52 protein-coding genes (1 of these 52 cut by a window edge) are annotated in these 57671 nt (G+C 38.9%); 39 read left to right on the top strand and 13 right to left on the bottom strand.

Annotated features, from left to right (window positions below; translation table 11 throughout):
- Positions 1-695: the 5' portion of a peptide chain release factor 1 gene (gene prfA, locus MS2017_RS03120; RefSeq protein WP_071564767.1), read on the bottom strand. It extends 394 nt beyond the left edge of the window; the window shows 695 of its 1089 coding nt (coding positions 1-695); it begins with the start codon at positions 693-695; its stop codon lies off the left edge, out of view.
- Complete coding sequence (gene hemA / locus MS2017_RS03125) at positions 692-1945, bottom strand: glutamyl-tRNA reductase (RefSeq protein WP_122951229.1); 1254 nt, start codon at positions 1943-1945, stop codon at positions 692-694. The genes prfA and hemA overlap by 4 nt, the downstream gene beginning before the upstream one ends.
- A gap of 71 nt (positions 1946-2016) precedes the next feature.
- Between hemA and MS2017_RS03130 the strand changes: the two genes are divergently transcribed.
- Genes MS2017_RS03130 through MS2017_RS03180 form a run of 11 tightly spaced genes read left to right on the top strand, consistent with a single transcriptional unit; the run spans position 2017 to position 9927 of the window.
- Complete coding sequence (locus MS2017_RS03130) at positions 2017-2529, top strand: lipoprotein insertase outer membrane protein LolB (RefSeq protein ID WP_122951230.1); 513 nt, start codon at positions 2017-2019, stop codon at positions 2527-2529.
- 7 nt (positions 2530-2536) lie between these two features.
- Positions 2537-3568 carry a Holliday junction branch migration DNA helicase RuvB gene (ruvB, locus tag MS2017_RS03135; protein ID WP_122951231.1) on the top strand — a complete coding sequence of 344 codons (1032 nt, stop codon included), beginning with the start codon at positions 2537-2539 and terminating at the stop codon, positions 3566-3568.
- A gap of 37 nt (positions 3569-3605) precedes the next feature.
- Positions 3606-4253, top strand: coding sequence for a protein TolQ (gene tolQ, locus MS2017_RS03140; RefSeq protein WP_071564771.1), 648 nt, complete (start codon positions 3606-3608; stop codon positions 4251-4253).
- Positions 4250-4672 carry a biopolymer transporter ExbD gene (locus MS2017_RS03145; RefSeq protein ID WP_122951232.1) on the top strand — a complete coding sequence of 141 codons (423 nt, stop codon included), beginning with the start codon at positions 4250-4252 and terminating at the stop codon, positions 4670-4672. The genes tolQ and MS2017_RS03145 overlap by 4 nt, the downstream gene beginning before the upstream one ends.
- Positions 4669-5631 carry a cell envelope integrity protein TolA gene (tolA, locus tag MS2017_RS03150; RefSeq protein ID WP_071564773.1) on the top strand — a complete coding sequence of 321 codons (963 nt, stop codon included), beginning with the start codon at positions 4669-4671 and terminating at the stop codon, positions 5629-5631. The genes MS2017_RS03145 and tolA overlap by 4 nt, the downstream gene beginning before the upstream one ends.
- Positions 5631-6002: an antitoxin Xre/MbcA/ParS toxin-binding domain-containing protein gene (locus MS2017_RS03155; protein ID WP_071564774.1), complete on the top strand. Its 372-nt coding sequence runs from the start codon at positions 5631-5633 to the stop codon at positions 6000-6002. The genes tolA and MS2017_RS03155 overlap by 1 nt, the downstream gene beginning before the upstream one ends.
- Entirely contained in the window at positions 6002-6709 is a 708-nt protein-coding gene (minC, locus tag MS2017_RS03160) for a septum site-determining protein MinC (RefSeq protein WP_122951233.1), read from the top strand. The genes MS2017_RS03155 and minC overlap by 1 nt, the downstream gene beginning before the upstream one ends.
- 1 nt (position 6710) lies before the next feature.
- On the top strand, positions 6711-8747 hold the full coding sequence (gene glyS, locus MS2017_RS03165) for a glycine--tRNA ligase subunit beta (RefSeq protein ID WP_122951234.1): 2037 nt from the start codon (positions 6711-6713) through the stop codon (positions 8745-8747).
- Positions 8747-9184 (top strand): D-aminoacyl-tRNA deacylase, encoded by a 438-nt coding sequence (gene dtd, locus MS2017_RS03170; protein ID WP_122951235.1) that lies wholly within the window; start codon positions 8747-8749, stop codon positions 9182-9184. Before glyS ends, dtd begins: the two co-directional genes overlap by 1 nt.
- Positions 9178-9588 carry a PGPGW domain-containing protein gene (locus MS2017_RS03175; protein ID WP_122951236.1) on the top strand — a complete coding sequence of 137 codons (411 nt, stop codon included), beginning with the start codon at positions 9178-9180 and terminating at the stop codon, positions 9586-9588. Before dtd ends, MS2017_RS03175 begins: the two co-directional genes overlap by 7 nt.
- Positions 9589-9597: 9 nt before the next feature.
- Entirely contained in the window at positions 9598-9927 is a 330-nt protein-coding gene (locus tag MS2017_RS03180; protein ID WP_122951237.1) for an arsenate reductase, read from the top strand.
- Here the strand turns inward: MS2017_RS03180 and trxA are convergent.
- On the bottom strand, positions 9924-10292 hold the full coding sequence (gene trxA / locus MS2017_RS03185; protein ID WP_122952212.1) for a thioredoxin: 369 nt from the start codon (positions 10290-10292) through the stop codon (positions 9924-9926). The genes MS2017_RS03180 and trxA overlap by 4 nt on opposite strands.
- A gap of 69 nt (positions 10293-10361) precedes the next feature.
- On the opposite strand from trxA, the gene ruvC reads away from it, so the two are divergent.
- The 5 genes from ruvC (at position 10362) to MS2017_RS03210 (ending at position 16919) form a co-directional block, all read left to right on the top strand.
- The gene (gene ruvC / locus MS2017_RS03190; protein ID WP_122951238.1) at positions 10362-10832 is read left to right on the top strand and encodes a crossover junction endodeoxyribonuclease RuvC; all 471 of its coding nucleotides are present in this window, start codon (positions 10362-10364) and stop codon (positions 10830-10832) included.
- Positions 10833-11003: 171 nt separating this feature from the next.
- Complete coding sequence (locus MS2017_RS03195; RefSeq protein ID WP_164707590.1) at positions 11004-11315, top strand: hypothetical protein; 312 nt, start codon at positions 11004-11006, stop codon at positions 11313-11315.
- Positions 11316-11398: 83 nt separating this feature from the next.
- Complete coding sequence (locus MS2017_RS03200; RefSeq protein WP_122951240.1) at positions 11399-12616, top strand: TolC family protein; 1218 nt, start codon at positions 11399-11401, stop codon at positions 12614-12616.
- Between the two features lie 2 nt (positions 12617-12618).
- A complete protein-coding gene (locus MS2017_RS03205) occupies positions 12619-13764 on the top strand; it encodes an efflux RND transporter periplasmic adaptor subunit (protein WP_241156952.1) in 1146 nt (381 codons plus the stop codon).
- An 11-nt stretch (positions 13765-13775) separates the two neighbouring features.
- Positions 13776-16919, top strand: a complete 3144-nt coding sequence (locus MS2017_RS03210; RefSeq protein ID WP_122951241.1) for an efflux RND transporter permease subunit — start codon at positions 13776-13778, stop codon at positions 16917-16919.
- Positions 16920-16924: 5 nt separating this feature from the next.
- On the opposite strand, the gene MS2017_RS03215 is transcribed toward MS2017_RS03210, so the two are convergent.
- Positions 16925-18064 (bottom strand): cation diffusion facilitator family transporter, encoded by a 1140-nt coding sequence (locus MS2017_RS03215; protein WP_122951242.1) that lies wholly within the window; start codon positions 18062-18064, stop codon positions 16925-16927.
- Positions 18065-18411: 347 nt separating this feature from the next.
- Here MS2017_RS03215 and MS2017_RS03220 point away from each other — a divergent pair, with 347 nt between their 5' ends.
- The 5 genes from MS2017_RS03220 (at position 18412) to MS2017_RS03240 (ending at position 23967) form a co-directional block, all read left to right on the top strand.
- Positions 18412-18633: a FeoA family protein gene (locus MS2017_RS03220; RefSeq protein ID WP_071564782.1), complete on the top strand. Its 222-nt coding sequence runs from the start codon at positions 18412-18414 to the stop codon at positions 18631-18633.
- A complete protein-coding gene (gene feoB / locus MS2017_RS03225) occupies positions 18630-20819 on the top strand; it encodes a ferrous iron transport protein B (protein WP_071564783.1) in 2190 nt (729 codons plus the stop codon). Before MS2017_RS03220 ends, feoB begins: the two co-directional genes overlap by 4 nt.
- A 235-nt stretch (positions 20820-21054) precedes the next feature.
- Entirely contained in the window at positions 21055-22287 is a 1233-nt protein-coding gene (argJ, locus tag MS2017_RS03230) for a bifunctional glutamate N-acetyltransferase/amino-acid acetyltransferase ArgJ (protein WP_122951243.1), read from the top strand.
- Positions 22284-23132, top strand: coding sequence for a formyltetrahydrofolate deformylase (gene purU / locus MS2017_RS03235; RefSeq protein ID WP_122951244.1), 849 nt, complete (start codon positions 22284-22286; stop codon positions 23130-23132). Before argJ ends, purU begins: the two co-directional genes overlap by 4 nt.
- A 322-nt stretch (positions 23133-23454) precedes the next feature.
- Positions 23455-23967, top strand: coding sequence for a hypothetical protein (locus tag MS2017_RS03240; RefSeq protein ID WP_122951245.1), 513 nt, complete (start codon positions 23455-23457; stop codon positions 23965-23967).
- A gap of 952 nt (positions 23968-24919) precedes the next feature.
- Here MS2017_RS03240 and MS2017_RS03255 read toward each other — a convergent pair.
- The 4 genes from MS2017_RS03255 to MS2017_RS11125 form a co-directional block, all read right to left on the bottom strand.
- Positions 24920-25621 (bottom strand): hypothetical protein, encoded by a 702-nt coding sequence (locus MS2017_RS03255; protein ID WP_122951248.1) that lies wholly within the window; start codon positions 25619-25621, stop codon positions 24920-24922.
- Positions 25622-25750: 129 nt separating this feature from the next.
- The gene (locus MS2017_RS03260; protein ID WP_122951249.1) at positions 25751-26590 is read right to left on the bottom strand and encodes a DUF6615 family protein; all 840 of its coding nucleotides are present in this window, start codon (positions 26588-26590) and stop codon (positions 25751-25753) included.
- A 239-nt stretch (positions 26591-26829) separates the two neighbouring features.
- Positions 26830-27336, bottom strand: a complete 507-nt coding sequence (locus tag MS2017_RS03265) for a hypothetical protein (RefSeq protein WP_122951250.1) — start codon at positions 27334-27336, stop codon at positions 26830-26832.
- 239 nt (positions 27337-27575) lie between these two features.
- Complete coding sequence (locus tag MS2017_RS11125; RefSeq protein ID WP_164707591.1) at positions 27576-27743, bottom strand: hypothetical protein; 168 nt, start codon at positions 27741-27743, stop codon at positions 27576-27578.
- A gap of 326 nt (positions 27744-28069) precedes the next feature.
- On the opposite strand from MS2017_RS11125, the gene MS2017_RS03270 reads away from it, so the two are divergent.
- The 7 genes from MS2017_RS03270 to MS2017_RS03300 all read left to right on the top strand — a co-directional run bounded on the left by MS2017_RS03270 (position 28070) and on the right by MS2017_RS03300 (position 41090).
- Complete coding sequence (locus MS2017_RS03270) at positions 28070-29512, top strand: RHS repeat domain-containing protein (RefSeq protein WP_122951251.1); 1443 nt, start codon at positions 28070-28072, stop codon at positions 29510-29512.
- Between the two features lie 217 nt (positions 29513-29729).
- Positions 29730-31319, top strand: coding sequence for an RHS repeat domain-containing protein (locus tag MS2017_RS03275; protein WP_122951252.1), 1590 nt, complete (start codon positions 29730-29732; stop codon positions 31317-31319).
- A gap of 453 nt (positions 31320-31772) precedes the next feature.
- Positions 31773-33338, top strand: a complete 1566-nt coding sequence (locus MS2017_RS03280) for an RHS repeat domain-containing protein (RefSeq protein ID WP_122951253.1) — start codon at positions 31773-31775, stop codon at positions 33336-33338.
- A gap of 320 nt (positions 33339-33658) precedes the next feature.
- The gene (locus tag MS2017_RS03285) at positions 33659-35224 is read left to right on the top strand and encodes an RHS repeat-associated core domain-containing protein (RefSeq protein WP_122952214.1); all 1566 of its coding nucleotides are present in this window, start codon (positions 33659-33661) and stop codon (positions 35222-35224) included.
- A 243-nt stretch (positions 35225-35467) separates the two neighbouring features.
- Complete coding sequence (locus tag MS2017_RS03290) at positions 35468-37063, top strand: RHS repeat-associated core domain-containing protein (RefSeq protein ID WP_241156953.1); 1596 nt, start codon at positions 35468-35470, stop codon at positions 37061-37063.
- Between the two features lie 395 nt (positions 37064-37458).
- Complete coding sequence (locus MS2017_RS03295) at positions 37459-38979, top strand: RHS repeat-associated core domain-containing protein (RefSeq protein ID WP_241156954.1); 1521 nt, start codon at positions 37459-37461, stop codon at positions 38977-38979.
- Between the two features lie 587 nt (positions 38980-39566).
- Positions 39567-41090, top strand: coding sequence for an RHS repeat domain-containing protein (locus tag MS2017_RS03300; protein ID WP_241156955.1), 1524 nt, complete (start codon positions 39567-39569; stop codon positions 41088-41090).
- Between the two features lie 272 nt (positions 41091-41362).
- Here the strand turns inward: MS2017_RS03300 and MS2017_RS03305 are convergent, their stop codons facing one another.
- Positions 41363-41854 (bottom strand): hypothetical protein, encoded by a 492-nt coding sequence (locus MS2017_RS03305; protein WP_122951254.1) that lies wholly within the window; start codon positions 41852-41854, stop codon positions 41363-41365.
- 244 nt (positions 41855-42098) lie between these two features.
- Positions 42099-43016, bottom strand: coding sequence for a LysR family transcriptional regulator (locus MS2017_RS03310; protein ID WP_122951255.1), 918 nt, complete (start codon positions 43014-43016; stop codon positions 42099-42101).
- A 94-nt stretch (positions 43017-43110) separates the two neighbouring features.
- Between MS2017_RS03310 and MS2017_RS03315 the strand changes: the two genes are divergently transcribed.
- The 11 genes from MS2017_RS03315 (at position 43111) to MS2017_RS03365 (ending at position 53921) form a co-directional block, all read left to right on the top strand.
- Entirely contained in the window at positions 43111-44529 is a 1419-nt protein-coding gene (locus MS2017_RS03315; protein WP_071563353.1) for a form I ribulose bisphosphate carboxylase large subunit, read from the top strand.
- A 23-nt stretch (positions 44530-44552) separates the two neighbouring features.
- Positions 44553-44900, top strand: a complete 348-nt coding sequence (locus tag MS2017_RS03320; protein ID WP_122951256.1) for a ribulose bisphosphate carboxylase small subunit — start codon at positions 44553-44555, stop codon at positions 44898-44900.
- Positions 44901-45012: 112 nt separating this feature from the next.
- A complete protein-coding gene (locus tag MS2017_RS03325) occupies positions 45013-45327 on the top strand; it encodes a hypothetical protein (protein ID WP_071563351.1) in 315 nt (104 codons plus the stop codon).
- Between the two features lie 17 nt (positions 45328-45344).
- Positions 45345-46160: a CbbQ/NirQ/NorQ/GpvN family protein gene (locus tag MS2017_RS03330; RefSeq protein ID WP_071563350.1), complete on the top strand. Its 816-nt coding sequence runs from the start codon at positions 45345-45347 to the stop codon at positions 46158-46160.
- Positions 46161-46197: 37 nt separating this feature from the next.
- Complete coding sequence (locus tag MS2017_RS03335; RefSeq protein ID WP_122951257.1) at positions 46198-48555, top strand: nitric oxide reductase activation protein NorD; 2358 nt, start codon at positions 46198-46200, stop codon at positions 48553-48555.
- 3 nt (positions 48556-48558) lie between these two features.
- Positions 48559-50148: an RNA-directed DNA polymerase gene (locus tag MS2017_RS03340; RefSeq protein WP_122951258.1), complete on the top strand. Its 1590-nt coding sequence runs from the start codon at positions 48559-48561 to the stop codon at positions 50146-50148.
- 434 nt (positions 50149-50582) lie between these two features.
- Positions 50583-50813 (top strand): antitoxin, encoded by a 231-nt coding sequence (locus MS2017_RS03345; RefSeq protein WP_122951259.1) that lies wholly within the window; start codon positions 50583-50585, stop codon positions 50811-50813.
- Positions 50814-50818: 5 nt separating this feature from the next.
- Positions 50819-51211 (top strand): type II toxin-antitoxin system tRNA(fMet)-specific endonuclease VapC, encoded by a 393-nt coding sequence (gene vapC / locus MS2017_RS03350; RefSeq protein WP_338134307.1) that lies wholly within the window; start codon positions 50819-50821, stop codon positions 51209-51211.
- Positions 51208-51465, top strand: a complete 258-nt coding sequence (locus MS2017_RS03355) for a hypothetical protein (RefSeq protein ID WP_237731907.1) — start codon at positions 51208-51210, stop codon at positions 51463-51465. Before vapC ends, MS2017_RS03355 begins: the two co-directional genes overlap by 4 nt.
- Before the next feature lie 3 nt (positions 51466-51468).
- Complete coding sequence (locus tag MS2017_RS03360) at positions 51469-52347, top strand: tetratricopeptide repeat protein (RefSeq protein WP_122951261.1); 879 nt, start codon at positions 51469-51471, stop codon at positions 52345-52347.
- A 347-nt stretch (positions 52348-52694) separates the two neighbouring features.
- Entirely contained in the window at positions 52695-53921 is a 1227-nt protein-coding gene (locus MS2017_RS03365) for an IS5 family transposase (protein ID WP_420886046.1), read from the top strand.
- Positions 53922-54169: 248 nt separating this feature from the next.
- On the opposite strand, the gene MS2017_RS03370 is transcribed toward MS2017_RS03365, so the two are convergent.
- From MS2017_RS03370 to MS2017_RS03380, 3 genes are all read right to left on the bottom strand, one after another.
- The gene (locus tag MS2017_RS03370) at positions 54170-55252 is read right to left on the bottom strand and encodes a trypsin-like serine protease (RefSeq protein WP_122951262.1); all 1083 of its coding nucleotides are present in this window, start codon (positions 55250-55252) and stop codon (positions 54170-54172) included.
- 241 nt (positions 55253-55493) lie between these two features.
- A complete protein-coding gene (gene mog / locus MS2017_RS03375; RefSeq protein ID WP_122951263.1) occupies positions 55494-56042 on the bottom strand; it encodes a molybdopterin adenylyltransferase in 549 nt (182 codons plus the stop codon).
- 35 nt (positions 56043-56077) lie between these two features.
- The gene (locus MS2017_RS03380) at positions 56078-57331 is read right to left on the bottom strand and encodes a molybdopterin molybdotransferase MoeA (protein ID WP_122951264.1); all 1254 of its coding nucleotides are present in this window, start codon (positions 57329-57331) and stop codon (positions 56078-56080) included.
- Positions 57332-57671 lie beyond the last annotated feature (340 nt).

Here is a 57671-nt window from a genome sequence, read left to right on the forward strand (position 1 = left end):
CTGGCACGAAAAGTGTCAACACGCACATCGCTCATATTAATGTCAACTTCTTCGATATTTTTAACTTCTGGCATAATGGCTACAGTGCAAGCGGAAGTGTGGACACGGCCTTGTGATTCGGTTTCTGGTACACGCTGGACACGGTGTGCGCCTGATTCAAATTTGAGTTTTGAATAAACATCTGTGCCACTAATGCGTGCGATGATTTCTTTAAAGCCACCGTGTTCGCCAGCGTTGGAACTCATGATTTCTATTTGCCATTTTTGTTTTTCAACATAACGAGTATACATTTTAAACAAATCACCTGAGAAGATAGATGCCTCATCGCCACCTGTACCAGCACGGACTTCAATAATAATGTTGCGTGCGTCATTTGGGTCTTTTGGCAGTAGTGATTTTTTTAGTTCTAAATCAAGTTGTTCCAAAGTTTCCTTGCCTTCGGCAATTTCTTCTTTTGCCATGGCGCGTATGTCGTCGTCATCTTCAAGTAGCATTGCTTTGGCGGCTTCAATATCTGCTTGTGTGCTTAAATATTGTTCAAATTGTTCGTTAATGGGGGTTAGTTGTGCGTGCTCAATGGACAATTCACGAAATTTGTTTTGATTGGCGCAGACTTCGGGGTCACTCAGCATTACCCCTATTTCTTCAAGGCGCATAGAAAGTTGTTCAAGTTTGGCATTAATAGAAGCATTCATAATTTTTTATTTTTAGGTATACAGCCTTGGCATTGGCTCAGTTGCTGTGCATCTGTTTGTTTGATGTTATTAAATGGCGCGTGTAGTAACTTATTGGTGAGTTGGTCAGCCAATTGTTGAATAACGGTTGCCGCATCGTTACCTTTTTTAAGCTGTTTGAGTGCCGACTCAACAGCCACGCCTTTCATTTTATAGGCATTTTCACGATAAGTTTGAATCACTTGCTCATTGGGCAGTTTTTTCAACCAATCTTTAAATTTTTTGTTTTGAATGACGACAATTTCTTCAGCCAATGCTTTTTCCTTTTGCCTGTTGTTAAGGTTGTTGTCTATCACTTGTTGCAAGTCGTCAATGGTGTATAAAAATACATCGTCAAGTTGTGCAACTTCTGGCTCAATGTCTCTGGGAATAGCAATATCGAGCATAAATATTGGCTTGTGTTTGCGCAGTTTGAGTGCGCTTTCAATCAATCCTTTGCCGATGATTGGCACACTTGCAGCGGTGGAGGAGATAATAATATCAGCCTCGTGTATAACGGATGAAAACTGCTTTAGGCTGATGGATTTTGCTTGATATAAATTGGCAATTTTTTTGGCATTCTCAATGGTGCGATTAGCGACAATCATTTTTTTAACGCTTTTTTGATTCAAATGCTGGGCGCATAACTCAATCATCTCGCCTGCACCAATGAGCATTACCGTTTGTTCGGACAAATCGGCAAAAATTTTCTCACTGAGTTTGACCGCACAATAAGCCACCGATACGGCTGATGAGCCTATTTCTGTATCGGTTCTTACTTTTTTGGCCGTTGAAAAAGCATGTTGAAAAAGTTTTTCTAATAATTTATTCAGCGTACCCACCTCTTTAGCAGCGTGATAAGCATCTTTAAGTTGCCCTAGAATTTGCGGCTCACCTAATACCAAAGAGTCCAATCCTGTTGCCACATAACAAATATGTTGTAGCGCATCATCTTCTTCAAAATAAACCAAATAAGGGTTGATTTCTACTCTATCGATATTATGGACATTGGCAAGATAATTACTCAATGTTTTTTTGCCATTGTCACTGTCAATAATGGCATAAATTTCAGAACGATTACAGGTAGAGAGGATGGCACATGCTTCAATGCCTTTCACCTTGTTAAGTTGTGTTAATGCAGCGGGCAATCCATTGGGCGCAAATGCAACTTTTTCACGCACAGAAACGGGCGCAAGTTGATGATTAACACTTAAAATTGCAATGCACGACATTTGAAATGAGTAAAAAAATTAAACACCTGATTATACCCTAAGGGACTTGTTTGCCATTACAATACACCGCTATGAAAATATCCGCATTATTATTGCTCGTCTCGTTTTTATCAGGGTGTTTGCTGACGCCAACACAACCCGAGCAAGTTGTTTATTCAAGCAGTATACCAAATGCATGGACAATAATAGGGCGTATTAGTGTTACCAATAAGAGGGGAAGCGAAGCAGCAAATTTTAAACTTAATCACCAAAATGGCTACAACCAACTAACTTTAACAGGTGCGTTTGGATTTGGGCAAACAACAGTAAAACAAACTGCACAAGGCTTGTTGGTTGATGGTGAGCCTACTTATCAAACTTTGGAAGAGTGGATGGTGCTTGAATTGGGCTGGTATTTTCCAATAAGTGCCTTGGCAAATATCGTTTTTAAGTATGACGATAACACAATAGAAGGCTGGCACATTAGCACAAAAAAACATCGGATATTGAATGGCATTGGCTATCCAAAAATTATTCGTTTAAGCCATTCAAATAAACACCTGAAAATCAAACTTCTGCTACAAGAAGTTAATCGGTTAAAATGAGACCATTATGATAGAAGAAGATTCCTTAGTCAGCGGACAAATCCAAGAAAACGAAGAAGTTGTCATGACTTCAGTGCGCCCTGAGTTATTGTCTGAATATATTGGGCAACGCGATGTCAAATCTCAAATGGCGTTATTTATTGAAGCGGCTAAGAAGCGGGGCGATGCATTGGATCATTGTTTGATTTATGGGCCACCCGGTTTGGGGAAAACGACATTGGCGAATGTGATTTCTAATCAAATGGGCGCAGGGTTGAAACAGAGTTCTGGCCCTGTATTAGAGCGCTCAGGGGATTTAGCGGCGATGTTGACCAAACTTGAGCCTTACGATGTGTTGTTTATTGATGAGATTCATCGTTTAAACCCTGTGGTGGAAGAGATTTTGTATCCTGCTTTGGAAGATTTTAAGTTGGATATTATGGTGGGAGAAGGTGTGGCAGCACATTCAGTGCAATTAGATTTGCCTCCATTTACTATGATTGGTGCGACTACGAGAGCGGGTATGCTGACTTCGCCACTGCGGGATAGATTCGGCATTGTGCAACGATTGCAGTTTTATGAAGTGCGGGATTTGCAGACGATTGTTAAGCGTTCTGCTGGTATTTTGGGTATTGAAATAGAAGATAAGGGTGCGTTGGAAATTGCCAAACGCTCTCGTGGCACGCCTAGAATTGCCAATCGCTTGTTGCGTCGAGTGCGTGATTTTGCAGATGTTAAGACCGATGGGTTTGTCCATCAACAGATTGCACGACAAGCATTGAGTGAGTTAAAAGTAGATGAATTAGGTTTGGAGCAATTAGACCGAGAATATTTGTCAATGATTACACAGAAATTTGGTGGTGGACCAGTAGGATTGGACACATTGTCAACGGCAATTGGAGAGGAACGAGGCACTTTAGAGGATATGGTGGAGCCGTATTTGATTCAGCAGGGTTTTATTATGCGTACGCCACGGGGGCGAAGTGCAACCCATTTAGCGTATGCACATTTGGGTTTGAAGAGTCCTGATTCAGTGGTAGATTTGTTTAATGGACAGTGAGTAGAAGGTAAAATAATCATTTTTTGGAGAAAGATAAATGGACGATAGTATTAGTATTTTGAGTTTAATCATTGAGGCTGACTTAGTGGTGCAGTCGGTAATGGGAGTTTTGGCAGTCATGAGTATTTATTCTTGGACGATTATTTTGTCGAAAAAGAAAATTTTAATAGACACTAAGGACGATATTAAAAAATTTCTTAAGCATTTTTCAACCAACAAAACCCCAGATGAATTAAAGTCTCAATTGCCATATTCAGGTGCAATGGTAGGTATTTTTACCGCAGGCTATGGCGAATTTACCCGTTCAACCACAAGCAAAAATCAAGCAAATTCCGAGCGTGCTTATCGTCTAATGAACACCACAGCAAATGATGAAATTGATCGTCTGGATAGCGGATTAAGCGTGTTAGCAATGATTGCTTCTTCTAGTCCTTATATTGGTTTATTCGGTACCGTGTGGGGCATTATGCATTCTTTTATTGGTTTGGCATCGGTTAAGCAGGCGAGTATTGCCGTGGTTGCACCGGGTATTGCCGAAGCGTTAATTGCTACTGCTTTTGGCTTATTTGCTGCTATTCCAGCGACTATTGCTTACAATCGTCTTATTTCTCAAGTCGGGGAAATTGACAATCAATACAGTGCTTTTATTGAAAAAATGTTTGTTGTATTCCAAAGACAAAAATGATTACTTTGCCTAAACGCAGCCGTGCCAATGTTGATGCCAATATCAATATCGTGCCGTATATTGATGTGATGTTGGTGCTGTTGGTGATTTTTATGATGACCACGCCAATTATTGAGCAGGGGATTGAGGTTGATTTGGCTTTGATGGACGATGTTGATGTGTTGGAGTTAACCCATATTGCACCAGTGATTATTTCCATGGATAAACATGGGGTATTGTATATTGGGGCATCAAAAATTCCTGCCACTCCAGAGCAGGTTGTTGCAGAAATTAAGGTGGAGATGGAATTAAATTCGAACTTAAAATTAAAGGTTTTAATTAGACCCGATAAGGGTGTTAAACTTGAGAAGTATGTTGAGTTGTTGAAATTTATTCAAAAAAATACGGATATTGAAAGCGTGGGAATGATTGGCAGATGAATTTATATTGGTTAAAAAACAAGGCACCCAAAATAGCCAAAGCACATCCTGTTGCTTTTGGCTTTTCAGTGGCTATTCATTTATTATTGTTGATTGCTTTATTTTGGGAGCAGGCATCGCCAGAAAAAAAGCCAATAAAAAAAATCAATACCGTTACAATACCCGTTCAGATTAAAAAACAGCAGGCACCAGCGCAAGCACCACAAGAACAAGAGCAAGAACGAAGTGCAGTACCGAGTGTCAGCAACAAAAAGAAAAAAATAGAACTTAAACAATATATTATCTCTCAATCTGCTTTGGACAAAGCAAGAAGAATAAAAACCAAAAAAGTTAAACAAGAAAAAGCACGCATTAAGCGATTAAAAACAGCGGAAAAGCGCATTGAAAAAGAACGCTACAAAGAACAACAACGCTTAAAGAAACTCAAGGCTAAAGTTAAACAAGAGAGAAAAGCCAAAGCCATTGCAGAAGCAAAACGAAAAAAAGCCCAAAAGAAGGCAAAATTAGCCACAAAAAAAGCCAAACTAGAAGAAAAGAGAAGGCAAAAAATTATCAAAAAACGCCTAGCCGAAATCAAAAAGTTTGAATTAGAAAAAAGAAATCGTAACTTGGCTAAAAAAGCACAATTAGCAGAAGACCAAAGAAGACAAAAAGCACGGAGAAGCATCCTAGAAGAACTGAAGGCACAATACATTACTCAAATTGCCGCCAGAGTGAAGGAAAATTGGCGCTATACAGGCGCACAGGACGATTGGGGCTGTTTGGTTTTTCTTTTGCAAGATAAAAACGGCTATGTGAAAAATGTTACTTTGAAATCTTGTAGCGTCAGTAACAAGGGAAGGGAAAAATCTTTTAAGAATGCTATTATACGAGCCGTTGAAAAAGCCTCTCCCTTGCCAGAAGCGCCTGATAAACTGGTATTTGACCGAGAAATAATATTTCACTTTAAGGTAAATTAATGACAGAAGAGCAACAAAACCAACTTACTTTTCGCTTGACCCAAGTGATGGAAGGTTGGAAATTAACAGACCAAGAGCAAATTACTTTATTGGGTTTGTCATTAAAGCCTAGACATTTGTATTTATATCGCAGAGGCGACAAGTCGTTTGATTTTGATGAAGTTTTAATTGAACGAGCCAAGATGGTTTTAGGTATCCACGAAGCTTTGGGTACAACTTATCCGACCAATCGTGAATATGCAGCAATTTGGTTAAAACGAGCAGTGAAGAAATTTAAACACAAAGCACCGCTAGAGTTAATGCTCAGTGGTGACACAGGAATGAAACGAGTGTGGCACTTTTTAGATTGTACACAAGGCTGGAGAGACTAATGGAAAAGACCGATTTAATTGAAGTAAAAATTCAAAACGAAGCGCTTTATACACTTAAAGTATTGGGCAAAGATACCGATGGGTTGTTTGAGGAAATTGCCAATTTAACAGAAAGTGGCAAAGGTAAATTTCAACAAGCGCCCGTTGTTTTAGAGATTGAAAACAAGTATTTTCAAGTCAATGAATTGGCGGTATTGATAGAGATATTGACACAAAATAATATGGTGGCAATCGGCATTCGCTCACCAGTACAAGAATTGATTGATTTTGCTAAGTTTGCAGGTTTGGCGGTGTTTGATAAAGCAGTTATACCATCGAAAGAACCAGAGGAAGCCAAACCCAGCGAGCAGGAAAAACCCACACCCCATAGAGAATATCGTTTACCTAAAATTACGGAAGATGAAGTTGCATCAGCACAACAAGTATTCGCCAAAAACAGTGATTTGGTGTTATTGAGTGCAGTTAAAGCCGATGGAGAAGTTATAGCACACGGCTCTATTTCTGCCTACAAAGTTGTACAAGGTAAGGTATTTGCGGGTATTGATGGTGATGAAAAAGCCACGATTTTTATCAATGAATTTGAAGCGCAGTTGATTTCTATTGCAGGCATTTATAAGCGGTTTGATGTTGTGCCAGCCAAATTACAGTCGCATTCGGTAATGATTGATTTAAAAGATGGAAAATTGAGATTTCAAATAATTAGATAATATGAGCACACAAGATTTTTTATTAGAACTTGGCACCGAAGAATTGCCACCTAAGTTATTAAAACAATTGTCAAACGCACTAAGCGACAATCTAACCAAACAATTGACTGAATTAAATTTGTCTTTTGACAAGGCAGAAACTTTTGCCACCCCAAGGCGTTTAGCAGTTTTGGTGCATAACTTGCAACTTCAACAACATAATCAAACCATTGAGCGCAAGGGTCCAGCAGTAAATGCACCTGAGCAGGCAGTAGCAGGATTTGCAAAATCTTGTGGCGTGAGCAAAGAAGATTTAACGCAAAAAGACCTTAATGGCACGGATTATTATTATTTCACCCAAGAGAAAAAAGGCCTGAAAACACAAGATTTATTAGCAAAAGTGGTAGATACTGCGATTAAAAAAATACCAATTACCCGGGCAATGCGCTGGGGAGATTCAGATTTTACCTTTGTACGCCCTGTGCATTGGCTGCTTATGTTGTTAGAAGGAACGGTAGTAAAGGCAAATATTATGGGGCTTGAAAGTGGTAACAGCACTCGAGGATTACGCTGGACAGGTGAGCAAGAATTTACGATTGACAGCGCCAAAGATTACCAAAAAACTTTAATGGACAAAGCACAAATTGAAGTAGATTTTGATTTGCGCAAGGAAACCATTCGCCAACAAGTCAACCAAGAAGCCAGCAAAAAAGGCGCAACTGCCGTGATTGACGAAGCTTTGTTGGAGGAAGTCTGTGCTTTGGTAGAATACCCTTGTGCATTCTCTGGCGTGTTTGATGAGCGGTTTTTACAAGTGCCAGAAGAGGCGTTAATTTCAGCAATGAAAGCACACCAAAAATATTTTCACATGGTGGATGACAGCGGCAAATTGTTGCCCGCTTTCATCTCGGTAGCCAACATTGAATCGAGTGATTTATCAGTGATTATTGATGGCAATGAGCGTGTTATTCGACCACGATTAACCGATTCAGAATTTTTTTGGGAACAAGACAAATCCATTTCTCTAGCCGCCAGACTTACAAAATTAGACAGTGTTTTGTTCATGAAATCACTCGGCTCAATGGGCGACAAAGCCAAACGCATTGAATCACTTGCCACTTATATTGCCAGCGTCATTGGTGCCAATGAAAAACACAGCGCCCGTGCAGGATTGTTGGCAAAAACTGATTTGGTCACAGAAATGGTGGGCGAATTTGCAGATTTACAAGGCGTGATGGGCGGTTATTATGCTAAAAATGATGGCGAAGATTCGGCAGTAGCAACAGCAATTAGCGAGCATTATCACCCAAGATTTGCAGGTGATGCATTGCCCTCTACAAAAGAGGGGTTAAGTGTGGCAATTGCTGATAAAGTTGATACCATTGTTGGTATTTATGGCATTGGCCACAAACCAACTGGTTCAAAAGACCCGTATGCGTTAAAACGAGCTGGACTAGGTTTGTTGCGGATGATGATTGAATCAGAATCACAGTTAGATTTATTGACATTGGTACATAAGTCGGCTGAATTGTATAAATTTGATGATGTTTTGGCGCGTGAAATTTGTGATTTTATTGCCGAGCGTTTATCCGCTTATTATCAAGAGCAAAATATCGAAAAAAACATCGCTCGAGCAGTATTACATTCCACCGATGATGGTATTACAATACCAAAAAACTATATTGTTTATGATTGGCATTTGCGCATTCAAGCACTCAATGTGTTTATGCAAGATGAAAACGCCCAGTCTTTGGTAGAGGCTAATAAGCGCATTAAAAATATTTTAAAAGATGAAGCGTTGCAAGAAACAGATACAAACTTTTCCACTCAATACGATCAAAATCTTTATGATGCCGTGAAAAGAGTGAACACAAATAGTAATGATTACACAATTATTCTAAAAGAATTTCTACAACTCAAACCCGTGATAGACGATTTTTTTGATAATGTTATGGTTAACGATGAAGACTTAAAAATCAGACACCAAAGGTTGAAGTTAATTAAGGACACAAGGCAAGCGTTCTTGTCGGTTGCCGACATTACTTATTTATCCAAATAATGAAAGCACTCATTCAACGCGTTAGTAGTGCTAAAGTTGAGGTGGATGGCAGTATAACAGGGGCAATCAAACAAGGTATTTTAGTTTTTATCGGCATTGAAAAAACAGACGAAAAGCCGCAAATTGATAAAATGATTAAAAAACTATTGGCTTACCGAGTGTTTTACGACGATGATGGCAAAATGAATTTATCGGTCGCTGATATTAACGGCGGGGTGCTTGTGGTTTCTCAATTCACTTTGGCAGCTGATACCAAATCAGGCACCCGTGCTGGTTTTTCTACGGCGAAACCGCCCGCACCAGCAGCAATTTTATATGATTATTTTTTGAGTCAAATTAAGCAAGTTCACACACCGATTGCCAGCGGTATTTTTGGTGCTGATATGCAAGTGTCGCTGACCAACGATGGTCCAGTTACTTTTTTATTAGAATGTTAGATTTTATTAACAGTTTGCTTGTTGAGTACGAGGAATGGTTAATAATAGTTGGCGTTATTTCAGCGGTTGTTTTTGTTGTTAGTCTTGTGGCAATGCCATTTTTACTCAGTAAAATTCCTGTGGATTATTTTGTGCAAAACAAGCAGTGCAAGGTTGAGACTAAAGGGATTGGTGGCTTGCTGATTGTTGTTATCAAAACAAGCGTTGGTTTGGTGTTATTGCTGGCTGGTATTATTATGTTGGTAACTCCCGGTCAGGGTATTATTTCTATTTTATTGGGTTTGTTTTTATTGGAATTCCCAGGCAAGCGCAAGTTGGAGCTCAAATTTATTAACCATGAGCCAACTTTTAAAACCCTTAACTGGTTGCGTTCCAAGGTTAATCACCCTCCATTTAAACGATAAAGGATTTTTATGATAAAAATGTATGGCATTAAAAACTGCGACACCATTAAAAAAGCGCAAAAATTTCTAACCACACAAGGCGTTGATTTTGAATTTATTGATTTTCGTCAAGACCCAATTAACGAACAAACTTTACAAAGCTTTATTGATGCTGTTGGTTGGGAAAAAGTCATTAATAAACGCTCAACGACTTATCGCAATCTGAGTGATGAGGAAAAACAAAACATCACTTTAGCCCTGACATTAAAAAACCCAACACTGATTAAACGCCCTGTTTTAGTAACAGAAAGTGGCGTTAGTGTTGGGTTTGATAAAGAAACTTATCAAAAGTTAGGCTAGCCGTCTTTTTGATTCTTAGCAATTTCTTCACGCACTTTGTCCATATCCAATTCTTGTGCTTTTTTAATAACCGCCTCTAAGTCAGCACCTGACAATGCGCCAGGTTGAGAAAAAATAGCAATTTGTTCTCTAAAAATCATCAAAGTTGGAATGGAGCGAATTTGAAATTGTGCACCTAATTCTTGCTCGTCTTCAGTGTTAATTTTTGCAAAAACTACATTGCTAATTTTCTCAGAAACCGCATCATAAGTGGGTGCAAACTGCTTACAAGGGCCACACCACGGTGCCCAAAAATCCAAAACAACAATGTCATTTTTTTGAATTGTGTCGTCAAAATTGCTTTTATTAAGTTCTAATACTGCCATAAATTCTCTCTGTTTAAATAAAATGATATTATAGTCGTTACAAATCTTTTCGACTGATAAAATCATTTTATGAAAATTTTAGGTATTGATCCCGGTTCACGCATCACAGGTTTTGGTTTAATCGAAGCAGAAAAACTCAAACTCACTTATCTTGCTAGTGGCTGCATTCGCACCAAGGGCGAATTAACAGAGCGAATCACCACTATTTTTCAAGGCATTAGTCAAATTGTCGAACAACATCAGCCCGATGTTGTGGTGATTGAACGCGCATTTATGCGACCCGACCGCCCCAATCCAGATGCTGCCATCAAGTTAGGACACGCACGAGGTGCCATTATTTCAGCAGTTGGGTCTCGTGGTATTCTGATGGCGGAATATAGCCCCAATCAAATTAAAAAAACAGTGGTAGGCAAAGGGCACGCCGCTAAAGACCAAGTGGGTTATATGGTATGCGAATCTTTAAAACTCAGCAAAGCACCACAAGAAGATGCTGCAGATGCACTGGCGGGGGCTATTTGCCATGCTTATCATTGTCTTTAATTGCACTAAAAATTGTTCAAATTTTAAAAACAACCTAATGTCAGAGCCCTTTGTTGGAAGATGAATAAAATGCAATCAGAATTGTCATTAATGCTTGGGCAATTATAGGCGCTATTTTTTTTGACAAAAACTGAAATCTATTTGCATCGTGTTTATGATATAATTTCCATTATGAAAAAAATATATTCATTAATCCTTATCTTCTCACTCATTATTGGCAGTTTGTCTTCGGTGGTACACGCACACGAAAGTAATCTTGCTGATGGAGTTGATATACAAACGATTAATGTTGTAGATGATAACCTTCAAGCAGATACCAGCAGTGCTGAATGCCATCAATGTTTGCATGCACATTTGAGTGTTGCACTTAAAAAACAATCTACTTTTGGTTTATACACAATTTCAAGCAAGAACATTGTGTTTTCTCGTGTAATTTACTTTTCACAAATAAACCCCCCACCTTCCCACCCTCCTAGGGTTTAATTTCTAACGCAATATTTTGCGTCTTAATAATTAGGTGTATTTTTACGCCTTGTGTTTTATTTATTAGAAATTAAGGGAAAATTATGGAATATATAAAAATATTACCTAGATTGGTAATTGGCCTAATATTATTTAAGCCAGTTCATGCACAAGAAAATCTTTCGTCATTATCTGGCTTCATTCAAAGTATTTGGCAATTCAGCCCAATGCTTCAAGAGGCAGATGCAAGAGTAAAGGCCGCTAAAGCGCAACAAACAGCATCTTCAAAACGGCTTTACAATCCTGAATTTGGACTTAGTATTGACGACAAAGAAGGTGCGCCAGTGAGTAAAATTATCAGTATTAGCCAAAGTATTGATTGGAGCGGAAAAGCATCTGCTGCCACTAAAGTGGCTGATTTTGATTTGCAGGCTTTGATTGCAAAATATGAGCAAGTGCAATATGACTTGGCTACAAATGCCTTGTCGAATCTAGTTAACTACCAATTGGCAAATGAAAATTTAATCTTGTCAAATCGTCGAGTTGAATTAATGCGGCGTTTTTCTATATTTGCCAATAATGCTTTTAAAGCTGGAGATTTTGATCAAAGTGGTTATAACTTAGCGCATTTAGCCTATTCACAAGCATTGATTCAAAGTGCCGATGCACAAGTCGCACTGGTGCAAAGTAAGCAAATACTTGAAATGTCTATAGGGTTTCCTATGGCTGATTTGCCTGCATTGCCCAAAGTCTTACCAGATATTAAACATCAAAATATTCAAAATTTAGTCGAAAAACTGCCAAAAATTCGTCTTTTGGAAAGTCAATTAATGTCTGCAAAAGCAGAAATTTCATACGCTGTATTGAAAAAAACTACCGACCCAACAATCAATCTGACTGCTGGAAAAAATGAGGGTGATAATACCGTCGGGTTGTCTTTGTCTATTCCTTTTAATATTTTTAATGATTATAGTGCCAATGTTGATGTGGTCAAATATCAGGCTATTGCCAAGGAAAAAGTATTAAAAGATGCTTATTATTCAGCACAAGTAAGATTAAAGAGCCGTCAAAAAATCTATCAAATATTGCGTAACGCTTGGCAAACTTGGCACCAAGAGGGTGAGAATACTTTGCTTAATCAAGTTAATACTTTGGAAAATAAATTCAAAATTGGTGATATCAATACGACCGATTACTTGGTGCAAATTGAGCAAATACTGAACAGTGAAATTGCCACTAAAGATTTACATGCTAAGGCTTGGAGGGCTTGGTTTGATTGGCTTAGCGCTTCAGGAAAAATTAAACAATGGTTAGGAGAATAAAAATGAGAACAATATTATTAACATGGGTGCTGTCTATTTTGATGCCAATTTCAATTTTTGCACAAACACAAGTGCATCAAGACGAAGAAGAAAAACAGGAAGAAATGCAAAAAGAGTCTACACATGAAGAAGGCTCTGTGGATATTTCTATTGAATCAATGAAAGTCGCAGGCATTGTAGTCAAGCCGTTAGCGTTGCAAAATCTTAAGAACGAGTTAAGTGTGCCTGCTGAGGTGAAACTTAATGCTTATTTGAGTAGCAAAGTAGCGTCTAGAATTAGTGCCCAGGTAGTGTCTCGAGAGGCCAAGTTAGGGGATTTTGTAAAACAAGGTCAGGCACTGGTAACACTTTCTAGTGTGGCAATGGCGCAAGCAGTAGGGGAATTTTTATTGGCAAGTGAAGAGTGGCATCGAGTGCAAAAATTGGGGGAATCTACAGTTTCTTCGAAGCGCTATAATCAAGCAAGAATTGCCTATATCAGTGTGCGTGGAAAAATAATGGCGTATGGTATGAATGATTTACAAATTGAGGCGTTAAAGAACAGTAAAACCCCCAAAATACTGGATAGATTTCGACTGTTGGCACCTAAAAAAGGTGTGATTGTCAGTGATGATTTTATTGAAGGCGAACTGATTGAACCGGGGCAAGTTTTGTTTGATATTGTCAACGAAAGCGTTCTTTGGATTGAGGCGCAACTTTCACCAAAACAAGCGCTCTTGGTTGAAGTTGGTGCAAATGTTCGTATTTACGCATCAGATGATGGTTATTTGCAGGGAAAAGTGGTGCAAAAACATCATTTATTAGACGAAAAAACCAGAACTATTGGTGTTCGTATTCAAGTGAGCAATGAACAGGATAAGTTGCACCCCGGTATGTATGTTGATGTGCGCATTCAGACGCAACAAGGTAAACAATATTTGGCTCTGCCAACAGAATCGCTTTTGCGTAGTGCAGATGGTGATTGGGTGGTGTTTGTTGAACAGGATGAGGTTGGAGAATTTAAACCTATTGAAGTTGAGGTGGTAAAAACCATCAATGACCATACCGTTATTAAAGGCTTAAAAATAGGGGCACGCGTAGTGGTAAAGGGCGCATTTTTTGTGCAATCTGAGTTGGCAAAATCAGGGTTTTCAGTTCATAATCATTAAAGGTAAAAACAATGTTAAATAAAATAATAGATGGTGCATTACGCAATCGTTTAATGATTGTATTAATGCTTTTGGCGGTGGCAATAGGTGCTTTTATGATGTTGCCAAAATTGAATTTAGATGCTTTTCCTGATGTGACTAATGTACAAGTAACAGTCAATACAGAGGCAAAAGGGTTGGCATCAGAGGAAGTGGAGCAGTTGATTACTTACCCCATTGAGGCGGTTATGTATTCATTGCCTGATGTGGAGCAAGTGCGCTCAGTTTCTAAAACTGGCTTGTCTTTAGTAACTGTAGTTTTTAAAGAAGGCGTGGATATTTATTTTGCCAGGCAATTGGTATTTGAGCGCTTGCAAGCTGCTAAGGAAGAGATTCCAAATGGTATCGGAACCCCTGCAATGGGGCCCAATACCTCAGGTTTGGGGCAAGTGTTCCAATATATGTTGCGTACAGATGATAGGCAAAAGTTTGACACTATAGCGTTGAGAAGTCTAAACGATTGGGTGGTAAAACTCTTATTGATGCCAATTGATGGCGTTACTGAAGTATTGGCATTTGGTGGAGATGTGAAGCAATATCAGGTGCAGTTAAATCCAAGTAAATTACTTTCTTACGGGCTACGCACACAAGATGTTGTCCAAGCGATTGAATCTAGTAATCGCAATGCAGGTGGATGGTATCTTAACCGTGGAGCAGAGCAACTGGTAATACGCGGCGTTGGCTGGGTGCGTGGTGGTGAAAATGGTTTGCGTGATATTGCTAATGTGCCTATTAAAGATGAAGATGGTGTGGTGGTGCGTGTTGCTGATGTGGCTGAGGTTAAATACGGTTCAGAAATTCGCCAAGGTGCAGTGTCTATCACACTGCGTGATGAAGCGGGCAACCCTAAACAAATGGGTGAAGTGGTAACGGGTATTATTATGAAGCGTATGGGGGCAAACACCAAATCCACCATTGATGCAATCAATGAACGCTTGCCGATTATTCAAAATGCATTGCCTGAAGGTGTGGTAATTGAGGCTTTTTATGATCAAGCGGATTTGGTTGATCAGGCTGTGGGTACAGTAATCAAAGCATTGGTTGAAGCGTTTGTGCTAATTGTAGTGGTACTTGTTTTCTTTTTAATGAATCTTCGTGCTGCTGCTTTGGTATTACTATCAGTACCTGTTTCGATTGTGTTGGCATTAATGGCAATGTCATATTGGAAAGTGTCAGCCAATTTAATGTCGCTCGGTGGTTTGGCCATTGCCATTGGTATGATGGTTGATGGGTCGGTAGTGATGATGGAAAATATTTTTAAACATTTGTCAAATCATGATGAAAAATCCAATCCCGGTGGCGTACGCTTACGCATTTTAGAGGCTTCACGAGAGGTTGGACGCCCTGTGTTTTTTGCAGTGCTTATTATCATTGTTGTGTTTGCACCGTTGTTCACGCTAGAAGGTGTGGAGGGAAAATTGTTCCAGCCGATGGCCATTAGTATTGTATTGGCAATGATAGCATCACTTATGGTGGCACTTATGGTGGTACCAGCGCTGTCAACTTATTTATTTACCAAAGGGGTGGAACATAAATCAACACGAGCACTTGATTTTATCGACATGCGTTATAAAAAATTACTTAATATTGCATTGCGTACGCGTAAAAGCGTGGTGGCAATTGCAATTACCTTGTTTATTGGGTCTTTGTCGCTGGTGCCATTTTTAGGTACAGAGTTTGTGCCAGAGTTGGAAGAGGGGACTATTAATATTCGTGTTACGCTTGCACCCTCATCAAGTTTAGAAACTTCTTTTGAAGTGGCGCAAAAACTTGAGCGTATATTAATGCAATTTCCAGAAGTAATTTATGCATCTAGTCGTATTGGGCGTGCAGAAATTGGTGGCGATCCAGAGCCTGTTTCTAATGTGGAAATTTATTTAGGTTTAAAACCTGTTGATGAGTGGACTTCTGCAGATAATCGCTTTGCGTTGCAAAAACTCATGCAGGAAAAAATGTCAATCCACCCAGGTTTGCTATTTACTTTCTCTCAACCAATTGCCACCCGAGTTGATGAACTATTATCTGGGGTTAAAGCACAATTGGCCATTAAATTATTCGGCCCTGATTTGGATGTTTTGAGTGAAAAAGGTAAGGCGATTGAAACCTTAGTGCGTCAAATTGATGGCGCAACTTCGGTGGAAATGGAGCAAATTGTAGGTGAGGCACAGTTGGTAATACGCCCAAATAGGGCGCAGTTATCACGCTATGGCATTTCAATTTCACAAGTGATGTCGTTGATTTCTGATGCCATTGGTGGGGTATCTGCTGGGCAGGTAATTCAAGGTAATGAGCGTTATGATATTTATGTGCGCCTTGCTGAAAAATACCGTAATAATTCAGTGGCAATTGCCAATTTAATTATTCAGTCTCCTAAGGGTGCTTGGGTTAAATTAAGTGAGATTGCTTCGGTTTCCATTGAGGCGGGTCCACCTCAAATTAGGCGTGATGATGTTCAAAGGCGCGTCGTGATTCAATCAAATGTTAGTGGGCGTGATATGGGTAGTTTTGTGGCAGAAATCAATCAACGCATAAAATCTGAGGTAAATTTACCTGTGGGGTATTCGGTGGTTTATGGCGGTCAGTTTGAAAATCAACAGCGTGCCCAAGCAAGGTTAATGATTGTGGTGCCTATTTCGTTAGGATTGATATTTTTACTGCTATTTTTTGCTTTTGGTTCGGTGAGTCAGGCCACGCTTATTATGCTCAATGTGCCTTTGGCAATGATAGGCGGTATTAGCGCATTATTTATTTCAGGTCAATATTTATCTGTACCAGGTTCAATTGGTTTTATTGCTTTATTTGGTGTGGCAGTGCTAAATGGTGTGGTTATGGTAAATTCAATTAATTTGCTAGTAGAAAGCGGATCCAAACTTAGCGATGCCGTCTTTAACGGCGCATTGTCGAGATTACGCCCAGTATTAATGACTGCTTCAATTGCCGCATTAGGTTTAGTTCCGATGTTGTTGGCAACTGGGGTGGGGTCAGAGGTGCAACGACCATTGGCAACAGTAGTGGTTGGCGGATTGTTTTCTTCAACGCTATTAACTTTGTTTGTTTTACCAGTGTTATACGGTCGTTTTTCTCGTCAAATTATTACTGGTAATTTAAAACAATAAGGGGGTTAGTTATTGCTGAAATATATCTTTATTTTGCCGAAGTATTTTAAATCAGCAATGGCTGTTTGTAGTTTTTTTAAAATTTCGTTGTCATTTTTATCTGCTGTTAAACAACTTAAAGGCAGATAAAAATCTACATGGATTTTACCTTCTAAGTAATGTAATTGAATGCGCTCAATTTCGCCATCACATTCGTTGTTGAATAGGGCTTTATTGAGTATGCCAAGTGCTTTTGCTCGTTCAGGTAGGTGTTCGCAAGGGGCTGCTGTTTCATCGTCTTCGGGGTCAATGTGTACGGTAACATCGTCTAAATCTTCTAAGCACTCTTTGGCTACACGCTCAACACTTACGCTGATAATGTGACCTTCGCTTACGCTTAAAAATGGATCAACTTGCACATGCACATCGGCTGAAATGGCGTGTCCAATTTTGCGTGTGCGCAGTGAATGCACATTATTAACGCCACTAATCATACCAATGGCTGTTTTAAGTTGATCAACTTGCTCAACATCAATTGCAGTATCCACCAATTCCTTAGCGGCATTTGAGCCTAAATTCCAAGCAATCATCATCACCATTAAACCAACTACAATAGCAGCCACACTATCAAGATACGGATAGCCATTTAAACTGCCAAAAACACCTACCAGTACCACAATAGATGACAGTGCATCTGAGCGGTGATGCCAAGCATTGGCCTTGAGCATATCTGATTTATACGCTTTAGCGACTTTGATGGTGTACCAATATAAAGCCTCTTTGGAGAAAATAGACAGGGCAGCAACACTTAAAAGCAAAGCGCTGTGTGAAAGGGTGCTTGGACTGTTTAGGCGTCCAAAGGCATCATAAATAATGCCAATACTCACCAATGACAGAATAATTGCCAAACCTAGTGTTGCAACAGTTTCAAAGCGCTTATGTCCATAAGGGTGGTCGGTATCTGCTGCTTCATTGGCGTGTTTGACGGCGTATAAAACCACGGCATCGGACAATAAATCTGAAAACGAATGGACTCCATCGGCAATCAATGCGCCTGAGTTACCCAGTACACCAGCAATAATTTTAAAGACAGAGAGTAAAAAATCTACAATTGCACCAATAAGGGTAATTTTTTGACTGGCTTTTTTTCGATTTAGTGGATTCATATATTTGGTTATTTTATGTTATTTAATGGTAAATAGTGAATATATCAAAATATTATTATATTTATGAAACCACTGTATTGGATGCGGGCGTTGAATAAAGGGAAAATTTTATTCAGTTGTTAATATTTGAGACCTTTGCATAAACATGGATGATTAGCAAAAATTCAATTTTTGATGATTATTTATATTCATACAAAGGTCTGTTTATATGCAGCCCTGTCATTATTAAATTATGTATTGACCACTAATTATAATGATTAGCAGGCGGGTAATTTTTAAAAATACATTGCTAATGTAAATGATAATAGGTATCATTTACACTTTATTTACACAAAGGTTCCTTAAGAATGACGCTATTATCAAATCAAAAAAACGGATGCCTGTGTGAAATAAACAGTATTGATTTGCCACATTCAAAGAAAATCAAATTGTTAGGCTTGGGTATTCATACGGGTCTAACAGCATTTGTTTTAAGAAATCGTGGTGGCGATATGGTTTTGGCTTTAGGCAATGCACGGGTTAGTATCGGGAGAACCATGGCCAATTTAATTAAGGTAACCACATTATGATATTTGAAAAAATTGCATTAATTGGCAATCCAAACGCTGGCAAAACAACGCTTTTTAATTTGTTAACGGGTGCAAAACAACGCACAGGGAATTGGCCGGGTGTTACGGTTGACCGTAAAGAGGGTGAATTCAACCATGCAAATAAGACCTATAAAATCGTTGATTTACCAGGTGTTTATTCAATTGATGATAAAGAATCATCGATTGATGAGCAAATTGCCAGGGAGTTTGTGCTTAATCATTCTGAGTATTTATATTTTAATATTGTTGATGCATCAACATTGGAGCGTGGACTTTATTTGACAACGCAACTAAGGGAATTGGGGATAAATGTTGTTGTGCTTCTTAATATGATGGATGTTGTGCGTAAGCGTGGTATGGAAATTGATATTGAGGCGTTAAAAAAATCTATGGGTTGTGCGGTTATCCCAATTTCACTGAAAGAAACACTTGATTTTTCAGTATTGTCTCAGGCGATAGAAAGTTTTAATCCCGCCATAAAATTGGTTGTTGATTACCCAATTGATGAGATTGAAGCAGCGCAAAGTGCTGATAATGAAGCCCAAGTTGGATTGTTAAAAGCAGAAAGTCGATTTACTTATGCCAATAAGATTGCCAACCAAGTTATTCAACATGCGACCAGTCTAAAACAAACCGTTTCAGATAAAGTGGACAGGCTGGTATTGGGCAGTTTTACCGGTGTGCCGATATTTTTAATGATTATGTATTTATTGTTTTTGGTTAGTATTAATTTTGGCGGTGCTTTAATTGATTTCTTTGACCTTGCTGCTGGCACTATTTTTGTCGGCGGTGCAGGTAACTTGTTACAGAATATTGGTATGCCCGAGTTTTTGACGGTTATTATTGCTGATGGTATTGGTGGCGGCATTCAGGTGGTGGCAACTTTTATTCCCATTATTGCAGCGCTTTATTTGTTCTTAACGCTGCTAGAGGAGGTGGGTTATATGGCAAGAGCTGCTTTTGTAATGGATCAATTTATGCGCAAAATTGGGCTGTCAGGTAAGGCATTTATCCCTCTTATCGTTGGCTTTGGTTGCAATGTTCCAGGCATTATGGCGGCACGAACGCTAGACACACATCGGGAGCGTGTTACCACAGTGCTGATGGCGCCCTTTATGTCATGTGGTGCTAGACTTGCGGTGTATGCTTTGTTTGCAGCTGCATTTTTCCCAGTTGGTGGTCAAAATATTGTATTTGCTCTATATGTAATTGGCATTTTGTTTGCGATTTTAACAGGGTTAATTTTAAAGTATGCATTTAAAGGTGACGACACCAGTGATTTTTTAATGGAATTGCCAAATTACCAATTGCCTTCTTTTAGAAATCTTATTATCAACACTTGGAACAAATTAAAGGCCTTTGTGCTAGGTGCAGGTAAGGTTATTGTATTTGTGGTAATGATTATCAATGTGGTTAATAGTATTGGCATTGATGGCAGTTTTGGCAATCAAGATTCTAAAAATTCATTGTTGAGTAAAGTCGCACAAACACTAACACCTGTGTTTAAACCCATGGGCATTGAGGCGGACAATTGGCCAGCCACAGTGGGTATCGTAACAGGTATTTTGGCAAAAGAAGTGGTTGTCGGCACATTGGATTCATTGTATTCTGGCATTGATGCAGAAGAAAACAATACTCAAGAAAAGGTATCTGAATATAGTTTAATAGGTGGCTTATCAGAAGCATTTGCAACCATTCCTGCCAATCTTAACGATGCCATACAAAATTTATCAGACCCATTGGGCTTAGGTGTGCTTGATGATACACATTCACAAACATTGGCTGCACGCTCGCAAGAAGTTTCCACCGCAACATTTGGTGCTATGGTCTCGCGTTTTGATGGCAAAGTGGGTGCTTTTGCCTATTTACTCTTTATTTTGTTGTATTTTCCCTGTGTAGCAGCCTTTGGTGCTATGATTCGTGAAATTGGCAAAACTTGGGCAACTGTGGGCGCTTTGTGGGCTACGGGTTTGGCGTATTTTTCGGCAACTGTTTTTTATCAGGTTGGTACTTTTTCCCAGCACCCTTGGTATTCATTGTTATGGATTGGCATATCGTTTGCCATTTTGGCAGCCTCAGTAATAATGCTGGTACGCACAGGTAAAAAAGCCAGTCGCCACATTATTCCTATTGTTACCGAATCTACTTGTCGGCATTGTAAATAGAGGTTTTTACACGGATACTTCTACATAAATATGAACAATTAAGGACTGTAGGGAGGGGTTTATAATCGCTCCTTCTCTGCATAAAGTTTAAGGAAGTTACCAATTTAGTCAGCGATATAGTAACCCTTTAAGTGGGTAAAAATTGAATTTTACCAATCACTCATATTTATGCAAAGGTCTCTTTAAATAAGTAAAATACCCTTGATTACTAGAGACTTACAATTAAAGGCAGACAATGGACAATTCATCATTAAAAATTAACGGCGTGTTATTTGCAGCCATTAACGCTGGCATTAAAAATGCTCAAAATTCAAGCGCAAACTCAAACCCAAAAGACCAAGAAAAATTAGATTTGTCAATTGTATCTTTTACCCCTGAAACCAAAACCGCAGCAGTATTTACCCAAAATGTTTTTTGCGCCGCCCCCGTGGTAGTAGCAAAAAACCACCTTAACAATTCGGTACGCGCACTGATTATTAACAGTGGCAATGCCAATGCAGGCACAGGTTTAGGCAGTGGCAGTACAGGGCTTAACAATGCCTACCAAGTGTGTGAATTGGTGGCAAAAAAATTAGACATTAAAGCCGAAGAAGTGTTGCCGTTTTCCACTGGCGTGATTGGAAAACCTTTACCAATGCAGTGTTTTGAAGGCAACATTGCCACACTTTCCAATCAACTGGCAGCCGACAAATTACCCCAAGTAGCACAAGCCATTCTCACCACAGATTTAATTGAAAAAACCTGCGCCAAACAATTTAAAGTCAAAGGAAAAACCGTTAGCATTACTGGCATTGCCAAAGGCTCAGGTATGATTCGCCCCGATATGGCAACCATGCTTAGTTTTATTTTTACCGATGTTAAAGCCACTCAAAATGAATTACAACACTGTCTAACGCAAGCAGTTAATCAATCATTTAATCGCATCACCGTTGATGGCGACACCTCAACCAACGATGCCTGCACCCTCAGTGCCACAGGTACAAGTGGCGTGGATATGGCAGATTGTGTAGATGAGTTTCAAAACGCACTTAACGAAGTCAGCCAAACTTTAGCACATAAAATTATTCAAGACGGCGAAGGCGCAACTAAATTTGTTGAAATTTGCGTCAAAGGCGCCACCACCAACAAAGACTGCTTAGAAGTGGCCTATACCGTAGCACATTCGCCCTTAGTTAAAACCGCACTATTTGCCTCTGATGCCAATTGGGGTCGGATTTTGGCAGCAGTAGGGCGTGCCAATATTGCTGATTTAAAAGTGGATGCTGTGAGCATTTATTTAGGCGAAATATGTTTGATCAAAAACGGCGAATTAAACACAAATTACACAGAAGAAATGGGAAGCGCTGAGATGGCAAAAAAAGAAATTGTCATCACCATTGACATTGGTAACAACAGCACATCCGAAAGCGTTTGGACAACAGATTTATCCTACGACTATATTAAAATCAACGCTGAATACCGCACATGAATACCTATCGCCTGCTAATTTCCTGTCCCGATGCACACGGTTTAGTCGCCAAAGTCAGTCAGTTTATCTTCGAACACAACGGCAATATTAAAGAAGCCCACCACCACCTTGACGCACAAAACAAACGCTTTTTTATGCGCATTGAAATCGAATCAAACCCCGCTCACTTACTGGATGATTTTAAACAAGCCTTCACACAACTAGCCAAACAATACCAAATGAACTGGCAAATGAACGATGCCAACCAACGCAAACGAATATTGATTATGGGCTCAAAATCTTCACATTGCGTAGCAGATTTACTCCACCGTGGACACGAAAATGAACTAGAAGGCAACATTATCGGCATACTATCCAATCACAACAAACTAAGCAAAATCGCCAGTTGGTACGAAGTAGATTTTAAACAAGTGGCCATTGAAAAAGCCACCAAAACAGCCGATATGGCAAAAATGATGAACACCGTAGATTCATTTAACCCCGATGTAATCGTCCTAGCACGCTACATGCAAATCATCCCCAAATCAATGTGTGAAAAATACCAAGGCAAAATTATCAACATCCACCACTCCTTCCTCCCCTCATTCGTAGGTGCCAACCCCTACCAACGCGCCGCTGATCGTGGCGTAAAACTCATCGGCGCAACCTGCCATTACATTACCAACGAACTAGACGAAGGCCCAATTATTGAACAAGATGTCCTCCGAGTTGACCACAGCGACAGCGCCGCAGAAATGCAAAAAATGGGACAAGACATCGAAAAAATCACCCTCGCCAAAGGCCTACAATACCACCTTGAAGATCGTGTGTTGACTTGTAATAATAAGACGGTTGTTTTTCGGTAAAAACTGCACTCAGTAAAACATATATTTCTACATAGTGTGAGAATGAGCAATTTTATAGATATTTTTAAAATGTATTCATTATATCTTCTCACACATTTGTTGAATAATTGACTTGCTTTCTGTTATCATGTTTTTCGTTATTAAATTAAATTGCATTCAACTTGGCTTTATCTTAATATCATATTGGATAAAAATAGGTTTTAACTTAAAGACAGATAGAATTAGGCTATTTTTTATGTTGCAACATAAAAAAATATATTTTTATAACAATGGTTAACTCCACAAGTGTTTACCAAGGTTATGTAATGATAGGAAAAAAAGTATGACACTAGATGAATATAAAAAGCTCATTGTTGAAACTTCAACTGAAGATTGGATAAACATTCCCTGTGGGGCTGGTTCAGGATCATCCTACAGAGATGCGATTAAAGGGGGTGGAGAATTTAACAATATTGAAATTGATTCACACGGAGAAGTTCTTTCTCTTAAAAAAGACTTGTTGGTATCTGTTGCGTGGGGAATGACCCACAACGATGACTTTGTTGAAAAATGGGCTAATTTATTCCCTAGTTCACATGCTTCCAGTTCATTCGTTGATTTTTTTTATGCTAATCAATTAGTATATAGAGATATCTATGTTGCGGTAGATGGTGGCAGATGCCTTATTCCACTGCCAGAAATACAAATAGATGAATCAACACATGAAATAAAGGAACTAGTGGTTTCAAAAGAGAAATATAAATTTTTTAGACTACTTAATGGCACGGGTTATGACTACGATAGATATTTTAAGCGCACTGGTATTGAGATTATAGATAAGTCATGGATGGACTGATTTGGAATGCAATCGGGGTTATTTTAACCTTTTTCGGTGTGGCACTTGCTTTTTGACAAGCCTATAAAGCCAAATCGTATCGTGATGAAATACAAGCTGATAGGCAGAAGTTTATCCTAATTGAGTTGATGCCAATCGCCAAAAGCGCGCGAGATGAGTGTAGAAAAATAACCACTCCCGTCAATAAACCAATGCGGGGTGTTAATTCTCAAAAAGTAATTCATGAGATTCAGGTGTTGGCAGAGAAATTACAAGAATATAGCCATAGATTAACTGGTAATTTCGAGCAGAAAGACTTGCTAGTTAATCTTCGGTTGGACATTTCCAATTATAAAAACGAGAGCAATCAAGATTCTCGAAGCAAGATTGCAGATAAAATGTATTCCACTCTAAACTCAATTATAGAATCGCTATCAACAAGTATAGATAAAACTGTTTAGAACTAACAATTCCATAAACTTAGAAATAAGAGGTGTAACCCACCTTATTTGGAAGAATAAGGTGGGAATAAGAGTATCCTCGCCCCTAAGTTCTGCTTGGGAATACATGCCTAAAGTTTGAGGATAAGAATGTAACAAAAAGTTTTGTTGAAGCGCTTAAAAATAAAAATGTGTTAGAATTCGCGCATGGGCAGAAGTAGATACAAAATTATCGATAATACCGCACCACATTTTGTTACTTTTACAATTCTACATCGGATACCTGTATTTATCAATCCTGATGCAGTTGACATTATTTTCAATAGCCTAAAATTTTTGCAAAAAGAAGGCCTGAGAGTTAATGCTTTTGTGATTTTAGAAAACCATATAAAGTGATAATTTAGTAAAAGACATTCAGCGATTTAAATCTTTTATTTCTCATGAAATTATTAAGTTTTTGTTCTCGCTCCTAAGTTCAGAAGGTAAGCTGTCTGAATGCAAGCAAAACTTGGAAACAAGGATAAATTCCAATCTTAATTATTGGTATTTATGTGGAGTATATTTGGTGGAATCTTGAATTCCTTTGCTATCGACTCAGCGTTATCCAAGCGGATCCATTCCCCCTTTTCACATTTGCAAATTGATCTAATTATATCGCTGATTTCTAGTTTACTATTTTTCTTCAACATAGATTTTAAGTCATCTTTACTCCAAATTTTATTGGGTTTAGATCTGCTTTTATTAAACAACATAGCATCATCATGCCATATGCATGATGAAACATAATCGCACATGTATAGAGGTTGTTTTTTAAACTCATATTCACAATAAAACATTTCGAAAATTGCTAAGGTGTCCTTATGTTTTTTTTGCCTGTTTAATTGATCTGAATAATGTGAAAGCCCTGTAGATGTTTGTGAATAATCCCATTGATAATTTTTTTTAGATAACCTTGGCCATTTAGCCTCAAATATTGCGACTTTTGAACGACCACCTGAGGTAATTATAATTGTTGCATCACAACCCATTTCTTGTTCATTGTTTGAATCTAGCAACATAGATGTGGCTACTAATCCTGTTTGTGTATAACTATTTATTTTACGACGAAATGCACCTGTAAAATTTGAAGTATAGTCATTTTCATTTTTTATATGTCCAGAGATTAGATCGTTTCGGATTTCAGCATCAGAAAGCGTTGCAAAATAACTTAATTCATTGATTTGAGCAGGTTTCATTTTTTTGCCTCTGGATAATTAGGGTTAGAGTGTAGTTTACTTGTTTATTATTACCTTATTAGACAATGTGCTGGGGATTTTTACTGGGACTGTGTATTTTAATCGTGCTGTTTTAGTTGGTATGCATTCCTAAACAGAACTTGAGGGCGAGGGTAATTTCCCTTGTTTTAGGATAATGCCCCCCTTATTTTGGTCGTCACTTTCTATTATTACAATAACGCCAGCAAGGTTCGGATCATCATTTTCATGGTTCTCGTTGCCTTTATCAAGGATAGACTTGATATGCCTTGGGGGTTCCTTGGTAATCTTAGGTATTGGAATATCATCAGAAGAATTTCGAAGAAGAACATTCTGGACAAAACTTTTAACCCTGTCCGGTAAAGAGTTGGCGTTTGATCTTGATGTAGTACTTTGACAGCATACAAGGCAACTCCAGGGGAATACATCAGATATGACCGAGGCTAGGGTGTTTGATTTTTTAGTCTTTTTGTTTTTTTTGATTGTATATGCGTCAATTATTGAGCAGCCGTAACTTTCGGGTGCGTTTGGAAAAGTAAGGCAATTTTTTGTTGGGTAATTTTTTGAAAGAGGCCATTGTGAATAAAAGCAATACAGGGGAATAAGTCCATCTTTTTGGGCGCTTTTTATTAATACATCAGTTTGATTCTTGTAATTTAGAACCTCAAAGCGATTTGTTTTGAATTTTAAAATCTTTGCCTGGACTCTTACACCAAACCAAATATTTTTTTTACTGTTCGTGAACCACCATTGCCAATCAGCGCCAATCTTCCCTTCTTGGACTTTGTTGTATGTGGTTGTTATAACTTCATGGGACTGTCGCAACTTAAGCTCAATAATATTATTGTCAGTTATGGTTTCTTCTAATGGCTGGTGGGAAACACTTCGTGCTTTTTCCATTAAGCGCCATGTTTGAAATGATAAATCCCTGTATGTTTGACATAAACTCATTGCGCGTATCCTTTGGCTAACAGTTGGTATTAGCGGTTGACTAGAATAATTTACTGGGCGTGTTTTTTAGTAAATCATTTTTTTTAGCTTTGATTATTATTAATATCTTTTTATAAATTATTGTTCTTACTTTGCTAGAGAAGAACCGATAGCAAAACCTACAGCATGGCCAAGTATATTTAACAACATGCTATTTTCTTCCTTTTGCACTGTGGAATCGTTGTCAGAAAAATTGTAGTTTATTTCTGCATGGGTTGTTTTTTAAGAGTTGGACGAATGGGTGCCCGCGTCTTTTTTAATGATAAGGGTGTTAGCGAAGAAGAGGTTTTGGGTAAGGGCTCATAACCTTTGCCACAATCAGCTTTGCCAGGTTTGGCAGGGTCAAGTAAGCAAAGTGTAGAACTACCAATGTAATGGGTATTAAAAACTGCGCCAACTTTGGCACCCGCTTTAAAGGCTGAAGTGATGTCACAAAATTTCAAACCAATGGTTTTAATATATATGGTAGGCTTGGTTGTTTCTGTGTCTTTTTGTGTTGAGCATACTTCTGATTGCGTGTTAGTGGCAATATCGTATACCCAAAAAAATTCATTCATATGGTTTTCTAGTGTTTTCAGAACACCAGTGCCATCTATATTTAAGTAAACTTTTTTGTTGACATAGTCGGGATTAAGGGCGATGGCTGAGGCTTGTGCGGATAATAATAAACAAAAAAAACTAACAATAAAACGACCGGTTGTGTCCATGGGGAACTCCTAAATTTATATAAAGATTTCTAATTGATAAAAAAATCTATGCTGGCATAGTGTTGCAATTTATCTTAATTTTTTGATTATTCCATAAAATAGGCTTGTATTTGTTGTTATTTTGAAAAATGGTGCGGGGCTGGGTTTTTGCTATTAATTGAAGACCTTTACATAAATATAAATTAATTATCAAGAATCCGCTTTTCATCCACTAATATTGAACCGACACCAGCAACAATTTAGCCCACCTCCCACGCCAAGCCAATAGCAACACCTAGCAACAAACCATTGCTATCCACCCACACAACAGAAACCCCACAACCCACCACCGATTTCGACACCAACGGCAACCACATTGGCACCTTACATTGGCATACAATAACACCTTGAACAAATTCACCTAACAAGACAAAAACAATGCCACAGAATACTATGGTTTATGACTATCAAGGTAACTGAGTTCGCACTGCGATTGAATCCAGCAACCAAATACAAAGCCAAAGAGGCTACTTACCTTATCCAAATATAGAGATTGTAAAAATAGTGCATTTTTCCTATCCGTGTTTATGCCTAAGAGCGGATATATGCTAAATACAGAGGCCTTATAATGCAAATAGCACCAGTCCAGAACTCTTCAAGAAAGCATTAAAAAGAACGATTTATATTTTTAGATTAGGTATAGTTAATTCTATAACAATGTAACACTATCATTAAAATTAAAAGAAACTCAATAATGAATGCCTTAGAACTCTATCACCAAACCTACACTTACGACACAAGTAACAACCTAACCCACCTCTCACACCAAGCCAACAGCAACACCTGGCAACAAACCATCGCCATTCACCCACACAACAACCGTGGCACTGAAACCCCGCAATCCACCACCGATTTTGACACCAACGGCAACCTACTAACCCTAAACAACATTGGCACCCTACGGTGGTACTACAACAACACCCTGAACAAACTCACCCAACAAGACAAAAACAACACCACAGAATACTATGTTTATGACCACCAAGGCAACCGAGTCCGCACCGTGATTGAATCCAACAAGCAAATACAAAGCCAAAGAAACTACTTGCCTTCACTAGACACTTCAACCAATAAAGCCAAACAACAAGCCAACACCCTACACATCGGCACCCATATCCTCAGCGAAATTAACAAAGACAATCCTCAAACTCGTTATCAACTCTCCAGCCACCTGAAAACAAATACTCTAGAACTCAACGACCAAGCCCAAATTATTAGTTATGAAAGTTACTCCCCTTATGGCACCACCACCCTTATTGCCGGAAAAAACAAAGCCCAAGTCCAGCAAAAACGCTACCGCTACACAGGCAAAGAAAGAGGTGACAGCAGTGGCTTATATTACTACGGTGCCAGATACCTAGCCCCGTGGATGGCACGATGGATAAGCCCTGATTCAACAGGCACTGTTAATGGATTGAATTTGTATACTTATGTCGGCAATAACCCCCTTAAATACATTGATCCAACGGGACATGTTAGAACAACAGCCGATCAGAAAGATACAGAAGTCAAGAAGATGGCTCAAATAATGAAAATTCAGAAGGACATTTTGAAATCGAATGTTTTTAAAGAATTGGGTGCGCTCGAATCTTCTAGTCGATTTGTTGAGTCCAGACCTACTTACGACAGATTAGATGAGGCGATAGAAAAATTACGATTCAGCACAGACAAGCGTATTACTGAACTAAAGAAGGATAAGGGGCTTTCTCACATGAGTGCCTCAATAAGGTTTTATTCAAGTGATGAGTTTAAGGAAATGGTCTTTAAAAAATATAAAATCGCCAATTGTGGGGAATCTGCGGATGTAATGCTTCATGGGTTAAGCGAAAAATACTTTGATATGCCCGTAGAATCAATAAGAACAACTTCTCCTGACCATACTTTCAACATCATTAATCGCGATCAATCAACCTCCATATTTGAACCTGAGAAATGGAATGAAGATACTTTAGTCGTAGATGCTTGGGCAAAATTTGTTTTAACCAAACAAGAATTTCTTCGTGTGAATTTATCAAAATATCACAGGCTTGCGGTATATATGACGGGTGATACTGAACAGGTAATAAAACACAAGGGCGTCGTGAGTGTTCGTTTCTTTTTAGGAACAAAGCTTAAAGGAGAGGAGAGCAGGTTTTAGCCTGCTATCTATGTGGGTTATCTAAATCTTCTGCTTGGAAATGCATGCCTAGGGATCCCTGCATTAGACATAAGTATTAACCCAAGGTCAATTCCGCTCATTTGTAAATTTTTCCCTTTATTTAATATTTATGTCTAATACTAAGCGCTATATTATTTATATTTATACAAAGGTCTCAATGTAGTTCTCAATCATTAAAATTAAAGGCAACTTAATTATGAATACCTTAGAACCCTATCACCAAACTTACACCTACGACACAAGCAACAACCTAACCCACCTCTCACACCAAGCCAACAGCAACACCTGGCAACAAACCATCGCCATTCACCCACACAACAACCGTGGCACTGAAACCCCACAATCCACCACCGATTTTGACACCAACGGCAACCTACTAACCCTAAACAACATTGGCACCCTACATTGGCACTACAATAACACCCTGAACAAACTCACCCAACAAGACAAAAACAACACCACAGAATACTATGTTTATGACCACCAAGGCAACCGAGTCCGCACTGTGATTGAATCCAACAAGCAAATACAAAGCCAAAGAAACTACTTACCTTCACTAGACATTTCAACCAATAAAGCCAAACAACAAACCAACACCCTGCACATTGGCACCCATATCCTCAGCGAAACCAGCGAAAACAATACCCAAACCCGCTATCAACTCTCCAGCCACCTGAAAACAAATACCCTAGAACTCAACGACCAAGCCCAAATTATTAGTTATGAAAGTTACTCCCCTTATGGCACCACCACCCTCATTGCTGGCAAAGACAAAACCCAGGTCCAACAAAAACGCTACCGCTACACAGGCAAAGAAAGAGACGACAGCAGTGGCTTATATTATTACGGTGCCAGATACCTAGCCCCTTGGCTAGCAAGGTGGATAAGTCCCGATCCAGCAGGCGCTGTTGGTGGATTGAATTTGTATGTTTATGTTAGTAACAACCCCCTTAAATACAGGGATCCAACGGGACATATTAAGACCATACCTGAGCAGGAAGCAGAGGAGGGGGCTGTTGGTGGGGCGGCATACAATGGAAGAACTAAAAGACAACATTTTGATTCTGGAGAATATGCGGTAATCAATGGTGAAGTGATATCGGCCAATTTAGCAGCTGAGCAGATGGTTAAAATGGCTAAAATAATGGAAACAAAGGAAGCAATTCTTAGATCGGCTGTTTTTAATAAACTGGGTGATTTGGAATCCTCTAGTCGGCGTTATCATGCATTGGGGAGCTTCTCTGATCAGCTTCCTTATGCAAGATCTCTTGCCGAAAGAGCTGATGGTAAGATAGCAATGTTACGAGCCCAAGAGCGCAAAGAGGTTGCCGATCTGACACGAAAAGGCCTGACTCGCATTCGTGCCACTATGCAGTTTCATGCAAGCGTTGAATATAGGAAACTGGTCATGGAGAAACATGAAGCCGCTAATTGCTTTGAATGTGCCAATGTAATGCTTGGTAGTTTAAACAAAAAATACCCCAATATGCCAGTGGAATTGATAAATATGGCTAATGTTGACCATGTTTTCAATTTGATTAACCGTGATCAATCAACCTCCATGTTTGAACCTAATACATGGAATGAAGATACTTTAGTGGTGGATGCTTGGAAGCAAGTTGTTTATACTAAAGAAGAGTTTCTTCTAGTGAATTTACAAAAAAATTATTTTGGTCTTGATAATGACATTGAAGGCATAGTCGAGCAACAGATGAGGCATAAAGAAGACATGAGTTCTCGTGTGTTTAATGGACCTCATCTTGAGACGGAAACGAGCTTATTTTGATTTGCCACCTTAATCCGAATATAGAGATTAAAAAATAGCACCCCTTTCTTTACCTGTGTTTGAAAAAAAATATTAGCCCCAGCCATAAGTTCGGTGACTATTTTTTACGCAGCCCCCTGCATTAGACATGGATGTTGAATAAAATTTGCCCTTTAGTTAATATTTATGTCCAATACAAGGGTCTCATCCTATCACCTCTCCATTCCTTCGTAAAAAAATGATTTTCATTTTTGGATTAAGGTATAGTTACTCCTGTAACAACATAACCCATTATTATTAAAAATTGAGATCTTTGTATAAATATGAACAATTATCAAGCATCCACTTAGCATTTTTTAAACCTAGTTTTAACTTTGTTAGGATAAGGTTTAAGAAATTGTCAATTTGGTAAAAACTGAATTTTTTTAATCATCCATGTTTATGTAAAAGTCTCAAATTAAAAGCAACTCAATTATGGATGCCTTAGAACCCTATCACCAAACCTACGCCTACGACACAAGCAACAACCTAACCCACCTCTCACACCAAGCCAACAGCAACACCTGGCAACAAACCATCGCCATTCACCCACACAACAACCGTGGCACTGAAACCCCACAATCCACCACCGATTTTGACACCAACGGCAACCTACTAACCCTAAACAACATTGGCACCCTACATTGGCACTACAATAACACCCTGAACAAACTCACCCAACAAGACAAAAACAACACCACAGAATACTATGTTTATGACCACCAAGGCAACCGAGTCCGCACCGTGATTGAATCCAACAAGCAAATACAAAGCCAAAGAAACTACTTACCTTCACTAGACATTTCAACCAATAAAGCCAAACAACAAACCAACACCCTGCACATCGGCACCCATATCCTCATCGAAACCAGCGAAAACAACACCCAAACCCGCTACCAACTCTCCAGCCACCTAAAAGCAAATACCCTAGAATTCAACGACCAAGCCCAAATTATTAGTTATGAAAGTTACTCCCCTTATGGCTCCACCACCCTCATTGCTGGCAAAGACAAAACCCAAGTCCAACAAAAACGCTACCGCTACACAGGCAAAGAAAGAGACGACAGCAGTGGCTTATATTATTACGGTGCCAGATACCTAGCCCCTTGGCTAGCAAGGTGGATAAGCCCCGATCCAGCAGGCGCTGTTGGTGGATTGAATTTGTATGTTTATGTTAGTAACAACCCCCTTAAATACAGGGATCCAACGGGACATATTAAGACCATACCTGAGCAGGAAGCAGAGGAGGGGGCTGTTGGTGGGGCGGCATACAATGGAAGAACTAAAAGACAACATTTTGATTCTGGAGAATATGCGGTAATCAATGGTGAAGTGATATCGGCCAATTTAGCAGCTGAGAAGATGGTTAAAATAAAGGAAATACAGGGGCAAATTTTGAAATCGCCTATTTTTAATCAACTGGGTCAACTAGACTCTTCTAGTCGACTTGCTCGTTCACTGAATGTTAATTCATCCGTTTATGATGCATATGTTGCCATCCAAGCAGGTCAAAAAATGGAAGCGTTACGAACTCAAAAGCGCAAGCGTATTGCCGATATGAAAGGCACTTCTAACAATCGTATTATTATGCGGTTTTATGCAAGTGATGAATACCGGGAATTGGTCATTGAACATAAAGTCGCTAATTGCACTGAATGTTCCAATATAATGTTTAGCAGCTTAAACAAAGAATATCCTAATATGCCAGTGGAATTGATAAATATGTTTGACACCAATCATGCTTTTAATGTGATTAATCGTGATCAATCAACCTCCATATTTGAACCTGATACATGGAATGAAGACACTTTAGTGGTGGATGCTTGGAAACGAGCTGTTTATACTAAAGAAGAGTTTCTTAGTGTGAATTTACAAGATTGTGATTTTAAACTCAATAGTGGCATTAAAGGCAAGGCTAATCAAATGATGCGGTATAAAGATGAGACAAGTGTTTTTGTGTTTGATAAGGGTCGTCTTAAGGAGGAAATAAGTATGCTTTGACCTGCCACCTCAATCCAAATATAGAGATTAAAAAAATAGCACCCCTTTTTTCTATCTGCATTTGAAAAAAAACATTAGCCTCAACTATAAGTTCGGTGACTATTTTTTACGCCTAAAGACCTCATGTATTAGGCATGGATGTTGAATAAAATTTGCCCTTTAGTTAATATTTATGTCTAATACAGTGGTCTCATAATGCAAATAGCACCAGTCTAGAACTCTTCAAAAAAGCATTAAAAGGAATGATTTATATTTTTAGATTGGGTATATTAATTCTACAAACAATGCAACCCGTTATCATTAAAATTAAAAGAAACTCAATGAATGCCTTAGAACTCTATCACCAAACCTACACCTACGACACAAGCAACAACCTAACCCACCTCTCACACCAAGCCAACAGCAACACCTGGCAACAAATCATCGCCATTCACCCACACAACAACCGTGGCACCGAAACCCCACAATCCACCACCGATTTTGATACCAACGGCAACCTACTAACCCTAAACAACATTGGCACCCTACATTGGCATTACAACAACACCCTGAACAAACTCACCCAACAAGACAAAAACAACACCACAGAATACTATGCTTATGACCACCAAGGCAACCGAGTTCGCACCGTGATTGAATCCAACAAGCAAATACAAAGCCAAAGAAACTACTTACCTTCACTAGACACTTCAACCAATAAAGCCAAACAACAAACCAACACCCTGCACATCGGCACCCATATCCTCAGCGAAACCAGCGAAAACAACACCCAAACCCGCTACCAACTCTCCAGCCACCTAAAAGCAAATACCTTGGAACTCAACGACCAAGCCCAAGTCGTTAGCTATGAATGTTATTACCCCTATGGTGCCACTACTCTCATTGCTGGCAAAGACAAAACCCAAGTCCAACAAAAACGCTACCGCTACACAGGCAAAGAAAGAGACGACAGCAGTGGCTTATATTATTACGGTGCCAGATACCTAGCCCCTTGGCTAGCAAGGTGGATAAGTCCCGATCCAGCAGGCGCTGTTGGTGGATTGAATTTGTATGTTTATGTTAGTAACAACCCCCTTAAATACAGGGATCCAACGGGACATATTAAGACCATACCTGAGCAGGAAGCAGAGGAGGGGGCTGTTGGTGGGGCGGCATACAATGGAAGAACTAAAAGACAACATTTTGATTCTGGAGAATATGCGGTAATCAATGGTGAAGTGATATCGGCCAATTTAGCAGCTGAGAAGATGGTTAAAATAAAGGAAATACAGGGGCAAATTTTGAAATCGCCTATTTTTAATCAACTGGGTCAACTAGACTCTTCTAGTCGGCTTGATCGTGCACTAAATGTTGATTCATCCGTTCATGAAAGATATGTTTCCTACCAAGCAGGTCTAAGGATGGCAGAGTTACGAGCCCAAAGTTGCAAGCGTATTGCCGATATGAAGGGTACTTATAACAATCGTATCACTGCACGGTTTTATGCAAGCGATGAATACCGGGAACTGGTCATTAAACATAAAGTCGCTAATTGCGCTGAATGTTCCAATCTAATGTTTAATAGTTTAAACAAAGAGTATCCCGATATGCCAGTGGAATGGATAGATATATCTGACACCGATCATACTTTCAATTTGATTAATCGTGATCAATCAACCTCCATATTTGAACCTGATACATGGAATAAAGACACTTTAGTGGTGGATGCTTGGAAACGAGCTGTTTATACTAAAGAAGAGTTTCTTAGTGTGAATTTACAAGATTGTGATTTTAAACTCAATAGTGGCATTAAAGGCAAGGCTAGTCAAATGATGCGGTATAAAGATGAGGCAAGTGTTTTTGTGTTTGAGAATGGTCGTCTTAAGAAGGAAGTAAGCATGCTTTGACCTGTCACCTCTATCCAAATATAGAGATTAAAAAAAATAGCACCCCTTTTTTCTATCTGCATTTGAAAAAAAATATTAGCCTCAATTATAAGTTCGGTGACTATTTTTTACATCTAAAGAGACCCCCATATAGGCATGGATGTTGAATAAAATTCGCCCTTTAGTTAATATTTATGTCTAATACAGAGGTCTCATAATGTAAATAGCACCAGTCTAGAGCTCTTCAAGAAAGCGTTAAAAAGAATGATTTATATTTTTAGATTAGGTATAGTTAATTCTACAACGCAACCTACTGTCATTAAAATTAAAAGCAACTCAATTATGGATGCCTTAGAACTTTACCGCCAAACCTACACCTACGACACAAGCAACAATCTAACCCACCTCTCACACCAAGCCAACAGCAACACCTGGCAACAAACCATCGCCATTCACCCACACAACAACCGTGGCACCGAAACCCCACAATCCACCACCGATTTTGATACCAACGGCAACCTACTAACCCTAAACAACATTGGCACCCTACATTGGCATTACAACAACACCCTGAACAAACTCACCCAACAAGACAAAAACAACACCACAGAATACTATGTTTATGACCACCAAGGCAACCGAGTCCGCACCGTGATTGAATCCAACAAGCAAATACAAAGCCAAAGAAACTACTTACCTTCACTAGACATTTCAACCAATAAAGCCAAACAACAAACCAACACCCTGCACATTGGCACCCATATCCTCAGCGAAACCAGCGAAAACAACACCCAAACCCGCTACCAACTCTCCAGCCATCTAAAAGCAAATACCCTAGAACTCAACGACCAAGCCCAAGTCGTTAGCTATGAATGTTATTACCCCTATGGCGCCACTACCCTCATTGCCGGAAAAAACAAAACCCAAGTCCAACAAAAACGCTACCGCTACACAGGCAAAGAAAGAGACGACAGCAGTGGCTTATATTACTACGGTGCCAGATACCTAGCCCCGTGGATGGCACGATGGATAAGCCCTGATCCAACAGGCATTGTTGGGGGATTAAATTTGTATGCTTATGTGAGCAACAACCCCCTTAAATACATTGATCCAACGGGACATGTTAGAACAATAGCTGATCAGGAAGATACAGAGGAGGGTGCTGCTGGTGGCACAAGTAGCAGGTTGGACGCTAAAAGATATGCACAAATAAGTGAAGCAGTACAGGCTGAGAAGATGAAGCGGATAATGGAAGTACGGGAAGAAATTTTACAATCGAATATTTTCATGAGACTGGGCACACTGAATTCTTCTAGTCGACTTCTTGAGCAAGGAATTGTTCGCCAAAGCGTAGATATGTCCATAACAAAATTACGAGAAAGCATAGAAAAGAATATTGAGAAGATAAAAAATAGGCATGGACTTTCTTTTTTTAGTGCTTCGATAGAATTTCATTCAAGTGATAAGTTTAAGAAGATGGTCTTTGACAAATATAAAGTCGCTAATTGTGCGGAGTCTGCGAATATGATGCTTTATGTGTTAGGCAAAGACTACCCTAATATGTTCGTAGAGTCACTAGGCACATATCATCCTGATCATGTTTTCAACATCATTAATCGTGATCAATCAACCCCCATATTTGAACCTGAGAAATGGAACGAAGATACTTTAATCGTAGATGCTTGGGCAAAATCTGTTTTGACCAAGCAAGAATTTACTCATATAAATTTCTCAACAAAACATTACAAGCTTGGGGTGTACATGTTGGGCGAGACTGAGCATGTAGTAAGACACAAAAATACCGTGAGTGTTCGTTTATTTTTTGGAACAAGACTGACGCTTGAAGAAAGCAGATTATAACTTGTTACTCTGTTGATAGTAAATTGCAAAAATAACACCCCCCTTGCCCATGTTCGAAAAAAAATATTATCTCACGCCCAAGCCTAACATGGGAACAAGGTATCACTTTAATGCAATCACCACTTCCCTTAAATAAACCACCCATTGTTTTAAGGAAATCGTCAATTGTTCTAATACAATTCTTCGCTCCCAAGTTCCACTTGGAATTGCATACTTGTCTTTGAAAGCAAGAACATAACATGAATGTTTGGAGGCAAATTGTTTATACTAAAAAAAATATTTCCTTCTTATCCTCCTCAAGAAAGCGTTAAAAGGAATGATTTATATTTTTAGATTGGGTATAGTTAATTCTACAAACAATGCAACCCACTATCATTAAAATTAAAAGAAACTCAATGATGAATACCTTAGAACCCTATCACCAAACCTACACCTACGACACAAGCAACAACCTAACCCACCTCTCACACCAAGCCAACAGCAACACCTGGCAACAAACCATCGCCATTCACCCACACAACAACCGTGGCACTGAAACCCCACAATCCACCACCGATTTTGATACCAACGGCAACCTACTAACCCTAAACAACATTGGCACCCTACATTGGCATTACAACAACACCCTGAACAAACTCACCCAACAAGACAAAAACAACACCACAGAATACTATGTTTATGACCACCAAGGCAACCGAGTCCGCACCGTGATTGAATCCAACAAGCAAATACAAAGCCAAAGAAACTACTTACCTTCACTAGACATTTCAACCAATAAAGCCAAACAACAAACCAACACCCTGCACATTGGCACCCATATCCTCAGCGAAACCAGCGAAAACAACACCCAAACCCGCTACCAACTCTCCAGCCATCTAAAAGCAAATACCCTAGAACTCAACGACCAAGCCCAAGTCGTTAGCTATGAATGTTATTACCCCTATGGTGCCACTACCCTCATTGCTGGCAAAGACAAAACCCAAGTCCAACAAAAACGCTACCGCTACACAGGCAAAGAAAGAGACGACAGCAGTGGTTTATGCTATTACGGTGCCAGATACCTAGCCCCGTGGATGGCACGATGGATAAGCCCTGATCCAACAGGCATTGTTGGGGGATTAAATTTGTATGCTTATGTGAGCAACAACCCCCTTAAATACATTGATCCAACGGGACATGTTAGAACAATAGCTGATCAGGAAGATACAGAGGAGGGTGCTGCTGGTGGCACAAGTAGCAGGTTGGACGCTAAAAGATATGCACAAATAAGTGAAGCAGTACAGGCTGAGAAGATGAAGCGGATAATGGAAGTACGGGAAGAAATTTTACAATCGAATATTTTCATGAGACTGGGCGCACTGAATTCTTCTAGTCGACTTCTTGAGCAAGGAATTGTTTACCAAGACATAGATATATCCATAACAAAATTACGAGAAAGTATGGAAAAGAATATTTGGAAGATAAAAAATAGGGATGGACTCTCTTTCCTTAGTGCCACGATAAAATTTCATTCAAGTGATAAGTTTAAGAAGATGGTCTTTGACAAATATAGAGTCGCCAATTGTGCGGAGTCTGCGAATATGATGCTTCATGTGTTAGGAGAAGACTACCCTAATATGGTCGTAGAGTCACTAGGCACATATCGTCCTGATCATGTTTTCAACATCATTAATCGTGATCAATCAACCCCCATATTTGAACCTGAGAAATGGAACGAAGATACTTTAATCGTAGATGCTTGGGCAAAATCTGTTTTGACCAAACAAGAATTTACTCATATAAATTTCTCAACAAAACATTACAAGCTTGGGGTGTACATGTTGGGCGAGACTGAGCATGTAGTAAAATACAAAAATACCGTGAGTGTTCGTTTATTTTTCGGAACAAGAGTGAGAGTTGAGGAAAGCAGATTATAACTTGTTGCACCCTTGCCCATGTTCGAAAAAAAATTATCTCACGCCTAAGCCTAACATGGGAATAAGGTATCACTTTAATACAACCAACTCATTGCCTTTTAGAATTGTACATTTGTCTTTGAAAGCAAGAACATAACATGCTTCTTTGGAAGCAAATTGCTTATGCTAAAAAAAGATTTACTTCTTATAGATTCGTCATTAAATGATTACAAGTTTAATAATAGTGTTAAAGGCTTGATTGGTCAAAAATAAGGCGTAACAATGGCGTGAATCTTCGTATATTTGAGGAGGGTTTGCCTTGTGAATGAAGTGAGTATACTTTAACCTATTACCTTATCCAATCATTTGTAAATTTTGATAAAACCCACTTTAGTCCTGCTAGGATAGGCTTTATAAAAAATGACAACGGAATAAAATTTGCCCTTTATTCGACATCCATAGTTAATATAGGAGGTCTCATAATGTAAATAGCACCAATCCAGCCCTCCTCAAGAAAGCGTTAAAAGGAATGATTTATATTTTTAGATTGGGTATAGTTAATTCTACAAACAATGCAACCCACTATCATTAAAATTAAAAGAAACTCAATGATGAATGCCTTAGAACCCTATCACCAAACTTACACCTACGACATAAGCAACAACCTAACCCACCTCTCACACCAAGCCAACAGCAACACCTGGCAACAAACCATCGCCATTCACCCACACAACAACCGTGGCACCGAAACCCCACAATCTACCACCGATTTTGACACCAACGGCAACCTACTAACCCTAAACAACATTGGCACCCTGCATTGGCACTACAACAACACCCTAAACAAACTCACCCAACAAGACAAAAACAACACCACAGAATACTATGTTTATGACCACCAAGGCAACCGAGTCCGCACTGTGATTGAATCCAACAAACAAATACAAAGCCAAAGAAACTACTTGCCTTCACTAGACACTTCAACCAATAAAGCCAAACAACAAACCAACACCCTGCACATCGGCACCCATATCCTCAGCGAAATCAACAAAGACAATCCTCAAGCTCGCTATCAACTCTCCAGCCACCTGAAAACAAATACCCTAGAACTCAACGACCAAGCCCAAATTATTAGTTATGAAAGTTACTCCCCTTATGGTGCCACCACCCTTATTGCCGGAAAAAACAAAGCCCAAGTCCAACAAAAACGCTACCGCTACACAGGCAAAGAAAGGGACGACAGCAGTGGTTTATGCTATTACGGTGCCAGATACCTAGCCCCGTGGATGGCACGATGGATAAGCCCTGATTCAACAGGCACTGTTAATGGATTGAATTTGTATACTTATGTCAGCAATAACCCCCTTAAATATATTGATCCAACGGGACATGTTAGAACAATAGCTGGTCAGGAAAATACAGAGGAAGGCGCTGTTGGCGGTGTAAGTAATGTAGAAACTAGAGCAAATACTGAAGAATATGCGCAAACAAGTAAGGCAACACAAGCTGAGAAGATGAAGCAGATAATGAAAGTGCGGAAAGAAATTTTGCAATCGGATATCTTCATAAGACTGGGCAGACTAAACTCCTCTAGTCGATTTTTTGAGGAAGGACTTGTTTACGAAAGCGTGGATATATCCACAATACAATTACGACAAAGCATAGGAAGGCATATTGCCAAGCTAAGAAAAGATGGACTTTCTCTCATTAGTGCCACGACAAATTTTTATTCAAGTGATAAGTTTAAGGAACTGGTCTTTGACAAATTTGGAGTCGCTAATTGCGGGGAATCTTCGAGTATGATGTTTCATGAATTAGGCAAAAACTACTTTAATGTGGCCGTAGAATTAATAGACACAACTTTTCCTAATCATGCTTTTAACATCATTAATCGTGATCAATCAACCCCCATATTTGAACCTGAGAAATGGAATGAAGATACTTTAATCGTAGATGCTTGGGCGAAATCTGTTTTGACCAAACAAGAATTTCTTCATATAAATTTATTAAAACATTATAGGCTTGGGGTGTATATGGTGGGCAAGACTGAACACATGGTAAAACATAAGAATGTCGTCAGCGCTCGTTTATTTTTAGGAACAAGGCTTGCAGGTGAGGAAAGCAGATTTTAATCCGTTGCTCTCTCAAATATAGTAGATCGCAAAAAATAGCGTTTGTTTAAAAAAAATATTGTTGTACACCCAAACACAAGCATAGAATTAAAGCATTGCTTTAATGCAACCACCCATTGTTTTAAGGAAATTGCCAATTGTTTTTAACACAATCTCTGCTCAGAAACGCAGAGTTGTCTCTGAAAGCAAGAATATAACAAAAAGTTTAAACAAAAGGCATTTAAATAAAAACACCTTCCCACCCACAGAAGACGCAAATAATTACCAAGCCTTTATTTCTTCACAATTGCTGGTGGTAAGTATGTGGATGCTAAGGCGTTTTTAGTTAAAGGCTTATAACCTTTGCCACAATCAGCCTTACCAGGTTTAGCAGGATCAAGCAAGCACAGCGTGTGATTAGCACCATGGGAAGTAAAGGCAAAAACTACACTAACTATCGCACCTGCTTTATATTTCGGAGAGAGGTAACAATCTTCCGCACCAATAGTTTTCACATAGATAGTAGGATCACTTAATACCGAGTCTGTCTGCATCGGACAATTCATTATTTCCATCCTAGTATCCAAGTCAAATAGCCAAAAAAATCTTTCTATATGATTATCTAGCGTCCTAATAACCCCAGAGCCATCTGCATTTAAGTAAACTTTTTTATTAACATAATCAGGATTAAGTGCAACTGAATCAGGATTAAGCGCAACAGCCGAGACTTGCATAGACAGCAACAAACAAACAAAACTAACAACAAAACGATTAACTGTATGCATAAGGAATTCCTAAATTTATAAAGATTTCTAGTTGATAAAAAAACTATATTATCAGTATAGCATAGAAAATTTATCCTAAGTTTTTGACTATCTCATAAAATATCCTTGTTCTCAAACCCTGTTTGAGACAGCTAACCGTATTTTATCTTTATTTAAATACCTTTCACTCAATCTTTTTACCATCTCTTTGCTCTTAAAAGCAGGAACGAGACAAACTGATTAAACCATAACAACCAAAACAAGGCTAATGCGACTGTGCAATACCCTTGCTTTTTGAAAGCGGCTGCCCATTCTCAATAATAAAGTTTTTAAAGCGTTGTGCAATGGGTGAGAGTTGGATTTTGGCGTTGTGAACGACATGCCAGTGGCGAATGATGGGGAGTTTGTCAACATTGAGTTGTTTGATGATGTTATGTTTGAGTTCTAGTTGCACGGTGTGTTTGGAGACAAAACCGACGCCAAGTCCTGCTTGGACTGCTTCAATAATGGCTTCGTTGGAGTTGATTTCAATTTCTGAGTTGAATTTCATACCTAGGGTTCTTTCGATGGTCATGCGAGTGCCGGAGCCTTGCTCGCGGGTAATGAGGGTTTCTCTTCTGAGGGCTTTGATGGAATTGTGCTGGTTTTTAAGTAGGGGGTGGTCGGGGTGAGAGATGGCGATGAGTGGGTTTTCCATAAAGGGTTGAGTGATGAGGGACATATCGGCAGGGGGTTCGCCCATAATGACCAAATTGGCGTTGTGGTTGGAGAGTTTTTCTAGGAGGAGTTTGCGGTTGGTAACTTCTAGGTGGAAGGTCATGTCAGGATATTGCTTTTTAAATTGTGCCAAGATGCGAGAGACGAAGGCGTTGGTAGTCGTGGTGGTGGTGATTTCTAAGTGTCCTGAGTCGGGGTGTAGGGTTTGCTCAATATCGGCTTTTGATTGCTCAAGGGTGGCGATGACGCGTAGGCAGGTTTGGTATAGTTTTGTGCCAATGAAAGTGGGGGTTACGGTTTTTCCTTTGGTGTTAAGTAATTCGGTGCCGATGTTTTGACTGAGTTGTTGGATTTGCATATAAACGGCGGGTTGAGTAATGTTTAATGCTTTACTGGCTTTGGTAAAACTTTTTAAACGCACAACTGCCTCAAAGCTATATAGTTGCTTAAGTGTGTAATTAATCATAAGAAATTCTTATTATTTAATAAATAAATATTATTTTACATTATTTATTTGTTCTTGTATGATAGCGGTTCTTTTAATGAAAGGAGACCATAGAATGGCTAAAGTTTATGATGCGGGCGTAAAAGACTACCGCGAAACTTATTGGATGCCAGATTATACGCCGAAAGAGACGGATATTCTGGCTTGTTTTAAAGTAACACCACAAGACGGTGTGCCTAGAGAAGAAGTTGCAGCAGCAGTTGCAGCCGAATCTTCTACAGGTACATGGACAACGGTATGGACAGATTTGTTGACAGATTTGGACTATTACAAAGGTCGTTGTTATGCGATTGAAGATGTCCCAGGTGATGACACTTGTTTTTATGCATTCATTGCATACCCAATCGATTTATTCGAAGAAGGTTCTGTTGTTAACATCATGACTTCTTTGGTTGGTAATGTATTTGGTTTTAAAGCATTACGCGCACTAAGATTGGAAGACATTAGATTCCCAATTGCTTATGTAATGACTTGTAACGGTCCACCACAAGGTATCCAGTTAGAGCGTGATATTTTGAACAAATATGGTCGTCCTTTATTGGGTTGTACGATTAAGCCTAAATTAGGTTTATCAGCTAAGAACTATGGCCGTGCTTGTTATGAAGGTCTTCGTGGTGGTTTAGACTTCACCAAAGATGATGAAAATGTAAACTCACAACCATTTATGCGTTGGAGAGCTAGATTTGACTTCGTTCAAGAAGCCATTGAAAAAGCAGAAGCTGAAACTGGTGAGCGTAAAGGTCACTACCTGAATGTAACCGCACCTACTTCTGATGAAATGATGAAGCGTGCAGAATATGCCAAAGAAATTGGTTCGCCAATCATTATGCATGACTACATTACTGGTGGCTGGAGTGCTAACACACAGTTAGCGCAGTGGTGTCAAGACAACGGTATGTTGTTACACATTCACCGTGCAATGCATGCGGTTCTTGACCGTAACCCGCACCACGGTATCCATTTCCGTGTCTTAACTAAGATTTTGCGTTTGTCTGGTGGTGATCACTTACACTCAGGTACAGTTGTTGGTAAGCTTGAAGGCGACCGTGATGCAACTTTGGGTTGGATTGATATTATGCGTGATTCTTATATTAAAGAAGACCGCTCTCGTGGTATCTTCTTTGACCAAGACTGGGGCGCTATGCCGGGTGTAATCCCTGTTGCTTCAGGTGGTATTCATGTATGGCATATGCCAGCATTGGTTAACATTTTCGGCGACGATTCTTGTTTACAGTTTGGTGGTGGTACGCTAGGTCACCCTTGGGGTAACGCAGCAGGTGCAGCAGCTAACCGTGTTGCCGTTGAAGCTTGTGTTGAAGCGCGTAACACAGGTCGCGAACTTGAGAAAGAAGGCAAGGATATTTTAACTACTGCAGCTAAGCACAGTCCTGAATTGGCGATTGCGATGGAAACTTGGAAAGAAATCAAGTTTGAATTCGATACCGTTGATAAGATTGATGTGGCACACAAGTAAATACTACAAATAGGAGAAATATTATGCAAGATTATCAATCAAGTTTAGGTAATGCAGACAGTCGTATGTTTGAGACTTTTTCATACTTACCAACAATGACTGCTGAGCAAACTCGTCAGCAAATTCAATACATCGTTGACAAAGGCTGGAACCCAAGTGTTGAACACACTGAGCCTGAGCATGCTGCCGGTTCATACTGGTATATGTGGAAGCTTCCAATGTTTGGTGAAACAGATGTTGACGCTATCTTAAGAGAGTTAGAAGCTTGTCATACCGCACACCCGGACAATCATGTTCGTTTGTTAGGTTTAGACAACTTTGCTCAGTGCGCAGGCACTTCAATGGTTATTTACCGTGGTAAAACGGTTTAATTTCCACTGATTTTTAACGAAAAGCCCTGACTTTATCGTTGGGGTTTTTTGTCTTTAAAGGTCTTTTTATAGACTTTTAAAGACAAAGAATATTTTTAAATAAAAAAAAATTATGGCAAAACCAAATATATATGTAGGTATTAACAATGAAATTAATGGAGGAATGACCTCCATTGGTAAAATTATTAGAGACGCTTGGGTATTTGATCTAATCGACGAGAGCGAAACCTGCGAAGGCTGGAATCTTGCAGGCGTCGATGCGCTATTGCAAAAAGTGAATAATGAGTGGGATAAATACGGTTGTTTAGTCAGCCATTTACCCCCAGAATTACGCGAAAAACATTTTAAAATTCACGACATTGCCATTCAAAAAGCCAAAGCATCTGGCTGGTCAGGCGATAGTGAAACAGATGACGAAGACGAATAAAATCAACGGAGAAAATAATGAACGATATAAAAATAGACCCAAAACAATATGTAATTAAAGATGAGCCTTATTATGAGGCAGTTGATAACGAGGTAAGCCTCTATCAATCAGCATATGATGTGCGTATGCCCATGATGATCAAAGGGCCAACAGGTTGTGGAAAATCTCGTTTTGTTGAATATATGGCGTATAAATTAGGCAAGCCGTTAATCAGCGTTGCCTGTAATGAAGATATGACCGCCTCTGATTTGGTTGGGCGTTTTTTATTAGACAAAGACGGCACCAAATGGCAAGACGGCCCTTTGACCACAGCAGCACGCATTGGCGCAATTTGTTATCTTGATGAAATCGTTGAAGCGCGTCAAGATACCACCGTTGTCATTCACCCACTCACCGACCACCGTCGTGAATTACCCTTGGATAAAAAAGGCGAATTGGTCAAAGCGCACCCAGATTTCCAACTGGTTATTTCCTACAATCCCGGTTATCAATCTCTAATGAAAGACCTTAAGCAATCCACCAAGCAACGCTTTGGCGGATTAGATTTTGATTACCCAGAAACAGAATTAGAAGTATCCATCGTCGCCAAAGAATCAGGCGTTGACAAAGCCATGGCTGAAAAATTAGTACAAATCGCACACCGTGCCAGAAACCTCAAAGGCCACGGCTTAGACGAAGGCATCTCCACCCGTTTATTGGTTTACGCCGGTCAATTAATCGCCAAAGGCGTTGACGCACAGTCCGCCTGTAGCATGACAATGATTACACCGTTAACCGATGATCCTGATATGCGTGATACTTTACATGCCGCTGTTCAGACATTTTTAGGTTAATTAGTGCCCACTTATTACTACTAACAGGTAATTGATTATGGCAAAAATATTACTAGAAGAATACGCTGAATTCTTAGAAAAAATCACACCCGAAGTAAAAAGTGTCTTAGATGCTACTTTTCAAGAAGCTACGCGTGTGATTTCCCCTGCTGGGTTGAAAGAATATCTAGATGGGGCAAAGGCGCTTTGTGACTTGGGGCGTGGTAACGATTTGGTGATTATTTATTTAGAGGTAATGCCTCAAATTGCTAAGGAATGTGGCGAAGATATTATTCCTGATTGCGTTACGGCTGCTATGAAAGCATCGTCAATGACTTCTGGTGAAGTGATTGGATTGTTGTTGTCGAATTTGCCTGTTGTGGCTAGGCATTTAGGCGATGCGCAATTGGTGCGAGGTTATTTAACGCTTATTCATCAGCTGGCATCAACGGCTGCGCGTGGTTTGCGTCCGATGTTGTTGCATATTGATGAATTGTTGTCTAAATTAACATTAAGTGGCTTGCGTCGTTGGGCAAATTTTGGTGCCAAGGCTTATCGTCGAGATTTTAATAATTTAACAGCTTATTTTGCGCTTGAATCGGCGGATTCTCGTGCGATGTTGGAAAAAGAAAGGCGTGGCGTGCTGTTTGTTAGGGTGCAGCGAAAACTTAATTTTTATCTGCGTGCTTTATGGGGTCGTGATTTTTTCATTCGTCCAACGGGGGCAGACTATACCGATTTTCGCCCTTATATTGAAGACCGTATTTTTTATGTGCCTGATGCGCTTGATGACACAACAGTTGATGGAATGGCCATTGAAGGGCTAGAAGTTTATCGTGCTACTGTGGCACATATGGCCTCTCATTTGATGTACACCAGTCAACCAATGTCTGCCGAGCAATTGTCACCTGCACAAATGTTTTTCATTGGTTTATTAGAAGATGCGCGTGTGGAATATAAGGCTGTGCAAGCCTTTCCGGGGCTGAAAAAATTGTGGTGTTCATTGATGAAATTACAACATGAAGAGCCTGCCGAGCATCCTACTATGGCAGTTTTGGAAAACTTTGCATTGCAATTATTAGACGACAGTGTTGTTGGAAAAGATGCGCAGTTAAATGCATTTGCCAAAAAATTCCACGCTGAAATTGAAGCCAATCAAGACGACAATCATTTTGCTTGGCTAATGGGTATCGAGTTATACAATTTATTTGCAGGCAAAAAAGCCGTGCCAAGTCTGAGAATTTTAGAGCGTTATCGCATTGATTATCGTGATGACAATCGCATTGTTTGGCATTATGAAGATATTAATTGGGACATGGGTGTTGAATATATGGCTGCCAGCCAGAAGCAAACCCGATACAAAGTTAGTCCATTGATGATGGCACACGAAGTGGATTGTGAATTGGCAGGTGATGATGCACAAGAGATTTGGACTTGCACCGATTTAATGCGCACCTATGAAGACGATTTAACCGATGACGCTCAATCCTTCAACGAAACCATGGGCAAAGAGCCAATTTCTGACCCCTTCCATTATCAAGAATGGGATTATCAAATCCAATTACACCGCCCCGACTGGGTAACGATTTACGAGCGCCGAGCACCCAAAGGTAACGCTGAAGATATTGAAGATATTTTGACCGAATACAAGCCAATTGCACACCGTATTCGCCAAATTATTGACCTCCTCACACCCGCAGGCGTACAACGCCAGCGAGGTATGGAAGATGGCGATGAAGTAGATATTAACGCTGCCATTGACGCTATGATTGCTATTCGCATGGGCGAGCAACCTAATCCAAGAATTACTATGCGTAATGTCCTTAATACTCGAGATTTGTCAGTCGTTGTGCTATTAGATTTATCAGAATCCACCAACGAAACCATGGCAGGATCAGACAAAACTGTTCTACAACTCACCCGAGAAGCAGCCACTTTAGTCGCAACTGCCATCGAAGGCATTGGCGACCCATTCGCCTTACACGGCTTTGCCTCTGACGGTCGCCACGATGTGCAATATTTTCGCCTCAAAGACTTTAATCAACACTTTGACGACGAAGCCAAATCTCGCCTAGCAGGTATGAAAGGCGGATTGTCTACCCGTATGGGTGCAGCCCTCAGGCACGCCGGCACACACTTACACAAGCAAAATGAAAAACGCAAACTAATCTTACTCGTTACCGACGGCGAACCCGCCGACATCGATGAAAACGACCCACAACACCTGCGTTTTGACACCAAAAAAGCCGTAGAAGAACTCTATTCCACCGGCGTCCTAACCTACTGCTTAACCTTAGACCCTAATGCCGATACTTATGTCAAACGCATTTTTGGTGAAAATAATTACACTGTGGTGGACAATGTTGAGAAATTGCCTGAGCAGTTGCCGTTGCTTTTTGCGAGTTTGACGGCTTAATTAATGAGGACTGTATTAGATTTAACAAGCGATAAGGCAAAAGCATTTTTTCTTAATGAAGAAAATTATTGTAATGTTAAACTTCCTTCGTATTTTAAATTTAATGATTTACTGAAAGCTATTGATGATGAATACACTCAACTCAAGTCCGAAAAAGAAATCTACAAAACCAAGAATGAATACCCTAGCAACTTTGAAAATATTAATTACAAATTATTTAGTAACAAAGATGGTAGGTATGCATGGCGTTTATTTCAATTAATTCACCCCGTTTTGTATGTCTCATTGGTAAACCATATAACCAATGATTGGGACACGATTAAAAAGGCTTTTGATAGATTTAAAGATAATAAAAAAATTATTTGTGCAAGCATACCTACTGCAAATCAAAAACAACAAATCAATGCTTGGGTTAAAAATGTAGAGCAGAAGTCCATTGAATTGGCTTTGGAGTATGAGTATTTATTTGAAACTGACATTGTTGATTGTTATGGGGCGATTTATACACATTCAATTCCTTGGGCAATTCACACAAAAATAACAGCAAAAGATAAAAGAAAGGACAAACAATATATTGGCAATAAAATCGATATGCTTTTACAAGGTATGAATTACGGACAAACTAATGGCATACCTCAAGGTAGTGCCTTAATGGATTTTATTGCCGAAATGGTTTTAGGTTATATCGATGAAGAATTAACTAAAAAATTAATAGAATGCGATGATTATCGTATTATTAGATATAGAGATGATTATCGAATATTTACTAACGATATAGCAACTGGAAAAAAGATTGTCAAGGAATTATCTAATATTTTGGCTGATATGGGCATGCGTTTAAATAATGAAAAAACCAAAGACTCTAATGATATTGTTGTGAGTGCAATTAAAGCAGACAAAATGCAGGTTATTATTGACAATCGTCCTGATAGCTACAGCCTGCAACACCAACTTTTGTATATTAAAAATTTATCAGAACAATATCCAAATTCTGGGAAATTAATATCCAAATTAGAGGATTTTAGAGTAGCTCTATCTAGGCAGTTAAATTATCAAATAAAAAATAAGAAATTGCTTTGCATTAGAAGGGGTGGATTGAAGAAAATTAAAAAGTTCAAGCATAAGCAATTAAAAAAACAATTTAAGGTTTTAATTAGTATTTTGACTAGCATCGCATTAAAAAACCCAAGGTGTTATCCAGTATTTGCTGCAATAGTTGGTGAAATAATTTGTAGCCTTTACAAGGACAATGCCAATCAAAAGGAAGAAATATTTGATTTAATTTTTAAAAAATTTGAAAGTGAAGCTAATAGCGAGTTATTGTACTTGTGGCTACAAAGAATTGCTTTAGTTTGTAATGTAACAATTAATACCTCCCCTAATAAATTATTAGACAACGCAAAAAAAGTATATGCAAACAGCCCAATTTCTAGTGGTGATTTACCTGATATATGGAACTCTAAAGATTGGCTAGACCCTGATTTTTGTAATATAATTAAAGATAATGATATTATAAATAAAGAAGTTATGGAGCAATTAGATTGTGTTATTCATAAGGATGAATTAGGTTTCAATGGAATTTTCAGTGGATAAATAATTTACGAATGAAAATTACTATTAATGATTTTTTACACCCATTTAAGAAAAGAGTTTGACAGGGTTGTGTTTAAAAATAGAAAATTGGGTGTAATGTTTGAGAATGATAAAGATATATTGAAATTTAAGCTTAATTATCCGCATGCCTTGCTGAAAGACTAGAAAGACGAAGAGAAATAAGTTTAAAAAGGCAGGAGCCATTGTTAGGCAGTAATAGAAAATCACCTAAATAAAATTACCTTTAAAAGAGTGAGTCGCCTGATTTGGTAATTTAATGTTTGTTTTTGCCAAACAAGTTCAAAAATTATTTCTAAAATTAGACTTCCATGCTCCAACTAAAGTGCGAGGAGGTAATCCATACTCCATAATATTTTTGTGCCAATAGCTTGATTTTAGTATATACTTCTGTATATATTTTTAGGAGGTGTAATATGTTAGCAAAAGTATTTCAATCAGGTAATTCTCAGGCGGTGCGTTTGCCTAAGGCGATGCGGTTTGATGTAAGTGAGGTGGAGATTGAACGAGTGGGTGAGTCTTTGGTTTTAACGCCTTATAAAAAGCCAGATTGGCAAAAAATGAGTGATGCGTTGGATCAATTCAAGGCATTGGATTTTGAATTTGATAGAAATCAGCCGCAGCAAATTAGAGATGATTTGTTTTGATTTATATGTTGGACACCAATATTATTTCTTATTTGATTAAAAGTCATGATGAGATGTTGGTGCGTAAATTTGAGGTGGTGTCGCAGTATGATTTGGTTGTGATTTCTTCTATTAGTGTTGCTGAATTGCGTTATGGTGTGAAGAAAAAGCAATCAAAAAACTTAGAAACGGTTGTTAATAATTTTTTACATCCGCTTGAACAAAAAGACTTTGATGAATCATCGGCAATTATTTATGGGGATATTCGTGTTGATTTGGAAAAACGAGGTAGGGTTATTGGTGCGTTGGATATGTTAATTGCCGCACATGCAAAAAGTTTAGGCGCTACTATTGTTACTAACAACACTAAAGAGTTTGATAGGGTTGTGGGTTTGAAGGTGGAAAATTGGGTGGTATGATGTTTAAGAATGATAAAGATATATTGGCATTTAAACCTAGTTATCCACATACTTTGCCGCAAGATTGGAAAGATGAAAGCAATCCAACGGTGTCTGAAATCAGTGCGACTTTAGAGACTTTGAAAAAAATGTATGCGAATCAAGTTAGGGATCTTCAGCAAAATAGAGTGGATACTGAGATAGGGGAGGAAAATTTGCGTAACATTGCCACTAATTATCAATCTATTAAGTCTATTTTATTTCAACCCCGTTAAATTATGAGCAATGAGAAAAAACCGTTAATATTTGAGGTTAGTCAAAGTAATTTTGAAGAATTGGTCATACATAATTCATTACATTTGCCTGTGTTGGTGGAGTTTATGGGCGTATGGTCAGGTCCTTGTATTAAAACAGCGGATGCCATTGCAGAGTTGGCGACTGAATTTGCGGGGGCGTTTATTTTTGCTAAGATTGATATTGATGAACAGGATGCGTTAAAGCAGCAATTTGCTATTGTCAATGTGCCTACTCTGGTGGTTTTTAAAGGGGGTTGTGAGATACAAAGAGAGGAGGGTGAATTACAAACGGAAGCGTTGCGTATTTTGCTTAAACATTATGGTATCTTTAGAAAATCTGATGAATTACGCACGCAGGCTAGGCAAAAGCACATGGAGGGCGATACTCAGGCGGCGATTATATTGCTGACTGAGGCAATTTCATCTGACCCTGGTAATACACGCGTGGCGTTAGATATGGTGCAAATATTTTTGGACATTGGCGAAGTGGAACAGGCGCGGGGTTTGTTTGGCAGATTGCCAGAATCTGCGCAAAAGAGTGAGATTGGCTTGTCAATTTCTAGTCAATTTAATTTTCTCCGCTTGGCGCAAAATACTGCTGGTATGGCGACACTTCAAGCTCAGGTGTTAGAATCGCCTGATGATTATCAGGCGCATTTTGATTTGGCGGTTTGTTTGTTTTCACAACACGATATTGAGCAAGGGATGGAGAATTTGTTTTTTATTCAAACCAATAGGCCAGATTTTAAAGCAGGTGCGGCTCAGGAGATGATTGGGTTAATTTGTAATATACTTGCCAACAGTAATCCAGAAAAAAGTGGGGGATATCGTCGTCGTTTGGCTAATTTAGTGAGTAAATAAAAATAAGAATCCATTTTCATTCACTCGAAAATTCTTAAATTCAGTCTTATCTTTATCAAGATAAAGTTTAAAGAAATTGTCAACTGGAGACCCTTGTATTGGGTATAAATATTAACTAGTCAACCCTTAAAAACCACACAACAATTTGATTTATAACAATAAAAAATCAAATACCCATAGACAAATCAACCAACTTTTGGTATAACAACACTCTTTTACTGGTCGTTTTACCTAAAAAATATGCTAACCGAATCTTTACCAATATCCACCCAAAACAATTTATTCCATTCAGAGCTTTTTTTAATCAATTAGACATCAAAGACCCACTCATTGCACTATCTCACGCCATAGACTGGCAAGTTTTCAATGATGCCTTCACCAAGCACTATTGCCTTAACAATGGCAGACCCTCAAAACCCATTCGCCTAATGGTAGGCTTGCTTATCCTCAAACAGTTAGAGAATCTATCAGATGAAGTCGTTATTATGCAGTTTAAAAGAAATCCGTATTACCAATACTTTTGTGGTCACAGTGCTTATATTGCTAATGTAGCTTGTAACGCCACTGAGTTAGTGCATTTCAGAAAACGCATTGGCGTTAAAGGTTTTAATCTTATCTTTAAAATGAGCGTTGAGTTACACGGTAAAAAAGCACAAGAGTCAACTGCGTTAATTGACACCACCGTTCAAGAGAAAAACATCACTTATCCTACTGACGCCAAACTGGCAATTAAGATAATTAATCGCTTAAACAAACTGGCAAAACAACACAGCATCAAACAGCGAAGAACTTATGTCAAAGAAGTTAAAAACTGTCGTCTTAGCATTCGCCACTTTCGCCATGTCAAAAAGCGTGCCAAAGCCAAAAAAGCCCTTAAAAGACTCAGAACCATTGCCAACAAGCTTATCCGTGAACTGCAACGCAAACTTCCAGCCTATTCTTTGTTTGAAATCTATCAAAAAGACTTCTTGTTCTACCAAAAAGTGCTCGCTCAACAACCTGGAGACAAAAACAAAATTTACGCCCTACATGAGCCTGATGTTTATGTTATTGCCAAAGGCAAAGACCATAAGAAATATGAATATGGCAACAAAGTTTCAATCGTCTCTACCAAAGACAGCAACATTATCGTTGGCGTGGCAAGCCATAAAACAAACATTCATGATTCAAAAACACTAGATACAGCCATTGTTCACGCTAACGCTAATCGTATCAAGCCCATTCAGAAGGCAGTATGTGATAGAGGGTATGTGGGTGCAAAAGAAGTATTAGGTGCTGAAATCATCTTACTTAAAAAGCCCCTGAAACGAGACAGCCGTTACCAACGAGATAAAAAGCGTAAGTTGTGTAAAAGACGAGCAGCAATAGAACCTATCATTGGACATCTTAAAGCAGATTTTAGATTGTCTAGGAATTTACTCAAAGGGCAAGTTGGTGATGAAATTAATGTTTTAATGGCTGCTGTGGCGTGGAATTTGAAAAAGTGGCTGATTGCCACTGTTATTTTTTTGTCTTTGCAAAAAATTGGTTTGTTTTTTGTGAAAAGGGCGAGGATTTTGTGTGTTATTGTTTGAAAACTGGTTTGGTTGATTAGGGGTGGTGGGGTTTGGGGTTTTTAAGGGTTGACTAATTAAAGACCAGTTTTCACTTATTTGTAAAAAAAATACAACCAAATAAAATATGTTTTTTTTCAAAAAAAATAAACTAAATAATCTGGTGTCTGTATTAAGTATCAACAAAAAAATACCCATGCTACTGATTGGTAGCATGGGTATTTTTGTTGCTGATACTAATATTAACTTTATTTAAGTCTTGTGTTAGTCTATCGTTCTCCAAAGAATGACCCAAGTATATGTAAAATTTCTTTTCCAAAATTTTCTTTCCTTTTCCTCTCTTTCTCTTCTTTTCTCTTTTCTTCTTCATTACCAAAAATTGATCTTTTATATTTCCAGCAATAGTTATTATTTTTTTCAGAAGGAAAGTACCAGTATCTTTCATCACTATACAGAGCCTTTAGGGTAAACACTTCTATGCTATTATTGTGATAATTAACATGCACATAGTCGTCACCAATTTTACCTTTACGATCGTTTTGACCCCATTTATTCATACGGAGAATAACATCAAATCTATTGCGAGCATTAGTTGCAGTTGTATCTCCCAAGTAAACCCAGTAATAATTATGTGTTTTGTCAGAAGGGAAGTACCAATATTTATGGTCTGCACCCAATTGCATAAGTCCAAAATATTCGGTTGTATTATTATATGGGTTGGCATAAATATATAAATCACCAATATTACCCTTTCGCTCGTGCTCATTCCAATGATGCAAATCAACATAAAAATTATTTAACCATTCTCTGGTCTTTGGAAGTCCTAATCGAGAGTAAGTGGTCGAAGCGTTGAGGATGCCAAGAAGATAATATTCGTTATTTTCTTCAAAAGTAACGGCACCACCGGTAAAACCGAATATCGCCAAAGGGTATTTGTCAGCGAACGCTGTTTGCTCTTGTCTTACTGTTGGTATTTTTACGAAACTAATATCGTTCCCAATAATTGCATTATCCAATTCTATGATGCCTAAATCTTCATTCGCCGTTTTATCTGCTGAAATTTCTTGACTTGGATACTGGTGAACTGCTTTTGCTTTATAGGACTTATCGTTGTGAAAAACTGTGATATTGGAACCTACTATGCAATGTTTTGAAGTTATTACTATTTTTCTAGAAAGCAGAGAGCCTGAGCATAGTTTGTCATCATGCTGAATACGAACTTGAAAATTAGTGATAGCACCAGCATCGCTAAATTCCTCTGCAAATGCGGGATTTACTGATATGCCAATGAGAATGGTTAGTGTAGATGTTAATTTGTATAACTTTTTTAAAACATTTTCTTGATAAAACATAAATAACACTCCTTATTATTTGAATAAATTAAATGTATTTGAATTAAATCTTGAATAAATTAAAAATTAAACCTTTGAACTAAAACCAAAATTCTACCTAGGTTATTTTATAAAGTCAATCTAAAATATGAAAAAATAGAACCCATGAAACAACCCAATAAAGCGCTACTTATTTTTGAATAATGAGCGAAAGTTGACCTTTGGTTAATGCTCATGCCCAATGTAGAGACTTCAAATAGCATTAACCAAAGTTTTTTTCAACAAAATCCAAGTCAATTTGAATATTTGAATTGTCTAATAATTCCAAACATTTTGGCACTGCTAAAAATATTGCCCCTAAACACACGGCAATTGCCTCTGGCTTTCCTGGTAAATTGATGATTAAACTCTTACCACGAGTGCCTGCGGTTTGGCGTGATAGGATTGCTGTGGGGACTGTGCGTAGGCTCACAGCGCGCATTTGTTCTGCAAACCCATCAAAAATACGCTCACAGACGGCATGTGTGGCTTCGGGGGTAACATCACGAGTGGTCGGGCCGGTGCCGCCAGTGGTGAGGATGAGGTTGCAGTTTTGATGATCGGCAAAATCTATCATAGTGCGTTCAATTAATGTTTGTTCGTCTTCGATGATGGTGGTGGCTATTTCATAAGGTGAAAGTAGGGCGTTGTTAATCCAAGTTTGCATGGCAGGGCCGCCAATATCTTCGTATTCCCCCCGTGCGGCACGGTCGGAAATGGTGATAAAGCCTACTTTAATGGTTGTTTGTTGCTTGTTGTTGGTTTTTTTCATTGGTTTTTATCCTTGAATAATATAAAGGTTTGGCATTAAGTTAAGGGGTAATAATTAAGTATTTCCCCTTGGGCAAAGGTGCTATTTTCTGGTATTTCTAGCAAACCATCTGCCCAAACAATGGAACTTAATACATCGGAGCCTTGTTTGGGGTAGAGGCTGGCTGAGGCGGGTGTTGTGGTCTGGTCTAAGCGGACTCTAACAAACTCTCGTCGGGGGCGGGGTCTGAGCCAGTCAAAATTAGCTTGTACTGGGATGGGTTGGTTTTTATAGTTGCTGATGCCTTGCATTTTCTTAATAAAAGGCTGTGCAAATAAGAAGAAAGTAACCATAGCGGACACGGGATTGCCTGGCAAACCAATAAAGGCAGATTTGCCGATATGACCAAAGGCTAAGGGTTTTCCAGGTTTCATTTTGATACGCCATAAAGAAAGTTTGCCGAGTTTTTCTACTGCAGGTTTGACATGGTCTTCTTCGCCAACAGACACGCCACCGGTGGTGATGATTAAATCGCAGTCATCAGCCAGTGTGCTGAGTGCATCAAGTGTTGCACTAAAATTATCTTTGATATTACCCAGATTGACAATGTCGCAATTCAGTTGTGTGAGTAGGGCGACCAAGGCATAGCGATTAGAATTAAATATTTCGCCCTTTTTTAAAGTTTCACCGGGGTTGATTAACTCATCGCCTGTGAAGAATAATCCCACTTTTAATGGTTTAAAAACCTCTAATTCCTTGACGCCAATAGACGCTGCAAGCGCAATATCCTGTGCTTTAAGTTGTCGTCCTTTGTTCAAAATAACAGCACCCGATTGAATGTCATTGCCCAGCGGCCTAATGTTTTCATCTAAGGATAAGGGTTGCCAAGTTTCGATATAGCCCCCCTCTTTTGAGACTTCACACACTTCTTGCATAATAACGGTATTGGCACCCTGTGGAATAGGTGCGCCAGTAAAAATCCTGGCAGCACAGCCGGGGGCAAGCGTGTTGCCTGTGCTGCCTGCTTGAATTCTATCGGTTATTTTGAAATTTAATATCCCAGGTACGCTAATTTGTTCGGGTTTTAAGGCAATTGCATAGCCATCCATAGCGCTATTGTCAAATTCTGGCACATTGATGTTGGCACGAATATCGTGTGCTAATATTTGTCGCAAAGCATCATCCAACGCAACGGTATGGGTATGGGTGTTAACGATTGATGCATTGAGTAAAAATTCTAAGGCATCGTGCGTGCTGAGTAAAGGTTGTGATGCTTGGTTACAGGTATTGTCAATTTTTTTCTTATTCATAAAGGTAAGTCGATAATTAATTGAGATTTTTTTGTCAATAGAGACCTTTGCATAAATATGGATGATTAGTAAAATTCAATTTTACCGACTTGGTGATTCGCTCAAACTTTATTCTGATTACCAAGTGGGTCAATCGTATTTACGCAAAGGTATTAATTGTATCATGAGAGCCTTGTATAAATAAGAATGATTGATGAAATTCAAGTTTGTTTTTTTTAAAAATTCCCCGAGTTTCGCTACAACACAAGTGCGTTAAGTGAGTATAAAGGGTGAAAAAAATCAAGCGTAAATCGCTCATTTGCCAATCATTTGTGTTTACATAAGGGTCTCAGTTTATAAT

The sequence above is a fragment of the Bathymodiolus thermophilus thioautotrophic gill symbiont genome (genome assembly GCF_003711265.1).
Classification (GTDB): Bacteria; Pseudomonadota; Gammaproteobacteria; order PS1; family Pseudothioglobaceae; genus Thiodubiliella.

Bases quoted from the DNA above. Each gene is read 5' to 3' on its own strand.
- ruvC (WP_122951238.1), top strand. From the start codon at position 10,362: ATGAAAATTTTAGGTATTGATCCCGGTTCACGCATCACAGGTTTTGGT.
- trxA (WP_122952212.1), bottom strand. From the start codon at position 10,292: ATGGCAGTATTAGAACTTAATAAAAGCAATTTTGACGACACAATTCAA.
- MS2017_RS03180 (WP_122951237.1), top strand. From the start codon at position 9,598: ATGATAAAAATGTATGGCATTAAAAACTGCGACACCATTAAAAAAGCG.
- MS2017_RS03355 (WP_237731907.1), top strand. From the start codon at position 51,208: ATGATGTTTAAGAATGATAAAGATATATTGGCATTTAAACCTAGTTAT.
- MS2017_RS03380 (WP_122951264.1), bottom strand. From the start codon at position 57,331: ATGAATAAGAAAAAAATTGACAATACCTGTAACCAAGCATCACAACCT.
- MS2017_RS03345 (WP_122951259.1), top strand. From the start codon at position 50,583: ATGTTAGCAAAAGTATTTCAATCAGGTAATTCTCAGGCGGTGCGTTTG.
- MS2017_RS03210 (WP_122951241.1), top strand. From the start codon at position 13,776: ATGTTAAATAAAATAATAGATGGTGCATTACGCAATCGTTTAATGATT.
- MS2017_RS03260 (WP_122951249.1), bottom strand. From the start codon at position 26,590: ATGAGTTTATGTCAAACATACAGGGATTTATCATTTCAAACATGGCGC.
- MS2017_RS03175 (WP_122951236.1), top strand. From the start codon at position 9,178: ATGTTAGATTTTATTAACAGTTTGCTTGTTGAGTACGAGGAATGGTTA.
- MS2017_RS03330 (WP_071563350.1), top strand. From the start codon at position 45,345: ATGAACGATATAAAAATAGACCCAAAACAATATGTAATTAAAGATGAG.
- MS2017_RS03335 (WP_122951257.1), top strand. From the start codon at position 46,198: ATGGCAAAAATATTACTAGAAGAATACGCTGAATTCTTAGAAAAAATC.
- mog (WP_122951263.1), bottom strand. From the start codon at position 56,042: ATGAAAAAAACCAACAACAAGCAACAAACAACCATTAAAGTAGGCTTT.
- MS2017_RS03205 (WP_241156952.1), top strand. From the start codon at position 12,619: ATGAGAACAATATTATTAACATGGGTGCTGTCTATTTTGATGCCAATT.
- ruvB (WP_122951231.1), top strand. From the start codon at position 2,537: ATGATAGAAGAAGATTCCTTAGTCAGCGGACAAATCCAAGAAAACGAA.
- argJ (WP_122951243.1), top strand. From the start codon at position 21,055: ATGGACAATTCATCATTAAAAATTAACGGCGTGTTATTTGCAGCCATT.
- vapC (WP_338134307.1), top strand. From the start codon at position 50,819: ATGTTGGACACCAATATTATTTCTTATTTGATTAAAAGTCATGATGAG.
- MS2017_RS03200 (WP_122951240.1), top strand. From the start codon at position 11,399: ATGGAATATATAAAAATATTACCTAGATTGGTAATTGGCCTAATATTA.
- MS2017_RS03265 (WP_122951250.1), bottom strand. From the start codon at position 27,336: ATGGACACAACCGGTCGTTTTATTGTTAGTTTTTTTTGTTTATTATTA.
- MS2017_RS03285 (WP_122952214.1), top strand. From the start codon at position 33,659: ATGAATGCCTTAGAACTCTATCACCAAACCTACACCTACGACACAAGC.
- MS2017_RS03195 (WP_164707590.1), top strand. From the start codon at position 11,004: ATGAAAAAAATATATTCATTAATCCTTATCTTCTCACTCATTATTGGC.
- MS2017_RS03320 (WP_122951256.1), top strand. From the start codon at position 44,553: ATGCAAGATTATCAATCAAGTTTAGGTAATGCAGACAGTCGTATGTTT.
- dtd (WP_122951235.1), top strand. From the start codon at position 8,747: ATGAAAGCACTCATTCAACGCGTTAGTAGTGCTAAAGTTGAGGTGGAT.
- tolA (WP_071564773.1), top strand. From the start codon at position 4,669: ATGAATTTATATTGGTTAAAAAACAAGGCACCCAAAATAGCCAAAGCA.
- MS2017_RS03295 (WP_241156954.1), top strand. From the start codon at position 37,459: ATGATGAATACCTTAGAACCCTATCACCAAACCTACACCTACGACACA.
- hemA (WP_122951229.1), bottom strand. From the start codon at position 1,945: ATGTCGTGCATTGCAATTTTAAGTGTTAATCATCAACTTGCGCCCGTT.
- MS2017_RS03270 (WP_122951251.1), top strand. From the start codon at position 28,070: ATGAATGCCTTAGAACTCTATCACCAAACCTACACTTACGACACAAGT.
- minC (WP_122951233.1), top strand. From the start codon at position 6,002: ATGGAAAAGACCGATTTAATTGAAGTAAAAATTCAAAACGAAGCGCTT.
- glyS (WP_122951234.1), top strand. From the start codon at position 6,711: ATGAGCACACAAGATTTTTTATTAGAACTTGGCACCGAAGAATTGCCA.
- MS2017_RS03370 (WP_122951262.1), bottom strand. From the start codon at position 55,252: ATGTTTTATCAAGAAAATGTTTTAAAAAAGTTATACAAATTAACATCT.
- MS2017_RS03290 (WP_241156953.1), top strand. From the start codon at position 35,468: ATGATTTATATTTTTAGATTAGGTATAGTTAATTCTACAACGCAACCT.
- MS2017_RS03155 (WP_071564774.1), top strand. From the start codon at position 5,631: ATGACAGAAGAGCAACAAAACCAACTTACTTTTCGCTTGACCCAAGTG.
- MS2017_RS03310 (WP_122951255.1), bottom strand. From the start codon at position 43,016: ATGATTAATTACACACTTAAGCAACTATATAGCTTTGAGGCAGTTGTG.
- MS2017_RS03360 (WP_122951261.1), top strand. From the start codon at position 51,469: ATGAGCAATGAGAAAAAACCGTTAATATTTGAGGTTAGTCAAAGTAAT.
- MS2017_RS03130 (WP_122951230.1), top strand. From the start codon at position 2,017: ATGAAAATATCCGCATTATTATTGCTCGTCTCGTTTTTATCAGGGTGT.
- MS2017_RS03280 (WP_122951253.1), top strand. From the start codon at position 31,773: ATGGATGCCTTAGAACCCTATCACCAAACCTACGCCTACGACACAAGC.
- MS2017_RS03300 (WP_241156955.1), top strand. From the start codon at position 39,567: ATGATGAATGCCTTAGAACCCTATCACCAAACTTACACCTACGACATA.
- MS2017_RS03145 (WP_122951232.1), top strand. From the start codon at position 4,250: ATGATTACTTTGCCTAAACGCAGCCGTGCCAATGTTGATGCCAATATC.
- tolQ (WP_071564771.1), top strand. From the start codon at position 3,606: ATGGACGATAGTATTAGTATTTTGAGTTTAATCATTGAGGCTGACTTA.
- purU (WP_122951244.1), top strand. From the start codon at position 22,284: ATGAATACCTATCGCCTGCTAATTTCCTGTCCCGATGCACACGGTTTA.
- MS2017_RS03305 (WP_122951254.1), bottom strand. From the start codon at position 41,854: ATGCATACAGTTAATCGTTTTGTTGTTAGTTTTGTTTGTTTGTTGCTG.
- MS2017_RS03255 (WP_122951248.1), bottom strand. From the start codon at position 25,621: ATGAAACCTGCTCAAATCAATGAATTAAGTTATTTTGCAACGCTTTCT.
- MS2017_RS03315 (WP_071563353.1), top strand. From the start codon at position 43,111: ATGGCTAAAGTTTATGATGCGGGCGTAAAAGACTACCGCGAAACTTAT.
- feoB (WP_071564783.1), top strand. From the start codon at position 18,630: ATGATATTTGAAAAAATTGCATTAATTGGCAATCCAAACGCTGGCAAA.
- MS2017_RS03220 (WP_071564782.1), top strand. From the start codon at position 18,412: ATGACGCTATTATCAAATCAAAAAAACGGATGCCTGTGTGAAATAAAC.
- MS2017_RS03215 (WP_122951242.1), bottom strand. From the start codon at position 18,064: ATGAATCCACTAAATCGAAAAAAAGCCAGTCAAAAAATTACCCTTATT.
- MS2017_RS03240 (WP_122951245.1), top strand. From the start codon at position 23,455: ATGACACTAGATGAATATAAAAAGCTCATTGTTGAAACTTCAACTGAA.
- MS2017_RS03275 (WP_122951252.1), top strand. From the start codon at position 29,730: ATGAATACCTTAGAACCCTATCACCAAACTTACACCTACGACACAAGC.
- MS2017_RS03325 (WP_071563351.1), top strand. From the start codon at position 45,013: ATGGCAAAACCAAATATATATGTAGGTATTAACAATGAAATTAATGGA.
- MS2017_RS03340 (WP_122951258.1), top strand. From the start codon at position 48,559: ATGAGGACTGTATTAGATTTAACAAGCGATAAGGCAAAAGCATTTTTT.